The sequence below is a fragment of the Cribrihabitans marinus genome (assembly GCF_900109035.1).
In the GTDB taxonomy this organism is placed as follows: domain Bacteria; phylum Pseudomonadota; class Alphaproteobacteria; order Rhodobacterales; family Rhodobacteraceae; genus Cribrihabitans; species Cribrihabitans marinus.
On the sequence record NZ_FNYD01000001.1, the window covers coordinates 114,342 to 169,072 of the forward strand.

Below are 54,731 nucleotides of genomic sequence, written 5' to 3' on the forward strand. Positions count from 1 at the left end.
GGCATCAATTGCGATTGATCGTCGGCGTTTTCTCGTGGCCGCCACCGGCGTCACTATCGCCTTGGCCGCGCCGTCGATTCTTCGGGCACAGGAAGCGGCTCCGACGCGTCGCAACATATCGTCGTTTCGAACACACGAGTGGCAGGACCACTTTGATACTCTGGACAAGGGCATCATCATTTCGGACACGACCACGAAGGTGCTTCAGCACTGGACCGCCGACGGCGAGATGCGCATCTATCCGACATCGGTTCCCCTGACGGATGAATTGACGAAGCGGGGTTATACCGAGGTTGTCGAGAAACGACGGAACCCCAGCTGGGCGCCGACGCCGTCGATGCGCGAGCGAAACCCCGAATGGCCAGCGCGCATTGCGGGCGGAGACCCCACGAATCCGCTGGGCACCCGCGCGCTCTATCTGTCCTGGCAGTACTACCGGATCCACGGAACACAGGATACGCGAAAGATTGGGCGCAGGTCGTCGAACGGTTGTATCGGCCTCTACAACGAACATATCGAGGAGGTCTTCGACAGAACGCCGGTGGGAACGCGGGTGAAGTTGATTTGAGTCGAGCAGATGCTCGCGAGGGACTGTTAAAGAATGAACAAGACGCTTTTGGCCATTGTCGCATTTCTCTTGATCGGCGGCTTTGCCGTTTATTGGAACGCGTCCCAATCCGCTCAAGACTCCGGCGGTCACTCGATGGTGCCGCCGGATACAAGCGCTGTTGAGCAGGGTGCGCCCATCGTAGAGGTCTCGCTGCCGGCGGAGCTGTCGCCCGAAGCGCAAATCGGCAAGCGCGCCTTCGAGGCGAAATGCGCAGATTGCCACGGCGCAAACGCCGCGGGCCAGAATGGTGTTGCACCACCGCTCGTACACAAGATCTATGAGCCTTCGCATCATTCCGACATGGCCTTCGTGCTCGCCGCGAAGAACGGGGTCAGGGCCCATCATTGGGAATTCGGGAACATGCCGCCGGTAGAGGGCCTTACCGATGCCGATGTGAAAATGATCGCGCGCTATGTGCGCGAATTGCAGCGGGAAAACGGGATCAACTGATGCGCGCGGCACTGACAGAACGTCCTTGGCGGGATTTCGTCGGCGCGGTGTTGCTCGTGCTTTACGTCACGTTTTCCGCCATGGCGACCGCCGGGACCGAGGCAGTACCCGGTGATCATCAGGACCACGCAACGGCGGAATACCTCGATGGTTCCGCTCCTGCCGCGACGTCCGGACACGATCTGCCGGAGAGCCATTGCCACTCGGGGCTTGACTGTTTCCTGATCGCCATACTGGCGCCCGAACCGATGTTCCGGATGTCCCAGCTTGTCCAGCGGACCCGAAAAATCTGGCCTGAGGAAAGGCCTGGCTCCATCACGTTTTCGCCTCGAACGCCGCCTCCGCGACCGTCCGCAGAGGCCTGAAAGCAGGCAAATGGAACGTGAAACTATGGAGTAGAAAGATGCAGTATAAAACCACCCTTAGCACCGCACTGGCCGCTTGCGCGCTTGCGGTATCCTCGTCGTTCGCCCTGGCGAGCCCCGGTCACGGCGAAAAACCCGATATCGGCCAGGCCGGAGACGTTTCGAAAATCGACCAGGTGATCGAAGTCGGCATGACCGAGATGGCGTTCGATCCGGAAGAGATCGAGATCGAGAAAGGTACGACCGTCAAATTCATCGTGACGAATGACGGGCGCGCCGTGCATGAGTTCAATCTCGGCACCGAATCCATGTGGGACGACCACAGGGGCGAGATGCGCGAGATGATGAAGAAGGGCCTGATGACCATGCGCAAATTGCGCCATGACAAGATGATGGAGGCCGGGATGATGCATGACGATGCCAACAGCGTCCTGCTGGAGCCGGGTGAAACCGCCGAGATCATCTGGACCTTCAGCGGTGAAGAAGAGGTCGGCTTCGCCTGCAACGTCCCGGGACATCGCGAGGCGGGCATGGTCGGCTCTTTCAAATTCGGTGGCGAAGAAGTCAGCGGCTGACCGCAGCGGCGGAACGGTCTACTGGCCGTTCCGCCCAGTTGCGCAGGACCAGAGGGCAAGGTGGCACGAACACACGGTCGTGACGTGCAGGTCGGCCACGAGACTGCCAAAAACGTTTCGAGTTGCCACGTGTTCAAGTATCGTTGGGTCCACGGAAATCTTCTCGGAGGTACGAAGCACATGACTTGCGCGAAAATTGGAAACTGGCCCACCCTGGCGGTTGTGGGGTTTCTTGCGGGAGCGGGCGCGGCAAACGCGTCCCCAGGCCACGGTGAGGATGCGAATATCGGCCAGACAGGTGATATTTCGCACATCGACAGGGAGATCGAAGTCGAATTGGGGGAGATGTATTTCGACCCCGACGACTTCGAAATCGAGAAGGGCGAAACGGTGAAATTCGTGCTCACGAACGTGGGGCGCGTGGTCCATGAATTCGCAATCGCCACTGATGACATGCACGATGCACATGCCAACGAAATGCGGGCGATGATGAAGGGCGGGATGATGACGACGCGCCGCCTAGACCATGACAAGATGCGCAGCCAGGGCATGATGCATACCGACGCGAATGCCCGGCTTCTGGAACCCGGTGAAGCAACCGAGTTGGTCTGGACCTTCAGCGGCGATGCCGAGGATATCCTGATCGCGTGCAACGTGCCCGGCCACCGCGCCGGGGGCATGGAAGCCAGCATTGTCTTCACTGGCGACCATTCCTGACGCCGCACTCGATGCCCCGCGGCGCGCAATCCGCCGCGGGCCGCGGACACATTCTCGCCGAGCTGGCCGGTAACAGGGAAGGAAAGGACACGATGACGACTCGGCGGGATTTCCTTTCGCACAGCGCGGCGGCGGCCGTAGCCTTTGGGTTGCCGAGAACCGCGCGCGCCGTGGCGCCGCAGTTTCACGAATTGAAAGCCCGACCGGCTGCAGTCCAGCTGGCGCCACCGTCCTATCCGAAGACGGAAATCTGGGGCTATGACGGCGTGATGCCCGGCCCGGAGCTGCGGATCTCGCAGGGCGAACGGGTTCAGCGAAGATTCCTGAACGAGTTGCCACAGGCAAGCTCTGTCCACTGGCACGGAATCCGGATCGACAACGCGATGGATGGCGTCGCAGGGCTGACCCAGGCCGGCGTCGAACCGGGCGAGAGCTTCGATTACGACTTTGTCGCACCCGATGCCGGGACCTATTGGTATCACGCGCACAACAGGTCGGTCGAACAGGTCGCCCGCGGACTTTACGGCGCGCTGATCGTCGAGGAGGCCGAGGCTCCGGACGTGGATCGCGAAGAGGTTCTGATCCTGGACGATTGGCTTCTCGATCCCGAGACCGCGCAGATCGATCCCGATTTCACGTCGCGGCATGATCGCAGTCACGCGGGCCGGCGCGGCAACTTCATCGCGACGAACGGAAAATACGATTTGGCGCTTGATGTGCGGCAGAACGAACGCCTGCGCCTGCGGTTGATCAATGCCGCCAATGCGCGGATCTTCGTCCTGTCGCTCGCGGGCATGGAAGGCTGGACCATTGCCCTTGACGGGATGCCGTTGGGCGCGGCGAAGCCGTTGGACGACGTTCTCATTCTCGGTCCCGGCCAGCGCGCTGACCTGATCGTCGACGTGACCGCCGAGCCGGGAGAGACAGCGCATCTGTTGCGGAGCGATGACCAGGAAGACATGTCGCAAGTGGCCTTTCCCGTGAGCGGTCAGGCATTGGCCTCGCGCCGCGTCCCCCCTGCCGCCCTGCCCCGAAATCCGAAAATGGAGGTGTCGGGTCTCGAAAGCGCCGTTTCCGTGCGACTGAACATGCAGGGTGGCGCGATGGGAACGCTGGATGCAGCGACCTTGAACGGCGTACGCAAGACGTTCCGACAACTTGTCGAGGCCAACGAATTCTGGGCCTTCAATGGCGCGATCGGAATGACCGAAACACCGCTTGCCGATGTGGCGGCTGGACAGACGGTGAAGCTCGAGATCTATAACGACACGTCCTTTCCCCATGCGATGCACTTGCATGGACTGCATTTCCGCGAGATTGGACAAGACGGTACCTTTGGCCCGCTCCGTGACACGTTGCTGATGTTCGGCGGCGAGACTCGGACAATCGGCTTCGTGGCCGACAATCCGGGCGACTGGCTGTTTCACTGCCACATGTTGAGTCATGCCGCCTCCGGCATGATGACCTGGGTGAGAGTGACGTGATGCGAAAGTACCTGATAATATCGGTGATCGTTCTGGCTGCCGCAGGAGCCGGTGGCTGGCTCCTGAGCACGGCCGGCGCACAGACCGAAACCGTGCCGGAAAACGTCGATATTGCTCAGGGCGAGAAGCTTTACGGTGAATTCTGCGCCTCCTGCCACGGGGCCGACCTGGAAGGTCAGCCGGACTGGCGATCACCCGGACCAGACGGCATTCTGCCTGCCCCCCCGCATGACGTGACCGGGCATACCTGGCATCACCCCGATCGCGTGCTGTTCAACTACACCAAGCTGGGCGGCGAGGCGACGCTCGCTCTTCAGGGGGTAGAGTTCGAAAGCGGAATGCCCGGGTTCGGCGACCAGCTTTCGGACGCTGAAATCTGGAATATCATCGCCTACATCAAATCAACCTGGCCCGAGCGTCAGCGCGCTGTTCAGGCCGAACGTAGTGCTGCACAGCGACAGCAGGAAGGAAACTGAAATGCGTCGTTTTCCGACAACGGTAATGGCAATTGGACTGGCGATCGCGCCCTTCGCGTCAATTGCGCAAGATCTGACGGACGAGCGGATCAAGGAGCTTGCCCTGCAGGCCATTCGGGAGAATCCGCAGATCATCATGGAAGCGGTGCAGATCCTGGAGGCCGAGCAGGCCGCCGCTCAGGCCCAAGCGCAATCCGAGGTTCTGAGTGACCAGCGCCAATTGCTCGAACAGGATCCGAATGCGCCGGTTCTTGGAAACCCGGACGGGGATGTGACCGTGGTCGAGTTCTTCGACTACAACTGCCCCTATTGCAAACGTGCCATGCCAGAGGTTCAGGGGCTGCTGGACGCCGATGACAACGTCAGGCTGGTCTATCGGGAATGGCCCATCCTCGGCGACGGATCGGTCTTCGCCGCCAAGGCTGCCTTGGCCTCGCGGGAGCAAGGCAAGTACGAGGAGTTCCACTGGGCTCTGATGGGTATGCAAGGGCGCGCTGAGGAAGCTTCCGTCATGAAAACTGCGGAGGAAATCGGCCTGGATGTCGAACGGCTGCGCGAAGACATGGAGGCCCCCGAGATCCAGGAGCATATCGCGACCTCCATGCGCCTGACACAGGCGCTTGGATTCAGCGGCACGCCGTCCTTCGTGATCGGGGACAACCTTGTGCCCGGCCTGGTCGAAGTGGACCAGCTCATTGCATTGGTCGAGGAGGCGCGCGAGGCGGCCGAATAGCATGACTGCGCGGAAACGGCGCCGCCTATTCCGGCGCCGGTCGCGCCTCAGGTCGCAGCCGGCGCTGCCACATCGTATCCCGCATCGCGGATCGCTTCGGAGACTGCCCGGTCGCTGAGAAAACTCTCGACCGCAACAGTTCGCGCTCCAACGTCGCACGAAACGGTCGCGGTGGGATCGATTGCCTTGATCGCCTTCTCGATGGCCGCGGTGCAATGCCCGCAACTCATTTCCGGAACACTGAAGTTGCTCATATCCGTCTCCTTCATTCGCATCGTCAGGTGATTGCTTCCAGTGTGGGAAGGTCAAGGGCGAAAAAAAAAGCGCCCCAGAAAGGTTGACCTTCCAGCAAGGGGAAGCCCTAGATATCATCCCCAGAGACGAAGGAGACCTTCATGCAAACCACACAAGACCTGCGGGTCTCTGTCCAGAACATGTCCTGCGCGTCCTGCGTCGGACGGGTCGAACGCACGCTCTTGGCCGTGCCCGGAATCGAGGAGGTGAGCGTGAACCTCGCGACCGAGACGGTGCAGGCCAGGATCGATTCCGCTCAGCGCCTGCCCGACGCGATCGACGCGCTTGAGCGGGCCGGCTATCCAGCCCGTACGCAGACCGTGCGCCTGAACGTTTCTTCCATGTCCTGCGCCTCCTGCGTCGGCCGTGTCGACAAGGCGCTGGCGGCGGTGCCCGGAGTTCTGGAGGTCGACGTCAATCTCGCCTCCGAGACCGCAACCGTGAACTATGTCGAGGGCGCGGTAGAGCTCTCTGATCTGCTGACAGCCGCCGGAGAGGCCGGCTATCCGGCAGAGGTGGCTGACGAGACATCCGCAGAGGATCGAGACGCACGCAAGGAAGGAGAGGCGCGCGATCTGGCCAGAAAGACAGCGTTCGCGGCGATCCTGGCTCTGCCTGTCTTCCTGCTCGAGATGGGAGCGCATCTGGTGCCGGGGATGCACGAAATGATCGGTCGCACGATCGGGCACCAGGCAAGCTGGATGATCCAGTTCGTGCTCACGACCATCGTGCTGTTCTGGCCCGGGCGCCACTTCTACACCAAGGGGTTCCCCGCGCTCTGGAAGGGTGCGCCGGATATGAACAGCCTCGTGGCCGTCGGCACCGGGGCGGCGTACCTCTATTCCGTGACCGCGCTCGTCGCACCCGCGTTGCTGCCCGAAGCCGCCCGCGCCGTCTATTTCGAGGCCGCGGCGGTGATCGTCGTGCTGATCCTTCTGGGCCGCTGGATGGAAGCGCGCGCCAAGGGCCGCACCGGTGCCGCGATTCAGAAACTGCTCGGTCTTCAGGCCCGCACCGCAAGGGTTCTGGTCGATGGCGAGCCTCAGGACGTTGCCATCGAGCAGATCCGCGCGGGCGATATCCTGGTTGTCCGGCCGGGCGAGCGTATCGCCGTGGACGGCGAGGTGACGGAGGGCACCGCGCATGTGGACGAGAGCATGATCACCGGGGAACCGGTTCCGGTCGCCAAGGCGCAGGGCGACCCCGTGACCGGCGGCACCGTCAACGGAACCGGCAGCTTCCAGTTCCGGGCTACACGTGTCGGTGCCGACACAACGCTGGCCCAGATCATCCGCATGGTGGAACAGGCGCAGGGCGCCAAGCTGCCTATCCAGGGCCTGGTGGACCGTATCACGCTGTGGTTCGTGCCGGCGGTCATGGGACTGGCCGCCGTGACCGTTCTGGTCTGGCTGCTTTTCGGCCCCTCCCCCGCTTTGTCCTACGCGCTGGTGGCGGGCGTGTCGGTCCTGATCATCGCCTGCCCCTGTGCCATGGGCCTTGCCACGCCAACCTCGATCATGGTGGGCACCGGGCGCGCGGCCGAGATGGGCGTGCTCTTTCGAAAGGGCGATGCGCTGCAACAACTGACCTCGGTGGATGTCGTCGCGCTGGACAAGACCGGCACCGTGACCCAAGGCCGCCCCGAACTGACCGACCTCGTTCTGGCCGACGGGTTCGAACGGGCCGAGGTGCTGGCGCTGGTCGCCGCGGTCGAAGCGCAGTCCGAACATCCCATTGCAGAAGCAATCGTTCGGGCGGGTGAGGCCGAGGGCGCTGCACGCCTCGATGTCGCAGGCTTCGCGTCATATACCGGCTACGGCGTGCAAGCCACGGTCTCCGGACGCGAGGTGCTGGTCGGCGCCGACCGCCTGATGGTCCGCGAAGGGCTGAGCATCAAGGAACTGGCAGACTCCGAGCGGCACCTTGCGCAGCAGGGTCGCACCGCGCTGTTTGCGGCTGTCGACGGGAAGGTCGCGGCGGTCATCGGCGTGGCCGATCCGGTGAAGCCCGCCAGCGCCGCCGCCATCGCCGCGCTGCACGGCCTCGGCCTGAAGGTCGCGATGATCACCGGGGACAAGCGCGAAACGGCCGAAGCAATTGCGCAGGAAACCAGCATCGATCACGTGATCGCGGGTGTCCTGCCCGATGGAAAGGTGGCCGCGCTGGACGCCCTGCGCGGCAACGGCGAACAGGTCGCCTTCGTCGGCGACGGCATCAACGACGCGCCCGCTCTGGCCCATGCGGATGTCGGGATAGCCATCGGCACGGGGACCGATGTGGCCATCGAATCCGCCGATGTGGTGCTGATGTCCGGAGATCTGCGCGGCGTGGTCAACGCCTTCGAAGTATCCCGCCGGACCATGCGCAATATCCGCCAGAACCTGTTCTGGGCCTTTGGCTACAACGTCGCGCTGATCCCCGTGGCGGCAGGCGTGCTCTTTCCGGCATTCGGGCTGTTGCTGTCGCCGGTGCTGGCTGCGGGCGCCATGGCGCTCAGTTCCGTCTTTGTGCTGACGAACGCCCTGCGGTTGCGCCGGGTCCGCCCCGTCATGGATGAAACCAATGCGTCAGATCGTGATGCGTCGGCTTCGCTGTCCCCGACGCCTGTCGCCGCTGAATAAGGAGGACCAAAATGAACATTGGAGATGTCGCCGCCCTTTCGGGTCTGCCGGCCAAAACGATCCGCTACTACGAGGATATCGGACTCGTGAAACCCCTGCGAAGTGCGAACGGCTATCGCACATTCCGTGAAAGCGACGCGCACAAGCTCGCGTTTCTCGGCCGGTCCCGTGCGCTCGGCTTCAGCATTGAGGACTGCCGCAATCTCCTTGCTCTCTATGAGGACGAAAAACGCGCCAGCGCCGAGGTCAAGGAGATCGCCGAGCAACATCTCAAACGGATCGACGAGAAGATCGCGGAACTTAAGGAAATGCGCGCGACCCTGGCTCACCTGGTGGACGCCTGTGCCGGGGACCACCGCCCGGATTGTCCGATCCTCGCCGATTTGGCAACGAAACAAAAAGACGAAGAGCATCTCAAGAAAACGGCCTAGCCGGATATTTGGGTTTGGCCTGGGCGATCCTCTTCGCGGTTGTGCTCTTCGGTTTGAGCGGACTTGTGCATGTCCGTGCGATGACTTTCGCAATGACGGCAACCAAGCGCGCTCCGTTCACGGCGCCGGGCCGCCTCTTGATTGCACTCTATACGCTCGGGACCGCCCACGTGGTTGAAGCCGGGCTCTACGCAGTGGGTTTCGGCCTGGGCGAGATCTTGGGTATCGGCGGTTTTGCTCAGGCGAACGTCGATACGTTCATGGACGTTTTCTATTTCTCTGTCGTGAATTACTCGTCCTTGGGATTGGGCGATATCTATCCGACCGGGCACCTACGATTCCTTGCGGGCGTCGAGGCCCTGAATGGCTTTCTCCTGATCAGCTGCTCTGCTTCCACGATCTTTCTCGTTGTCACAAGGGGGAAGGAGTAAGAGCGCCACGCGATCTGATACACAAGAAACGAGGTGGCACGGTGCTGTCAGACAGGTTCCAACCGGTCTCAGGTCCTCGGGAACAATGGGGCAGGTCAAGGCGTGTCGTACTCGTCTTTCAATGCCTTCAGCCGCTTGGCGTCCGAACCGACAATCAGCCGCCGAACCTAGGGCAAGCGCTGCAATGTTGGGGGATGTCGCGGGGACCGGCTTTTCATTCCATCAAGATTTCGATGAACACCAATCGTCTACAAGGGTCGGTGGCGGAGAGGAAGGGATTCGAACCCTCGAGACGGTTTCCCGCCTACACACTTTCCAGGCGTGCGCCTTCGACCACTCGGCCACCTCTCCGCCGGCGGGTCTATCCAATAACCCAGGGCCAGCGCAAGAGGGTTGGTTCAGAAAATCCGCACGCTGGCGACGAATGGCAGGTGGTCCGAGACCTCCTGCTTGAACCGCTCCCGGCCCATGCCGGGATGCTCGCTGTCGGTGTTCATCGTCCAGTGCATCGGGAACAGGCGCAGCGACCCGCGCACATAGTCCCGCGACCAGGTGCGCGAGATGGCGAAACCGTCCAGAAGGTTGGCCCGGCCCCGGTCGAGGATGTGCGAGAACCGGTCCTGCAGATCCCAGCACGAGATGAAATCCATCACGTCATCGCCGCCCAGAAGGTGGAAATTGCTGACATCCTGGCCGGGGATCATGTTGAAATCGCCCATCAGCATCAGTGTGTGGTGGCCCAGGCCTGGCGTGTCGCGCACGGTCGAGAGGTACTGCCCGATCACCGCACATTGGCTGTCGCGCAGGACCTGGTCGGCCTTGTCGCGGCCCGATTTCAGGTGCACGCCGACCACCACGGCCTTGAACCCGCCGATGCGGACCCGGGCGGCCAGGGCCAGCCGTCCGTCGGCGTAGGCCCCGTTCGAGCCCGGGATAAACCCGATGTCGGTCAGCTCGACGCCCGGTTTGTAGAGAAAGCCGATGTTGAGATGCGAGGCCGGCTGCGGCAGGATCGCCACCTGGTAGGCGACGCCATAGTCATCGCGCAGACGGTCGGCCAGATTCTGGATATGCTCGATCGGGCGCACTTCGACCAGCGTGACCAGTTCGGCATCGAGCAGCGCCAGCCCTTCGGCCTGCCGGGCGGCGCGGGTGTCCGAGGTGGTCTGGAACCCGGCCAGGTTCCACACCGCGACCCGGGCGATGGCATGTTGGAACTGCGGCATGGCGGGCCCTTTGCGTCGGGGAATCCGGTGCCAGCATGACACAACCGCAAGGCGCAATCCAGCGCGGGCGTGGCTCAGCCCAGGTGCAGGTAGACGCGGCGGTTCTGGCGCCCCTTCTTCTCGATCCTGCCGAGGCGGATCCGGCCGATCTCACCCGTGCGCGCGACATGGGTGCCGCCGCAGGGCTGCAGGTCGACCTGGTCCGCGCCCTGCCCGATCCGGATCAGGCGGACCCGGCCCGCACCGCGCGGGGGCTGGACAGACATCGTCTTGACCAGGCCGGGATTGGCGTCCAGCTCGGCCTCGGTGATCCAGTCCTCGGTCACCGGCAGGTCACGGTCGATCAGCACCTGCAGGCGCGCCTGCAGCGCCGCCTTGTCGTCCGGCGCCTCGGGCATGTTGAAATCCAGCCGCCCCTTGTCGGCGCCGACCGATCCGCCGGTGACCTCGAGCGGGATCACCACGGACAGTAGGTGCAGCGCGGTGTGAACCCGCATGTGGCCAAGGCGCCGGTCCCAGTCGATTGTCTGCGCCACGGAGGTCCCAACCGGCGGCGGGGCATCGTCGCCGGCCGGCATCAGCACGATGGCGCCGTCCTCGCCCTTGACGGCGGCTGCCACTTCGAACCGGCCGCCGTCCCAGTCCAGTGCGCCACTGTCGCCCGGCTGGCCGCCTCCGGTCGGGTAGAACAGCGCACGGTCGAGAATGACGCCGCCCTCATCGGTACGGGCCAGAACCGTCCCCGTCGCCTGACGGCCATAGGGATCCCTGAGGTAAAGCGGCTCAGATCTCATCGCCCTCGCCCTGATCGAGATCGGACTCGGTCATGCCCACGGGACGGGATTTCTGCCGGTCGCCCGAGGCGGTGGCATTGTCTTCGTCCGCGACCGGCGCCGTGTCCTCGCGCCCGGTGCGCAGCACCTCGGGGTTGCGCAGCCACAGGTCGCGCTGCGCGAACGGAATCTCCAGGCCGGCCTCGGCAAAGCGCTTCGCGATGTCGTGGTTCATGTCCGACTTCACCGACAGCACCCAGTTGACGTCGCGCAGCACCGCGCGGATCTCGAAATCCAGGCTGTCCGCGCCGAAGCCCTGGAACACGACCGAGGGTGCGGGGTTGGCCAGGACCATCGGGTGGTCATTGGCGATCTCGTCCAGGATCTTCTCGACCTGCCGGGTGTCCGAGCCGTAGGCCACGCCCACCGGAACGATCACACGGCCCACGGTGTTGCCGCGGGTATAATTGGTGACCGAACCCGAGATCAGGTCCGAGTTCGGAATGATGACGTCGCTGCGGTCGAAGGTCTCGATCCGGGTCGAGCGTACCGAGATGTCGCGGACATATCCCATCTGCCCGTTCACGTCGATCCAGTCGCCCTTGGAGATCGGGCGCTCGATCAGCAGGATGATACCAGAGACGAAATTCGACACGATGGTCTGCAGGCCGAAACCGATACCCACGGACAGGGCACCGGCGACGATGGCCAGCGACGACAGGTCAAAACCCGCCCAGGTGATTGCGATCACGGCCGCCAGGAAGATCCCGACATAGCCGGTGCCGGCAACGATGGCGTTCTGCCCGCCGGGATCGATGCGCGTCTTGGGCAGGAGCGAGGCGCGCAGCCCGCCCTGCAACAGGCGGGTCAGCGTATAGCCCACGGCAAAGACGACCACAAAAACCATGAAATTGCTGGGCGATATGGTGACCCCGCCAATGTCGAACCCGGCCATCAGGCGCGACCACATCTCGGTCAGGTCCGCCTCGCGCGCGCCCCAGTAGAGCGCCAGGAGCGGCAAAGCCAGGGCGGCAAGGACAAAGCCCACCATGACCGAGAACAGCGACTCGCGCGCCGAGTCCCCCTTGCGGGTGATCCACCCGTAGAGGTTGGTCAGGAACCGGTGCACGATCACCAGTGCTGCGATCAGAGCAAGCGACTTGACCGACGGGTAGACGATGGCCTCGGCGGCAAACACATACCCGGCCGCGGCCAGAACCGGAGACAGCGCGCCGAGGATGAACAGGATCCTGCGCACCAGTTCCGCGGCACTTCCAAAACCGGGAAGCGCGCCGTCATCGTCGTCACCCTCCTCGGCGGCTTCGCGCAGGCCGCGGCGGCGGATCTGCAGCAGCCGCAGCAGGAGCAGCCCCGTCACCAGGATCACCGGGAAGGCGATTACCGAGCGCGTGGCGTCCGAAATCTGCTCGATCTTCTCGAACAGCTGGACGAATTCGTGCAGCACCAGCATGCTGGCCAGCAGGCCCACATAGGTCCGCATCTCGATCAGGCGGGCGGGCGACAGGCTGCCCTTCCCGTCGGCCAGCCGCATCACGTAGAGCTGCCGCCAGATCCAGTCGAAATAGAAAATGATGGCCGCCCAATAGGGCACGTTTTCCAGGATCAGCGAGCCGCGCACACCCGGAATTCCGCTCAGGAGCGCCGCAACGACCAGCGCCAGCACGCCCATCCACGGCAGCAGGATCCGCGTGAGCGATACCGCGAAGGTCCACACGCCCGAGCCGTTGCCGCCCAATTGACGCAGGTAGTCGCCCATGCGCTCGGACCCGCGCCGGCCGAAAGCGATCAGCAGCAAACCCACAACAACCAGTCCAATCAGAACCGGGAGCCGCTCGTTGATCTGCTCGCGGGTGGTCGCGCTCTTCATGTTCGTCGTGGTTTCGTGCCAGAGCGCCGTCATGGCCTGGCTCACGTCGCCGAAGGCGGTCGGCCAATGCACCGGATTCAGCGGCGATGGCGCGCGCGACAGGAACTCCTTGGTGTTGCGGCCCCGGATGATCTGGTCGATCTCCGAGATCAGCCCGTTGGCCCGGCTGTGGGCCTCTTCAGAGACGACCCGCGGCACCCTCAGCTTGGTCAGCTGTTCGTTGAGGTTTTTCCGAAGCTCGGCGATGTCGGGCGCCTCTGTCTCGCCCTCTTCGGGCGGCGGTCCCAGCGCATCGATCTGGGCCTGCAGAGTCTCGATGCGCTCGCTGTTCTGCTTGCGGGCCCGGTTGAAGACCTCGCGGTATTCGTCGATATCGGATCGCAACTGCTCCAGCGCTGCGCTCGACGCGCGGTCGGCCTCGATCACCGTCTCGGCGCGCTCGGCCAGCTTGAGCCAGTCCTGGTAGTAGTCGCGGTTGCGCTCGGACAGCTGCGCATCGGCGGCACCGGCCAGAGCGAATGTCAGGCCGGCAAGCAGGACCAACAGGAGGCGCCGCGCCATTGGCACGTCAGGTGTCCTCGAACACGCCGGGGATCGAGCGCGGCGCTTCGGTCATCCAGTCCGGCACCGGCAGCTCCTTCTCGCGCAGGAAGTCGGGATTGAAGAGCTTGGACTGATAGCGCGTGCCATAGTCGCACAGGATGGTCACGATGGTGTGGCCCGGCCCCAGCTCACGCGCCAGGCGCACCGCGCCGGCGATGTTGATCGCGGTCGAGCCGCCCTGGACCAGCCCCTCGTGACGCAGCAGGTCGAACACATAGGGCAGCGCCTCGGTGTCGCTCACCTGCCAGGCGAAATCGGGCGTGAACCCTTCCAGGTTGCGCGTGATCCGCACCTGCCCGATCCCCTCGGCGATCGAGCCGCCCTCGGTCTTCAACTCGCCGGTGGTGTAGTAGGAATAGAGCGCGGCGCCCATCGGGTCGGCCAGACCGATCTTGACGCCCTTGGGCTGCAGCACCTCGGCCACTCCCGCCAGGGTGCCGCCCGAGCCCACGGCGCAGACGAACCCGTCGACCTTGCCGCCGGTCTGCTCCCAGATCTCGGGACCGGTGGTTTCCACATGCGCCTGCCGGTTGGCCACGTTGTCGAACTGGTTGGCCCAGATCGCGCCGTTGGGCTCGGACTCGTTGAGCTGTTCGGCCAGGCGGCGAGAGTAATGCACGAAGTTGTTGGGGTTGCGATAAGGCGCCGCCGGCACCTGCACCAGCTGTGCGCCCGCCAGGCGCAGCATGTCCTTCTTTTCCTCGGACTGGGTTTCGGGGATCACGATCACCGTCTTGAATCCCATCGCCGCACCCACCAGCGCCAGGCCGATCCCGGTATTGCCGGCCGTGCCCTCGACGATCACGCCGCCGGGCTTGAGCGCGCCGCGCGCCAGCGCGTCACGGATGATATAGAGCGCCGCCCGGTCCTTGACCGATTGGCCGGGATTCATGAATTCCGCCTTGCCCAGGATCTCGCACCCGGTTTCCTCGCTGACCTGGCGCAGCCGGATCAGAGGTGTGTTGCCGACCGCGTCGGCCAGGTCGCGTGCGATGCGCATGGTGCCCCCTTATGTCACGTGACCCTGATGTAGCCCCCTGCCCGCGCAACCTCAAGCCAAGACCTGAGGCGCCCGCGTTCAACCGCCGGCGCGCAGGCGGTCGCGGTGACGGGCCAGCCAGTTGGCCAGAGCGACCAGCGGCATGTCGTTGACCTCGAACGCATCGAGACGCCGCATGAGGTCCGCGAAGGGCACGATCGCGCTGCGGATATCCTCGCCCTCGCTCTCCACCCCGCCGTTTTCGGTGGTCTCGGTCAGATCGGCCAGACCGACGAACAGGTGCAGGAATTCGGTCGAGGATCCGGTGGAGGAATAGGCCCGGCCCGCAGGCTCCAGCCGCCCCAGTTCCAGGTGCGCCTCTTCCAGCGCCTCGCGGCGGGCGGCCTGCTCGGGCGTCTCGCCGGGATCGACCATGCCGGCCACGGGCTCCCAGATCCAGGGCGCCGGGTCGCCGATCATGTAGACCGGGGCGCGGAACTGCTCGACCAGAAGAACCGTGTCGCGGACCGGATCATAGGGCAGAACCACCGCCGCCTGCCCCTGCATCAAGGCGGCGCGGGTCAGTCGCTCGGTCAAACCGCCGCTGTTGCGCCGGTGGCGGAGCTCTATCTCGTCCAACCCGAAATAGTTCAGATAGGCGCGGTCGTGGCGATCGACCACAACATCGCGCGCAAAGTCGCGCTCAGGGTCGGCAGGTCGCGCCTCGGCCGCCAGCCGCGCCGCGGCGCGGGTCCGGATGGCCGGAAAGCTGCGCGCGATCTCGGCGGCGCTGCGTCGGCCGAAGAACGCCATGACCTCGCGCGCGGCGTGCAATGTCATCGGCCCCCAATCCCGCACCCAGTCCTCGAGCACCCAGGGTGGACCGGCGGGATACTTGCCCTCGGGCGGGAAGAAGACCCGCGCCTGCGCCTCGGTGCCGTCGTCCCGCCGCACGGTGCAGATGCGCAGGTCATAGTCGAACCCGCCCTCGTAATAGGCCAGCCGCGCCAGGTCGGTTTCGGACAGGTCGCGGACAAGCAGACCCCGGGCACTTGCCTCGGGATCGGCCACGATCATCGGAAAGGGCTGGTCGCGCACGCTCAGAACCGCGTGGCCGGGCAATGCGACCTCGGCCATGTCGACCTCGGCCGCGGGTCGACCCAGGACGATCTCCAGCAGCGGGGCAAAGCACAACGTGCCGTAAAAAGCCAGGTCCATCGGCCCGATGCTCCTATGCGCGCGGGGTCAGCGCCACTGGCGCCAGGCGAATTCGGTCGCCAGACCGCTTATCACGCCGCCGATCAGCAGGGTCATCAGGATGGTGACGGTCATGGTCGCAAAGCCGTATTCGATGCCGATCTTGAAACTGTCCAGTATGGCCTCGAACGGGCCGTCATAGCGGTTGCGCAGCGCGTTCTGGACCATCGCATAGACACCCTGCACGAACAGCCCCCAGAACAGCAGCGCCACGACGCCGGTCAGCCCGTTGTTGACAGCGGCGCCCCAGCCCTTGCCGGCCCGCTTGCCCATCACGATCCAGCCGCAAAGCACGCCCAGCAGGATGTTGACATAGGTGAAATACCCGAAATCGGTGATCTCCTCCATCACGGCCATCACCTGGCCCGACACGATGAAGGCGATCAGCGCCAGGCTCACGGCGGCAACAAGGCGTGCAGCGTCGGGCATTCTGGATTGTCTCTGCTCAGTTGGGTCTTGCCACGGTCACTTGTCTCACGTCGCAGCATCCCGTGTCAAAGGCGGCACCGCAAGAGGTGAGGTAGAAATTCCACATCCTGCGGAACCGCTCGTCAAAGCCCAGGGCGGCGATCCGGTCCCATTGCTCGTTGAAGGTCTCGTGCCAGCGCCGCAGCGTCAGGTCATAGCTCCTGGCGAATTCCTTGTGCCGGACATAATCCAGTCCGGCGCGGCCAACCTGCTCGCGCAACACCGAGGGCGATGGCAGCATGCCGCCGGGAAAGATGTATTTCTGAATGAAGTCGATGCCGTTGCGATAGATCTCCCAGCGGCGATCGGCCACGGTGATGATCTGCAATGTCGCGCGCTTGCCGGGCTTCAACCGGTCGCGCACGGTGTCGAAATAGACCGGCCAGTATTGCTGTCCCACCGCCTCGAACATCTCGATCGACGCGATGCCGTCATAGCTGCCGCGCTCGTCGCGATAGTCCTGCAATTTCAGCTCGACTCTGTCGGAAAGTCCCGCTTTTTCAATGCGCTGCGTGGCATAGTTCAGCTGTTCCTGGCTGATGGTCAGACCAGTCACACGCAGACCGCGCTCGCGCGCCGCATATTCGGCGAAGCCACCCCATCCGCAGCCGATTTCCAGGATATGATCCCCCGGCTGCGCGCCCATCTCGTCGACCATGCTGGCGTATTTCGCGCTCTGGGCCTTTTCCAGGCTCTCCTGCCCGGTCTCGAAGATGGCGCTGGAATAGGTCATCGTGTCGTCCAGCCACAGCGCGTAGAAATCGTTCCCCAGATCATAGTGATGCGCGATGTTCCGGCGCGCCTGGCGCCGGTTGTTGCGGTGCAGCCAGAAGCGCAGGCGCTCATAGGCGCGGGCAAGGGCCTGGCCGGGGAAACTGTCATAGACGGTCTCGTCGCCCAGATGCACCAGGTCCATGAACGCGCGCAGGTCCGGCGTGCTCCAGTCGCCGTCCATATAGGCGTCGGAAAACCCAAGCTCGCCCTCGCGAATCAAGCGCGCGAACACCTCGGGGTCGTGGATGTCGATCTGCGCCACCGGACCCGGGTTCGCCCCCTCGGCGCGGAACACCCGCCCGTCGGGCAGCGCGATGTCGATCCGCCCGGAATTCATCTCTCCGAGCATCCGCATCACATGGGTGAAGTACCTGGGCAGGTTCTTCTGCCCGTCTGTCGATGTCAGGACCATCCGCTCTCCCCGTTGCGGCCTGTAGTAAAAGCTAGGCCGATTGTCCGAATCTGGCAAGGTTTCGCGCGACTTGGCTCAGAAGTCGCGGTTCTCGTAGGCGTTCAGCGCCGCCGCGCGGCCGTCGCGCGCGCTGACGATCGGAGCCGGGTAATCGTCGCCCGGAGACATGGCCCAGCTGCGCGGGATCGCGTCAAAATAGCTGAGCGCCGTCTTGGTCGGGTCCGCCTGCCCCTCGGCGATCCAGCGGCGCCGATAGGTGCCGTCGGGATCGAACTTCTCGGCCTGGGTCTCGGGATTGAAGACCCGGAAATAGGGCGCGGCATCGGGGCCGGAACCGGCCACCCACTGCCAGCCCATCGCGTTGCTGGCGGGGTCCCAGTCGACCAGGCAATCCTCGAACCAGTCCATCCCGACTTTCCAATGCGTCATCAGGTGCTTGGTCAGGTAGCTTGCGACGACCATGCGGGCGCGGTTGTGCATGCGGCCGGTGCCATACATCTCGCGCATGGCGGCATCGACAAAGGCCATGCCTGTGCGCCCGCGCTTCCACGCCTTGATCTCGGCCGCACGCTCGTCGGTCTTCCACGGAAAGCCATCCCAATCGGGCCGCCAGTTGCGGTTGAGCAGTTCGGGCGTGTGATACATCAGGTGATAGGCGAACTCGCGCCAGACCAGTTCCTTGAGGAAATGCTCGGCCCCCGAGGCGCCCTCTTCGCGGGCGCGCAGCCCCGCCTGCCAGATCCGGCGCGGCCCGATCTCGCCCAGCGACAGGTATTCCGACAGGTTCGAGGTGGCGTCCAGATCGGGCCGGTTGCGGTCGTTCTTGTAGGTTTCGATGGCGCCGCCGCAGAACCGGTAGAGCCGGTCGAGCGCCGCCTCCTCGCCTGGCGAGACATGCGCGCGCACCACCTCGGCCCCCCGGTTCATCGCCGCGCCGAGGCGCCAATCCTCCAGCTTGTCCGATTGCGGCCAGCTCTCGGGCGCGGGGATCTGCGCCGGGGCACGGTCGGGTGCGGCCACGTCGCGCGACTTCACCGCCCGCCAGAACGGCGAATAGACGCGGTAGGGTTTGCCCTCACCGGTGGAGACGGTCCAGGGCTCGAACAGCAGGTGGCCGGCAAAGGAGCGGGCGTCGAGCCCGGTCTGCCCCAGCGACTGCTTGATCTCGCTGTCGCGGGCAATCGCGTCGGGATCATAGGCCCGGCTCCACCAGATTGCGGTCGCGCCGGTTTCCGCGACCAGCGCGCGCAGGGTCTCCAAAGCGTTGCCGCGACGTAGGATCAGGCGGCTGCCCTTCTCGTCCAGCCGCGCGGCGAACGCCGCCAGTCCCAGGCCCAGCCGCCATTTCGGCGCGGCGCCCAGGGCATCGACCTGACCGTCGTGGATGAAGATTGGGATCACCGGGCGCTTCGTGGCGCAGGCGGCGGCAAAACCGGGATGGTCCGACAGGCGCAGGTCGCGTCGGAACCAGAACAAGATCGGGTTGGAGTCGCTCATCTTCCCTCGCTTTTTCAAGTCGATACGCGGGAAAGCGCGACCCGGATCACAGAACGGCGTCGAGCGCGTCGAGCAGTTGGGCGATCTCCGCCTCGGAGGTGTAATGCGTGAAGCTCAGCCGCAGCACGCCCTGGTCGGGATCGATCCCCATCGCACGAAGCGGGCGCACCGCGTAAAAATCGCCGCCGCCGGCCATGATCCCGTGGCTGGCGAGGTCCGCGGCCACCGGGCCGGCGGGCCGGTTCAGCGCCAGCGCCACCGTGGGCGCGCGGCGTCCGGCATCGGCGGGACCGATCAGCCGCAGGTCGTTGCGGTCCTTCACCGCGTCCAGAAGCGGCTGCAACAGCGCCTGTTCATGCGCCCGCATCAGGTCGTGTACGAACCCGCCCCGCGCCGCGGCGTCGGCCTTCGGTCCGCCATGATGGTCACACAGCAGGTCGAGATAATCGGCCATGCCCGCGCTGGCCGCGATCTGGGCATGATCTGGCCCGGCCGGCGTGAATCGCTTGTAGAGCGTGTCGGCGTTGAAGAAATGCGCCTGGTTGGGCAAGAGCTCTCCCAGCGTGCGGCGGATCACCATGCAGCCCTGGTGCGGGCCATAGGTCTTGTAGGCCGAGAACAGGTAGATGTCGGGGCCGAGGTCGCCCACATTGGGCAGCCCGTGCGGCGCGTAGGACACGCCATCGACACAGACAAAGGCGCCGGCGGCATGGGCGATGGCGGTGATCTCGGTCACCGGGTTGATCTCGCCCACCACGTTCGAACAATGCGGAAAGCAGACCAGCCGCACCTTGTCGTCCAGCAGCGGCTCCAGCGCCTCGGGGTCTAGATGGCCGGTGGCCGGGTCGATCTTCCATTCGCGGATCTCGACCCCGTCTTCGGCCAGGCGCCGCCAGGGGCCGGAATTGGCCTCGTGATCCTGGTCCGTGACCACGATCGCCTCGCCCGGGGTCAGCCATTGGCGAAACGCCTGCGCCAGCACATAGGTGTTCTGCGTGGTCGACGGGCCAAAGCTCAGCTCGTCCCCCTCGACGCCCAGGATCGCCGCCAGCCGCGTGCGGGCCTCGTCCATCTCGGCGCCGGCCAGGTGGCTGGCCTCGTAGGGGCCATAGGGCTGCACCTTGCGCTGGGTGTAGTAGCGGGTCAGCCGTTCGATCACCGGTCCGCAGGTATAGGACCCGCCGGCATTTTCGAAAAACGCCTGCCCCTGCAGCGAGGGTTCGGAAAAGGCGGGAAACTGCGCTCGCACGAAATCGATATCCAGCGGCATGGGTCCTCCTGTCGGCTGTCCGGCAATGGATGCCGCCCCGGTCCCGGCGGGTCAAGACCGTTGGCTGATGCCAGGTTCTGTCATTGCCCCATGGCACACAGGCATGGTCTTGTCCCGAAAGGAAGAACCCATGACCTACCAGCCCGAAAACTGCCTCGTCTGGGGCGAATTGCCGGTCACCGACCTCGACCGCGCGCTGAAATTCTATGCCGCCGCGACGGGGGCCGAACTGAGGCTCGATAACAGCGGGCCGAACCCGATGGCGGTGTTCCAGGCAGGCGCGCCCGACACCGGCGTCGCGCTGCATCTCTATCCCGGCACCCCGGCGGAAGACGGGCGCGGCCCGACCCTGCACCTGGCCGCCGAGGGCGCTCTGGAGAACGCGATGGACCGCGTCACCAAGGCCGGGGGCGAGGTCGTCTCGCCCCCCATTTTGATTCCCGCCGGCCGGTTCTTCTATGCCAAGGATCCCGACGGCAACTCGGTCGGATTCTTCGAAGGCAAGGCCGCCTGAACGCAAAACGGGCCCCGGAAAACCCGGGGCCCGTTTCTAGGGTCAATGCCAAAGGGTCAGCTGCGTTCGCTCTGCAACCCTCGGAAGATCGCCCAGCACATCACCAGCAGAACCAGCGTGAAGGGCAGTCCGGTCGAGATAACCGCCGATTGCAACGAGGCCAGCCCGCCGCCCACCAGCAGCACGATGGCCACCGCGCCTTCGAAGATGCACCAGAACACGCGCTGCGACACCGGCGCGTCGACCTTGCCGCCAGCGGTGATCGTGTCGATCACCAGGCTGCCGGAGTCGGACGAGGTCACGAAGAACACGATGACAAGAACGATGCCGATCGTCGATGTGATCGTCGCCAGCGGCAGCGGATCCAGCATGTAGAACAGCTTGAGTTCCAGCGCCGCGTCCTTGGCCTGGGTATAGCCGTCGGCGACCACCTGGTTGATCGCGGTGCCGCCAAAGACAGACATCCACAATACGCAGACCATGCTGGGGATCAGAAGCACGCAGATCAAGAACTCGCGCACGCTGCGGCCCCGGCTGACGCGGGCGATGAACATGCCGACGAAGGGTGACCAGCTGATCCACCAGGCCCAGTAGAACGACGTCCAACCCTGGCTGAAGTTCACGTCCTCGCGTCCGAAGGGGTTCGAGAGCGGAATGAGGTTCTGCAGATAGGCCCAAAGGCTGTCGAAGAACAGCGTCAGCAGGAAGATCGGGCCACCGACGAAGAACACGAAGATCAGCAGCAGGCCGGCAAGGCCCATGTTGATCTCCGACAGCACCTTGACGCCACCATCAAGCCCGCGCACCACCGAAATCAGCGCGACGGCGGTGATCGCCGAGATGAGCAGCACCAGAAGCGTGCCGGAATTGGCCACGCCGCTTTCCTCGGTATTGCCGTAGGGTATGCCCAGGAACGCCCGCGTGCCCTCGGCCGCGTCGCCCGAACCGTAGAGATAGGTCAGACCCGAGGCCGCCTGTTCCGCGCCGAACCCAAGCGAGGTCGCAAGACCGAACAGCGTGGCGAACACGGCCAGAGTGTCGATGATGTGGCCGGTCCAGCCCCAGACACGCTCGCCGAAGATCGGATAGAATGCCGAGCGCAGCGTCAGCGGCAGGCCCTTGTTGTAGGTGAAGAGCGCCAGCGCCAGCGCCACGACCGCATAGATCGCCCAGGGATGCAGACCCCAGTGGAAGATGGTCGCGGCCATGCCGAGGCGTTGCGCGGCGACCTCGTCGCCGCCGGCCGCGCCCAGAGGCGCCCAGTCGGTCCTGACACCGTCCTCGACGGTTGTCCCGCCCAGCGAGGACGAGAAATGGCTCATCGGTTCGGAAACGCCGAAGAACATGAGGCCGATGCCCATGCCGGCCGCGAACAGCATCGCGAACCATCCGACATAGCTGTAATCCGGCGTTGCATCGGCTCCGCCCAGCCGGATCGAGCCGAAGGGGCTGACGATCAGGAACAGGCAGAACAGCACGAAGATGTTGGCCGCGCCCAGGAAGAACCAGTCAAACCCCTTGGTGACGGACGAGAACAGCCAGCTGAATACGGCCGTCGCCTGGTCCGGCAGCGCCAGGGCGTAGAAGACGAATGCAACGATCGACAGCCCCGATATCATGAAGACGGGGTTGTGAATGTCGAAGCCGAAGGGGCCTACATTGCCCTCGACGTTGTCCTGTCCGATCTCGTAGTCGGTTTCGATCAGGTCCGCCGCGCCTTCCGGCTCGGGTATGCCCTGATTGGTGCTATCATCAGCCATATGGCTTCCTTTCCCTGTGTATGCGTTCGTCCGGCGGTCTGTTGCGCCGGATCACTCGCCGCGGACCACGAACACCGAGACCTTGGCCTCGGCGGCCAGGTGGCCCCCATGAGATCCTGTGAAACTGTCAGCCCAGCCAGGAACGTGGCTGGCCATGACGACCAGATCCGCGCCGGTCTCCTCGATCGCCGCAAGCAGCGTCCGGTCGAGATCGACGGCCGGGTCATGGCTGAGCGCCAGGTGGCAGCACGCCCGGTGGCCATGCGCCGCGGCCTGCGCCTCGGAGAATTCGGCAAGGTGCCCGCGGGCTTCGTCCGGGGTGTGCCCCAGCGTGCCCGGAGCGGAAGAGGTCACCGCGACATAACAGACTTCGGCCCCGTAGTGCCGCCCCAGATCCGCCGCCGCGGTCAGGGCCCGGGTCAGTTGCCCGGGATGCGAGATGTCGACGGGGACCATGATCTTGGAAAACACGATTTCAGTCCCTCCCGTGTCGTTTGCATTGCTCCCGGACATCGTCCGGAACGGGACAATTGCCGGGGATTGACAAGGTCAACGAACCCAAGGTCCGTTAACGAAAGCTAACGCAAACGGCAGCGGAACGCGACCCGAAGGCGACCCTTTGTCTCCGGGCGCCGACCTGACCGGGGCCGCCAGAGCGGTCCCGGCCTTGCCAGAACGGCCGAATCAGGCGTTCACATCCACCACGACACGGCCCTTGATCCGGCCTGCCAGAATGTCCGCGCCCAGCTGCGGCAGGTCGTGCAGGGTGGCCGGCTGCACCATCGATTCGAGCTTGTCCATCGGCAGGTCGCCGGCGATCCGCTGCCAGGCCCGCAGGCGGTTCTCATAGGGCTGCATCACCGAGTCGATGCCCAGAAGGTTCACCCCGCGCAGCAGGAAGGGAATGACCGTGGCCGGCAGCCCAGCCCCGCCGGCCAGGCCAACAGCGGCGACCGAAGCGCCGTATTTCATCTGGCCCAGCACGCGGGCCAGCATCGCGCCGCCCACCGCGTCGACGCAGCCGGCCCAGCTTTCGGTCTCCAGCGGGCGCTTGGTGGTCTCGTTGATGTCGTCGCGCGGCACGATCTGCGTGGCGCCCAGACCTTTCAGATAGGACTCGGTCTCGGGCCGTCCGGTGACGCCGGCCACCTCGTGGCCCAGATTGGCCAGGATCGCGGTGGCGACCGAGCCGACACCGCCCGCCGCGCCGGTGACCAGGACCGGGCCGTGACCCGGCTCGAGCCCGTGATCCTCGAGCGCCATGACCGCCAGCATCGCGGTGAAACCCGCGGTGCCCACCGCCATCGCCTGCCGCGTGTCCAGCCCCTCGGGCAGCGGCACCAGCCAGTCGGCGCGCACATTGGCCTTCTGGCTGTAGCCGCCCCAATGCGCCTCGCCCACGCGCCAGCCTGTCAGCACGACCTTGTCGCCGGGGCTGTAGCGGTCGTCCGAGGACGCCTCGACCGTGCCGGCGAAGTCGATGCCGGGCACATGCGGATATTTGCGCACCAGCCCGCCGCCGGGGCCGATGCACAACCCGTCCTTGTAGTTCACGGTGGAATACTCGACCGCAACCGTGACCTCGCCCCCGGGCAGGTCATCCAGCCCGATCTGGCGGACCTCGGCGCTGGTCTTGCCGCTGTCCTCGTCCTTGTCGACCATCAATGCGTTGAACATCGCCTTCTCCTTTCTCGCGGCAGGCCGTGCCTGCCGGCTGGTTCGGTTTCAGTCCGGGCGCAAGCGCTCCGGCGAGCCTCACTCCGGCCCGTGCCAGTCGATCTGGCAGATCTCGGCCGAGCGGCCGTCGAAATCCCAGACCCGGCCATAGGCGCGCAGCCTGCCCTTGCTGGCGGTGGCCACGGTGATGTCGGGGCCCATCCAGTATTCGGTGTTGGTGATAACCAGGTCGCGCTCGGGATCCTTGCCCGCCACGGGATGCACCACGCCCTTGATCTTGCGACCCACGGTGATGTGACGGGTCTTGCCGTCGGTGTCGTAGCTCACCGGCTGACGCTCGTGGCCCAGGATCTCGCCCACGAGGATCTGGAACAGACCGGTCGTGCCCTTGGCCGCGCCGCTGAAGATGGCCACCAGCGCGTCATATTGCGCGTCGCTGGTGCGCTCGTCGATGAACAGCGCCACCTTCCAGTTGCCGCGCCCCATCATGCCGGGGATCTCGATCATCAGCCCGATATTGAACCCGCTCAGGTCCAGATCGCCATAGCTGCCGCTGTCGATGCGCACGCCGCCCCAGGTCTGGCAATGGCCCTCGGTCGGCGGGTGCTTGCCCAGGCTGACCACGCAGGGGCAGAAGACCGTGCAGTTGCAGTTGAGGATCAACTCGCCCTTGAGCGTCCAGGGAACGGTGCCGACAGCGTCCAGTGCCATGTATCTCTCTCCGTTGGTCAGATTGCAGATAACCCGATCCACGCCGCCCATCCGATCAGCCCTGCGCCCAGCGGGCGGGTGATCAGGCGGCCCAGATCGGGCAGTTTCTCGAACACCATGATGAGGGTCGCCAGCCCCATGAAGGCCACGTTCATCACGCCGCCGACAAAGGCCAGCAGCATCAGCGCCCAGCAGCAGCCCAGGCAGACCAGCCCCAGCCGCAGCCCGTTGCGCCAGGGGCCTTCGTCCCAGTGCTGCAGAAAGAAGGTCAGAGGCTGGCGGCATTTCGACAGGCAGGCGTCCTTGAGCGCCGAGAACTGGTAGAGCCCTGCCCCGGCCAGCAGCGCGGCTGACAGCAGGGCCGAGCGGCTGCCGCCCAGGGCATCGAGCAGCCCGGCCCGGACCAGCATCAGTTGCAGCCCGCCCGCCAGCACCGAAAAGCCCAGCCAGACGGCCAGATAGCCCGCCACCAGATGCGCAAACCGGGTGCCGGGCGCGGCATGGGACAGGTCGTCATAGGTGGCCAGCGCCGGCAGCGCGGTCGGCGCCATCATCGCCGCCGACATCAGCGCCCACATCGCCACCGCCCGGCCCAGCCCGGCGGCATCGGGCGTCACGGCGCACAGGCTCTGCCAGAAATCCGGCCCGTAAAGCGCCCGCAAAGCGCGGTATTCGGCCGGCACGGCCATCACGAAGAGCAGCGCCCAGGCCACCAGGATCGTGCCGAACAGCGCCAGCCAATGCGGCGCGGTCATGGCCCTGATCCGATCTGACAGCACGCGACCCTCCTTGCCTTGTGCGACTCGATCCTTGCACTTCAAATGTCAGACTTTTAAATGTCAGACAAATAGAAAGTATGGGCGGCATGAAAATCGACCCCGAAAACCCGGCCGGCCTGTCGGCACAAATCGCCCAGGCGATCAAGGACGCGATCGTCTCCGGCGCGCTGATCGTCGATGAACGCCTGCCCTCGGAATCCGAGCTGGCCGAGCAGTTCCGCGTCTCGCGCCCGACCGTGCGCGAGGCGTTGAAACGACTGGCGGCGCAGTCGCTGATCCGCACCCAGCGCGGGGCCACGGGCGGGGCCTTCGTCAACCGGCTGGCCTACCAGGATGCCTATGCCCAGCAGATCACCACCTCGACCCTGCTGCTGAGCATGAACGCGGTCAGTTTCGACACCGCCTGCGAGGCCCGGTTCGCGCTGGAGCGCGCCTGCGCGCCGCTCTCGGCAGAGCGGCGCGCGCCCGACCACCTGGCCACCATGCGCGCCGAGATCCTGCGGCAGGCGCAGCCCGGTCTGACCGACGAGGCGTTCTGCGCCTCGGACGTGGCGTTCCACCGGGCGCTGGTGGACGGTGCGGGCAATCCGGTTCTGTCCTATCAGCTGGCCGGCGCGGTCGAGGCGATGCAGCCGCTGATGAACATGATCACCTTCACGGCGCGCTCACGCGAGACCATCGTTGCGCTTCATACTGCGCTTGCCGACGCGATCGAGGCCCGTGACGGACAGGCGGCGATGCAACGGCTGGGTGATCTGGAGACCGAAACCCGCGGCCATGCCTCGGACGTCTTCGCCGCCCGCAAGGCCGGTGCGCAGACCCGCCGGACCTGAAGATGGACGCGGCCCGGGGGCCTGGTTTCGAGACGAAAACACAAGGCAGACGGGGCCGCACATAAGAAGGCCGGCCAATGCCCCATCGCATGACCGGCCACCGGTCCGTCCCCCGTAAAGAATTTTCCGGCAGGCGTATCCTACACCCGGAACGAGAGTGGGCCAGAATTAATTGGCTCAGGTTCCGAAACCCGGTCTTTTTGTGTCGGATTGAAATACAATGAGGGTCAATGATGCTGCATTGTCTCTGTTTTTGGCGCGATTTGATCGCTCGACGCGAATAAGTCTGATCAATTGCCGGCAAAAATCCCGCGTCGAACCCCTTGGCAATCGCGGGGAATCGTTCCTATATTCATCCTGTCCTTCGGGACTATGGACATAAACGCGCCCGTAATAAGCGGATCGGACCCGGGGGCGGTACCCGGCGGCTCCACCAGAACCCGTTCATTTGGCGGCTATGGGGCCGAAACAGGATCGACGGACGTCTAAAGGGGTTAGCTTTGTCTCGGTGAGGTACCACCGTTACCGGTCCGAACAGTACAATTGCAAATGACAATCGTGCTCCGGTTGCTCTGGCTGCGTAAGCAGTCCGAAAGACCAAAACTTAAGCCCTTGCGCCTAGCCGCGTAAGGCGGGGTTCGCAGGCACCTGGCAACAGAAGCCTGCACTTTCCCCTCCCCGATCACCTCCGGCAGACGTTGCGTGTTTGTTAACCTTTCCGCGTCAGTCTGACGGTCGGATGAGGAGGCTGCGATGAGCAAATCCGACGTGCTGCGCGAATGGTATGACGAGGTTTGGGAGAACGGCAATCTGGACGCCATCGACCGGCTGTTCGCCCCCGATACAATGGCCGAGGGGTTGATCCCCGAGATGCAGGTCGGACCAGACGACTTCCGCGATTTCGTGACCGCGTTCCAGCAGCTGGTGGGCCCGATCCGGGTGGATCTGCCCAAAGTGGTCGAAAACGGCGACTGGCTGGCGGCGGTGATCCGCATCGAAACCTCACGCGCCGACACCGGCGCGCCGGTGGAACTGACCGGCCAGGTCATGGCGCGGGTGTGCGACGGCAAGATGGTCGAGGCCTACAACCAGGTGGATTTCATCTCGCTCTTCGAGCAGCTGGGCCAGTTTCCCCCCGACACCCTGCCCGTCAGCATGACCGGTCAGCGACTGGACTGGACCTGAGCGCGCCTGACCCGTGGACCGGGCAGCGCTTGACTCTGCCGGCCACGCAGGGTCCACTGCCCTGATGGGGCCTCGCGAACGCCCCGTGAGGCGTCAGCCCAAGTTTCGCATGTTTCCGCACGAAGAGGACGCATGCCATGGCTGCCCCAAATGAAATCACCGTTCCCCAACTACTGCGACGGATCGGCCTGCCCGATGCGCCGGTTATCGTGGACATCTCGATCGATCCCGATTTCGACGCCGACCCGTTCCTGATCCCGGGATCCTTCCGCCATCCCCATACCGACCTGCCCGGCCTCACGTCCCGCCTGGCCGGCCGCCCCTGCGCGGTCGTCTGCCAGAAGGGCCTCAAGCTCAGCCAGGGCCTTGCGGCCTGGCTGCGCAGCGACGGGATCGCGGCCGAATATCTGCAGGGCGGCAAGTATGCCTGGCGCGACCATGCCGGCGCGCCGCGCATCCCCGCCGCCGCCATCCCGGCCCACGTGGGCGGCAGCACGCTCTGGGTCACGCGGCACCGCCCCAAGATCGACCGCATCGCCTGTCCCTGGCTGATCCGCCGCTTCGTCGATCCCGGCGCGCGGTTCCTCTTCGTCTCGCCGGCGCAGGTCGAAGGCGTTGCGGACCGCTATGGAGCAACCCCCTTCGACATCGAGGGCACATTCTGGAGCCACCGCGGCGCGGATTGCACCTTCGACACCATGCTCGCGGAGTTTGGCCTGCGCACCACTCCGCTGGACCGGCTGGCCAAGGTTGTCCGCGCCGCGGACACCAACCGGCATGACCTGGCGCCCGAGGCGGCCGGCCTGCTGGCGCTTTCGGTCGGGTTGTCGCGCCAGTTCCGCGACGACACCGAACAGCTTGCGGCCGGCATGGCGCTCTATGACGCGCTTTATCGCTGGGCGCGCGACGGACAGGGCGAAGGTCACGACTGGCCCGGCGACCGCGCGCCATGACCCGCAGCCTGCGCCAGATCGCCCCGGCCTTTGCGCGGATCGGGCTGCTGTCCTTCGGCGGTCCGGCCGCGCAGATCTCGCTGATGCACCGCGAACTGGTCGAGACCCGGCGCTGGCTGGACGAAGAGAGCTTCCTGCGCGCGCTGTCGCTGTGCATGCTGCTGCCCGGTCCCGAGGCAATGCAGCTGGCCACCTATGCCGGCTGGCGGCTGCGCGGCGTCAGCGGCGGGTTGCTGGCCGGGCTGCTCTTCGTGTTGCCGGGGGCGCTGGTGATCGCGGCGCTGGTCGCGCTCTACGCGGCGTTCGGCACCTTGCCGCTGGTGCAATCGGCCTTTCTGGGCGTCAAGGCGGCGGTCATCGCCATCGTCCTGCACGCCCTGCGCAACCTGGCGCCCAAGGCGCTGACGGGCGCCGCCGCCTGGATCGTGGCGGGGCTGGCCTTCGTGGCGATCTTCGCGCTCGACCTGCCGTTTCCGCTGATCGTCGCGACGGCGGCGGCCTGGGGCTTTGCCACGACGCAGGCGGGTGCCACACCGCCGGTCGCCATGCCGGCCGCGACGGGCCGGCCCATCGTCACGGCTGCGATCTGGTTGACGCTCTGGCTGGCCCCGCTGGCCGCGCTCAGCCTCTCGGGGCAGCGGCTGCTGGCCGAAATCGGCTGGTTCTTCGCCTGGCTCGCGGTGGTCACCTTCGGCGGCGCCTACGCGGTGTTGGCCTACATGACCCAGACCGTGGTCCAGCAATACCAGTGGATCAGCACCGCCCAGATGATCGACGCGCTGGGGCTGGCGGAAACCACGCCCGGGCCGCTGATCCTGGTGACCCAGTTTGTCGCCATGCTGACCGGCCAGATCCAGGGCGGCGCGGGGCTGGCGCTGGCGGCCGGGGCGGTCGCGCTCTGGGCCACTTTCGTGCCCTGCTTCCTGTGGATCTTCCTGGCCGCGCCGCATCTGGATGGGCTGGCCCGCAGGCCGCGCCTGTCGGGGGCGCTCAAGGCGATCACGGCGGCGGTGGTGGGCGTCATCCTCAACCTGTCGCTGTGGTTCGCCCTCAACGTCCTGTTCCACCGGGTCGGCGAGGTCGAGATCGGCCCGGCCCGCCTGCCCTGGCCGGATCCTTGTGCGCTGGACCCGCGCGCCCTGGCGCTGGCGGTGCTGGCGGCGGTGCTGCTGCTGGTTGCGCGGCGCGGTTTGGCCCAGACGCTTGCCCTGTGCGCCGCGGCGGGTGCGGCAAGTCATTTCATCTGAGGGATTCGCCCGCCGCGCGGGCTTTCGTTTCGCTCCGAATCCCTTATGGTGAGGACAGACGAGTTCGAGGGCACCCATGTCGCAGAGCATTGATTACGGCAACCTGATGCACACGGCCATGCGCGGCCTGATCAAGACCGTGCTTCGGGACGTGGCCGAGCGCGGCCTGCCCGGGGCGCACCATTTCTTCATCACCTTCGACACAACCCATCCGGGCGTCGAGATCGCGGACTGGCTGCGCGACCGCTATCCCGGCGAGATGACGGTGGTGATGCAGCACTGGTTCGAGAATCTCGACGTGGGCGAGGACGGATTCGCCATCACCCTCAACTTCGGCGATTCGCCCGAGCCGCTCTATATTCCGTTCAACGCGATCCGCACTTTCGTCGACCCCTCGGTCGAGTTCGGGCTGCGTTTCGAAACCGCGGAAGATGACGAAGACGGCGAGGATGTCGCCCCGGCGGCCGAACAGGACCACGCGCCCGAGACCGAGGGGCAGCCGGACGCCGAGGTCGTGTCGCTCGACAGTTTCCGGAAGTAGGGCAATTGGCGTCCCGGCGATGGATTATTGCCGCTCGAGGAACGTCTCGACCGTGCGGGATATCTCACCATTGGCGACTCGGCTGAACCGGAGCGTGAGACCGCCATCGGCGAGGATCCGGTCGAACTGCTGTAGCTCATAGCCGCCTTCGGGACTTACGAAGAGCGAATAGACCGTCAGCGTGTCGCCTGCGATCCGGCCCCAGACGAACGGCTCGCCCTGCATCGGGTCCAGTTGCACGGCATGGCCGAACACGTTGCGCTGCATCGCGGCCGAGAAGATCCCGTCGCGATCGGTGGGCAGGAAGTCGATGGAAAAGGAGCTTTCCTTGATCCGGCCGTCTGTCTTGCGCGCCACCGTGGCCCAGCTGACGTTGAACCCGTCCTTTGTCTCGCTGATCGAGACCGACATGTCGCGCGGCTCGGTGGTTCCGTCGGCATTCACCAGTTCGGCCGACCCGGTATAGTCGCCGATGAACGGCGCGATCCCGGTCTCGGCTGCCACGGCGGCCCAGGCCATCGCGCACCAGATCATCGCCGCCGTGGCCAGCCGCCTGAGGGAAATCGCATGGGTCGCGTGCATCGGAAACTCCGGGTTCTGTTCTGCCGCACCATCTTACGCGCCGGCGCGCCGCCGACAAAGGCCAGATCGTCCGGCGCGCGGATTTGACCGGGGCGGCGGCTATACCAATGCGCCCGGGCCTTCTATGGTGCGCGAAACTGGCCGATTGCGCCACCCGCCCGCGCTGGTTAAACCGCATGCAACCGCATACCCAACGGAGTCACGCAATGTCCCGAACCCGAACCGAATCCGACAGTTTCGGCCCTCTCGAAGTGCCGTCCGACAAGTATTGGGGCGCACAAACGCAGCGGTCGATCCAGAACTTTCCGATCGGCTGGGAAAAACAGCCCGTGGCCATCGTGCGGGCGCTGGGGGTGATCAAGCAGGCCTGTGCCCAGGCCAACAAGGCCAGCGGCAAGCTGGACGCGGCGCTGGCGGATGCGATCATCCAGGCGGCGGGCGAAGTGGTGGACGGCAAGCTCGACGACCATTTTCCGCTGGTGGTCTGGCAGACCGGATCCGGCACGCAGTCGAACATGAACGCCAACGAGGTGATCGCCAACCGCGCCATCGAGATCCTGGGCGGGCAGATCGGGTCCAAGGATCCGGTGCATCCCAATGACCACTGCAACATGGGGCAGTCGTCGAATGACACCTTCCCCACCGCCATGCATATCGCCACCGCTATGAGCGTGCGCGACGTGCTGCTGCCCGGGTTGAAGAAACTCGCGGAAGGTCTTGAAATAAAATCGGAAGAGTTCAAGGACATCATCAAGATCGGTCGCACCCACACGCAGGATGCGACGCCGCTGACGCTGGGTCAGGAATTCTCGGGCTATGCGCATCAGATCCGGATGGGGCTGGCGCGTATCGACGCGGCGATGCCCGGCATCCATGAGCTGGCGCAGGGCGGCACCGCCGTGGGCACCGGGCTGAACACCGACAAGGGCTGGAGCGAAACGGTTGCCGCCAACATGGCCGAGATCACCGGCCTGCCCTTCGTCACCGCGCCCAACAAGTTCGAGGCGCTGGCCGCGCATGACGCGATGGTGTTCCTGTCCGGTGCGCTCGCGACCGTCGCCGGCGCCTGCTACAAGATCGCCAACGACATCCGGTTCCTGGGCTCCGGCCCCCGCTCGGGCCTGGGCGAGCTGATCCTGCCGGAGAACGAGCCCGGCAGTTCGATCATGCCGGGCAAGGTGAACCCCACCCAGGCCGAGGCGCTGACCCAGGTGGCCGCCCATGTGATGGGCAATGACGCGGCGATCAAGTTCGCCGGCAGCCAGGGCCATTTCGAGCTGAACGTCTACAACCCGATGATGTCCTATAACCTGCTGCAATCCATACAGCTTCTGGGCGACGCCGCCGACAGCTTTACCGAGCGGATGCTGAACGGCATCCAGGCCAACGAGCCGCGCATCGAAAAGCTGATGAAGGAATCGCTGATGCTGGTCACGGCGCTGGCCCCGACCATCGGCTATGACAACGCCACGACGGTTGCCAAGACCGCGCACAAGAACGGCACCACGCTCAAGGAAGAGGCGGTCAAGTTGGGCTTTGTCGACGAAGAGACGTTTGACCGGGTGGTGCGCCCCGAACAGATGATCGGCCCGCGCGGCTGAACCTGCTGTCAAGCTATGGCCGCCCGGTGCCGAACCGGGCGGCCACGGCTGGGCAAACGCACGGTTTCCCCACGGCAGCGACACGAATTTGACAGGATTCCGGTCTAGCCGTCTTTGGTCAGACAAAGTGGAATGGGTGCGATGCCGGTTACCGAGTATGAACTTTACTTGGCCAGTGATCTGGTCTTTTCCGGCGGGACGGTCCGCCTGGTGCCGGGCTATACCGGCGACAACGACGTCATCCTGACCGTGACCGACGATGACAACGTTCTCGACGGCGACCTGAACCGGAATGAGGACGGCAACGACACCAACCAATTCGGATTTGCCGAATTCGCCGATGGCAGTACGCTCGGCGGCCCCAACTTCAACGTCTATTCCGAAGAGCAATACACGCTGACCGCCCCCGGCAGCCCGACGATCACCCTCTATCGCATCGAGATGGACTCAGATCCGTTCTCGCGGGCCGGAAACGGCGATCTGGTGGGGTATCTGCCGTCGCTGCCGCTGGAACCCGGGGTCACATACAGCTTCACCACCAGCAACACCGTGCCTTCGAACGATCCGACCTATACGGAACCCACCGGGGCGATCTGCTTTACCGGCGGCTGCCTGATCGAGACCGCGACCGGGCCGCGACCGGCCCGGGACCTGCGGGCCGGCGACTTGGTGCGCACCCGCGACAGTGGCTTGCAGCCGCTCAAATGGGTGTTCCGGCGCCAGGTCACGGCCGGGGAACTCCGCCACAGGCCCGATCTGCGCCCGATCCTGTTCGAGCCGGGCGCGCTGGGTCCGAACATGCCCGAACGGCGCAGCTGGCTCTCGCCGCAGCACCGGGTTCTCGCCCGTTCGGCCCATGCCGAGCTGCTGTTCGGCGAACCTGCGGTGCTGGCGCCCGCCAAGGGGCTGGTGAACGGGCGCTCCATCCGGGTCGACACGCCCCGCGACGGGGTGGACTACATCCATCTCCTGCTCGAGCGGCACGAAATCCTGTGCGCCGACGGCATCGAGGCCGAAAGTCTGGACCCTGGCGCCTGGGCCATGCGGTCGATGACACCGCAGGCACGCCACGAATTGCAGAGCCTGTTTCCCTACCTCACCACCCACGGGTTTCACAGCTATCCCACCGTCTCGGTGCGCGAGGCCGGCATCCTGGCGCGCTGACACCCGGGCTTGCCGCACCCCTGCCGGCGTCCTAGGATTCCCCAACCGGTTCGAGGGACCGCCAAGAGGATCCGCATGGCCAAGGTGATCAATCTGCGCAAGGCGCGCAAAACCGCCGAACGGTCGGCGCGCAAGGCCCGCGCCGACAAGAACGCGGCAAAGCACGGCCGCAGCAAGGCCGGCAAATCGCTGGACAAGGCCCGTGCCGAAAAGGCCCGGCGCGATCTCGACGGGCACGAGATCGAGCCGTGAGCGGCGCGCCGGTCAAACGATCGCTGACGCTCAAGGGCCACCGCACCAGCGTCTCACTGGAAGACGAATTCTGGCAGGAATTCCGGCGGATCGCCCAAGAGAAAGACATTCCAATCAACGCTTTGGCAGCCGAAATTGATGTCGCCCGGGATCCCGGCACCGGGTTGGCTTCGGCCATCAGGGTCTATGTGCTGAACCGTGTGCGGCAGGCGCGGCCATGAGCGCAACGGTCACTGGCCCGGACGGGCGGCCACGCTGCGGCTGGTGCGGGACGATCCCGGAGTTCTTCGGCTACCACGACCGCGAATGGGGCTGGCCCGTGGCCGATGATCGACGCCTCTTCGAGAAACTGTGCCTGGAGAGCTTTCAGTCGGGATTGAGCTGGCGCACCATCCTCAACAAGCGCCCCGCCTTCCGCGCCGCCTTTCATGGCTTCGACCCGCAGCGCGTCGCGGCGATGGATGCCTCGGATGTCGAGCGGTTGCTGCAGGACCGCGCCATCATCCGGCATCGCGGCAAGATCGAGGCGGTGATCGGCAACGCCCGGCGCCTGCCCGACCTGATCGCCCAGAACGGCTCCTTCGCCGCCTATGTCTGGCGGTATGAACCCGATCCGGCCATCCTGCCGGCGCCGCAAAGCCGGACGACCAGCCCCGAATCCGAGGCCATGGCCAAGGATCTCAAGGCGCGGGGCTGGCGCTTTGTCGGCCCGACCACGATCTTCGCCTTCATGCAGTCGATGGGCCTGATCAACGATCACGCGACCGGCTGCATTCTGCGCGCGCAGGTTTCGGCCGCGCGGCGGGACTTCGTGCGCCCCGCCCCCTGACCTCAGACCGAGGCGCGGTGGATCTTGCCGATATTCGTGCTCAGGGCCTCGGCGAATTCGGCATCCGACATCTGCTTGGTCAACCCCTCGGTCAGCGCCCGCGAGAACGAGGCGGTCATCTTGTCGTTCCTGGCCAGAAGCGCGCAGGCCTCGTCGGTGGAATAGCCGCCCGACAGGGCCACGACCCGCAGGACGCGGGGATGATCGGCCAGTTCGTCGTAAAGCCCGGCCTCGTCGGGCAGAGTCAGCTTCAGCATGACCTCCTGCCCGGCGTCGAGCTCTTCAAGCTGACTGAGGATCTCGTCGCGCAGCCGCGCCTCGGCCTCGGCCTTGGTCTGCGACTTGATGCTGACCTCGGGCTCGATGATCGGCACCAGCCCGGCGCCCAGCACCTTGCGGGCCTCGTCGAATTGCTGACCCACAACCGCGGCGATGCCCACCGCGTTGCATTCGTGGATCACCGAGCGTGCCTTGGTCCCGAAGATCCCCATCTCGGCGGCCCGCGCCAGGGTCGATCCCAGACCCGGAACCGGCTTCATCATCTGCACGCCGTCGGCCGTGTCCTCAAGCCCCTTGTCGGTCTTGAGAAACGGCACGATCCCCTTCTGCGACCAGAGGTAGTCGGCGACCTTGCGCCCCTCGATCTCTTCGTCCAGCGTGCGTTCGAACAGGATGGCGCCGATCACCTTGTCGCGGTTGAACGCGTCGCACAGGATGATCCGCTCGCGCATCCGCTGCACCTCGGCGAACATCTCCTCGTCGGAGGAATAATCCGAGTCCCCGACACCGTAGAGCGCCAGCGCCTTGGGGGTCGATCCGCCGCTCTGGTCCAGCGCGGCGATGAAGCCCGCCCCGGTCTCGATCTGTTCGCGTTGGCTGGCCTTGGACATGTCCGACTCCCGTTCGTTGATTCCCGTTTGCCACCGCATACCGCAAGCCTCGGGTCGATGGTAGGTTGTTAGCGCTCAACCACGCGCAGCCAGATTCCGTCGCGCGCACGCACCGTCAGATGCGCCACCGGCACCGGGGCGCGGCCGGGCACCGGTTCGAATCGGTAACGCCGCAGGAGCGTCGACAGGATCAGCACCGCCTCGGCCATGGCAAAGCCCGCCCCGGGACAGACCCGCTTGCCCGCCGAGAACGGGATGAAGGCCTCGCGCTGGCACTGGCGGCCGTTTTCGGTCTGCCATCGCGCGGGGTCGAAGGCGTCGGGCCGGTCCCACAGCCGTTCATGGCGATGCAGGTGCCAGGGGCTCAGCACGATCTGCGCACCCCTCGGCACGTCCCGCCCGCGGAAGCGCTCGGGCCGTGTCGCCTCGCGCACCATCATCGGCACGGGCGGGTAGAGCCGCAGCGCCTCGCGGAACACGTCGCGGGTCATGCGCAGATGGGACAGCCCGGCAATGCCCTCCTCCTGCGCCGCTGCGGCCTCTGCGGCCTCTGCGGCCAGCCGGTCCTGCCAATCGGGGTAGAGCGCAAGAAGGTAGAGCGCCCAGGCCAGCGCCGAGGCGCTGGTCTCGTGCCCGGCCAGGAAAAAGATCGCCACCTGGTCGACCATCTCCGATGTCTCGAACCGCGCGCCCGTTTCCGGATCGGCGGTCGTCATGATCTTGGTCGCCAGGTCGTCCGGCGCGGTGCCGGCCGCGATCTCCGCCTGCCGGTCGGCCGTCAGCCGCCGGATCAGTGCGCGGATCTCCCCCGCGCTCCTGCGGGTCGCGCGGGAATGGAACCGCGGCATCCAGCGCGGCAGGGGCACAAAGGCCGCCAGGTTCAGGATCGGCTGCGCGCGTTGATGGGCGCGGAACCGGTCGAACACCTGCGCCGCGATCTCATGCTCGATCGGCACCGAGAACAGCGTGCGAAAGATCACGTCCGCCGTCGCGTGGCTCGTCACCTGCTCGATCTCGACCGCTTCACCGACCTTCCCGGCCAGCCGCGCGGCGCAGGCCTCGGCCGCGGCGCGCATGGCATCGTGGCTGTGCCGCAGGCGTCCGCCCTCGAAGGCCGGGTCGATGATCCGCCGCTGCCGGGCCCAGGTCGCGCCATTGCTGAGGAACACCGAGTTGCCCAGAAGCGGCCGCAGCCCCTCGCCGATCCTGTCGGACTTGGGAAATCGGTCGGTGCTGGCCCTGAGCACCTCCATCACCAGATCCGGCTGGTTGACCAGGTAGGAGCGGAACAGCGGCGTCCGGAACTCGGCCATCCAGGCGCGGTAGAGCCGCGCGGGCTGGGCCGACAGGATATCGCGCCGGAACAGCCGCAGATACCGCCAGAGCGAGACGCGATCGGGGCGCGGGTCGGGCTTGGGCGGCGTCACGCGGCGGCCCGGTCGGTGTATTTCGACAGGCTGCGCTCGATCCGCGAGCGCGACGGCCCCCGCCCGGCATAGCGCACGGCCAGCGTGCCGGGCCCCGCGGTGATGCGGAAATAGTCATAGTCGCCGGGGCGGTCGAAGGCGCAGAGATACTGGAAATGCAGCCGGAAGAACCGCCAGCGCAGCGCCGCACGCCGCTCGCGGCTGAGCGTGTGCGTGAACGCCGCCGAAATCACCAGCGGCCAGCGTTTCTCGCGCGGGGCGACCCCCGACACCGCCACCGGGTCGCACAATGCAAAGCAGCACCCGTCACCGGGCGCCGAGACATCCACCCATGTGAGGTCGTCGCGCCGGCTCAGCAGGTGCAGATCGGCGCGCAGCCGTCGGGCCTCGGGCAGGAAGGAGACCATCGGCACGACCTGTCCCAAGGTCAGCAGGGACAGTGCCGGGCCGGCTTCGGGTGCGCGCACCTCGCGCATCAGATCGGCCAGGACCGAGATGCCCAGATGTGCGCCCGAGCTGTGCCCCACCACCAGAACCTCGTCCACCTCGGACGCCAAGGCGGCCCGGATCCGCGCACGAAACGCTGCCAGCCGCGCCTCCAGCTCGGCCGGATAGGCGCCTTTGTCGCGGGCGGTATGGGCATAGTCATGCATCAGGTAGTGGGCAAAGAACCGCCCGTCGAGCCGCCGGAACGCGCGTAGCACCCACCAGGCCGCCGCAAGCCCCGCGAGTCCGGCCAGAACCCGGCCCGCCAGCCCCGCCCAGGGCTCCAGCAGCAAACCCAGGGCCACGCCGCCCCCCGCAACGGCCAGGGCCAGCAGCAATTGCAGCAGCAGGAAGCCCACCGGATAGAGCGCGGCGATCACCGGCCCCTTCCTGAGCCGCATCAGCCGCCACAGCGCCCCGGTGCCGATATAGGTGGCGGCCGTGCGCAACAGCTGAAGATAGGTGCCCGGGATCGTGGCCGACATGCTGTGCTGCACGATATCCGACCAGACCAGAACCTCGAAATCCGCCTCGACCCGCTGCCCGTCCTGTTGCGACGAGACCCGCCACCCCGACGTCCCGTCCGCGCTTGCCGATACCGTCAGCTCATAGCCCGAAATCCGCGCCTGCTCGGCCCCTTCCCGGCGATAGAGTTCGCGGTAGCGGCGCGGCGGGAACGGGTCATAGCCCGGGATGTAGAACACCCGGCGGCGGCGAACGCTGGTGTCGGGGGGCGCACTGCTCATGGCTCGACCTCTTATCGGCGCAAGCCTAGCGCGCAACCGGCCGGCTGAGAAGGATCCGCCGCGACATCCGGCCGAAAATACCTTCGGAGGTGAATTGCCCCGGACATGGTCCGGGGCAAGAGGGGGCGGACAGCCCCCTTGTCGGGCTCAGCCGAGGACCGCAAGCCCGGGAAAGGTCTCCAAAAGCCACCAGGAGAAGGCCGAGAACAGCCCCGCGACCAGCATCACCCCGACCACGACCAGCAGGCCGCCCATGACCTTCTCGATCAGGTTCATGTGCCGCTTGAGCCGGTTCATCAACCTCATGGAACCGGTCAGGAACACCGCCGCCAGAATGAAGGGAATCCCCATCCCGGCCGCGTAGATGGCCAGCAGAAGCGTTCCCCGGGTGACCGACGCCTCCGATGCCGCCAGCGACAGGATCGCGCCCAGTTGCGGGCCGAGGCAAGGCGTCCAGCCAAAGGCGAAGGCCAGGCCGAGGATATAGGCGCCAAAGGCTGAGCCGCCCGATTGTCCGGCCTCCATCCGTGCCTCGCGGTCCAGGATCGGGATGCGGAAGACGCCGAGAAAATGCAGCCCGAACACGATCACGACCGCGCCCGAGATGCGCGCGAACAGCACCTGGTTCTGCAAGAAGAACGCGCCCAAGGCCGAGGCTGTGAAGCCCAGGAACAGGAACACCGTCGACAGGCCCAGCACGAAGAACAGCGCCGCCACGATCGCCTTGCGTCTTGCCCGCGACACGCCCTGGATCTCGCCGATGGTCACACCGCTCATATAGGCAAGATAGGGCGGAACGATGGGCAGCACGCAGGGGCTGAGAAAACTGATGACCCCGGCCAGCAACGCCACAGTCATGGCAGGGATCAGCCCTGCGTCGATGATCTCAATTCCGAACATGGAGTCAGCCTATAGGCGATCGCACGGGCAAGGTCACTGGCACGGCGGTCACATCCCCGTGCTGCGGCCGCACCGCTGGACAAGTTGCCGGCGGCGGAATATCCCGCCCCCATGAGCGAGCAAGGCGAGACACTCGACGCGCTGGGGCTGCTGTGCCCCCTGCCCGTCCTCAAGGCGCGCAAGCGTCTCAAGGCGCTGCCCGATGGCGCGCTCCTGCGGGTGCTGGCCGACGATCCTGCAGCGATCGTGGACATCCCGCATTTCTGCACCGAGGCCGGACATGCCCTGCTGGATCGGGCCGAGGGCGACGGTCACCACGTCTATGTGATTCGAAAGGGCGGCTGAGCGGTCAGAACGCCCCGGATCGAAAAAGGCGGTCCCGAGGTCCAGCCTCTGGCGGTAGTTGTTGATAACCCCGCTGATTGCTCAGCGGGGTTTGCCAATTCAGGGCTTCAAGTGTCGAGGAAATCTTCGGGCGCTTCTCTGGTTGCACCTTATGCCTCGTTCGAGTTTGTATTACATTGTATTACAGAGCAGGCGAAAGGGCTAAGCATTGGGTACCGCACCTTACTCAATTCGTCTTGACGACGAGCTCAGGCAATCGCTCGAGCGCGAAGCGGAGATCGAAGATCGACCGCCCACTCAGCTCGCGGTGCGTGCCATTCGCTCAATGCTGGAAGCCAAGGCCGCAAAGCGTGCAGCTGTTGAGGCTGCTCTGGAACAGGCAGATCAGGGGAAGTTCATTTCCGCCGAGACGATGAATGACTGGATCGACTCTTGGGACACTGAGGATGAGGTTCCCGTCCCGAAAGCCGACATCACGCCCGACAGCGCGTGAAGATCGTATTCCTCGAAGATACGACGCGGGACATCCAATGGTTCCGCTACCACTACCGGTCCGTCTTTCCTGAAGGCAGCGCAAAAGCCCGTGATCACTTGAAAGCCATCCAGAATACGCTGGCGGCCAACCCCTATGCCGGTCACCCAAGCGATGCTTGCGAAAACATGCGCGAACTCTCGATCCCTCGGACACCGTTCACGCTCATTTACCGCGTGGCATCGACCCGAATTGAGATTTTGCGTCTCTGGGATACCAGGCAAAGCACTGGTTATTGATGCGGGAAAAGCGGCGCTCAATTTGGCGCCGCTTTCAACACTTGCCGTCGGGGCTGGGCCCGAGGCCCGCCTTCCGCTTATCGTCCCAGCGACCACCAGCCGCGTTTCTTGGGCTTGGCCGGCTTGGCCGGTTCCGCCTCGGCGGTCATGGCCGGCTCGGGTTCGGCCTCGGGTTCCGGCGTCGGCGCGGGGGCCGGCTCGGGCCGGGGCGGTTCGGCCGCCGCCACCGTTTCCGGCTGCGGTTCGGGATCGGGCTGAACCGGTTCGGCCGGCGGCGCATCGGCGCTCTCCGCCTCCTGGGCCGCAACGGGCTCGACCGGCTCTTCCTTCTTCTTGCGGCTGCGCGGCGCGCGCTTGCGCTTGGGCTTCTCCTCGGGCGCGTCGGCGCCGACGGGATCCGGTGCCGCCTCGCTGGCCGCCTCGTCCGCGGCCGCGTCCGCAGCCGGCTCCGGCGCGGGGTCGGCGGCTTTCTTGCGCGTCCGGGTGCGCTTTGGCTTCGGCTTGGCAGCCTCGCCGGTTTCCTCGGTCTCGGCCGGCGCCTCTACCACGGCTGCTTCGGTCTGCTCGGTCACATCGGCACCGCTGGTGGCCTCGGCCGCCACGGCGTCCTCGGACCCGTTGTCGCCCTGGCCGTCGGCCGTGTCGCCGTTGCCGCTGCCGCGCCGCCGCCTGCGGCGACGACGCTTGCGCTTGGGCTTCGGCTCGGTCTCGTCCGTCTCCACCGCAGCTCCGGGCGCCTCGGGCGCTTCCTCTTCGATCTCTTCCTCGGGATCCGAGGCGTCCACCTGGTCCATCAGCGAGGCATCCACCGACACCACCGGCGCGGTGGCCACCGGCACGGCGCGGCTGGCGGTCTTGAACTTCTCCATCGAGAAATCCGGGCTGACCAGATGCGTATCGCCCTCGATCCGCACCGACAGGCCATAGCGCGCCTCGATCTGCGCCACGTGCTCACGCTTCTGGTTCATCAGGAAATTGGCGATGCTGACCGGGCAGCGCACCAGCACCTCGCGCGAGCGGCGGCGGGTGCCCTCCTCCTCGATCTGGCGCAGGATGCTCAGCGCCATGTTGTCGTCGGACCGGATCAGGCCGGTGCCGTGACAGGCCGGGCACGGCTGCGTCGTCGCCTCGATCATGCCGGGGCGCAGGCGCTGGCGCGACATCTCCAGCAGGCCGAAGCCCGAAATGCGGCCCACCTGGATCCGGGCGCGGTCGGTCTTGAGCTTGTCCTTGAGGCGCTTTTCCACCGCGTTGTTGTTCTTGCGCTCGTCCATGTCGATGAAGTCGATCACGATCAGACCGGCCAGGTCGCGCAGGCGCAGCTGGCGGGCCACCTCCTCGGACGCTTCCAGATTGGTCTTGAGCGCGGTTTCCTCGATCGAGCCTTCCTTGGTGGCCCGGCCCGAGTTCACGTCGATCGCCACCAGTGCCTCGGTCACGCCGATCACGATGTAGCCGCCGGATTTCAGCTGCACGGTCGGGTTGAACATCCCCGCAAGGTAGCTTTCCACCTGGTAGCGCGCAAACAGCGGCAGCGCATCCTCGTAGCGCCGCACGTTCTTGGCATGGGACGGCATGATCATCTTCATGAAGTCCTTGGCGATGCGGTAGCCGCCATCCCCCTCGACCAGAACCTCGTCGATGTCGCGGTTGTAGAGGTCGCGGATCGAGCGTTTGATCAGGTCGCCTTCCTCGTAGATCTTGGCCGGCGCGATGGATTTCAGCGTCAGCTCGCGGATCTGTTCCCACAGTCGCTGCAGGTATTCGTAGTCGCGCTTGATCTCGGCCTTCGTCCGCTTGGCCCCCGCGGTGCGCACGATCAGGCCCGCGCCGCGCGGCACGTCCATCGTGCCCGCGATCTCCTTGAGCTTCTTGCGGTCGGCGGCGTTGGTGATCTTGCGGCTGATCCCGCCGCCACGGGCGGTGTTGGGCATCAGCACGCAATACCGGCCGGCGAGGCTGAGATAGGTGGTCAGAGCCGCGCCCTTGTTGCCGCGTTCTTCCTTGACCACCTGCACCAGCATCACCTGGCGGACCTTGACGACCTCCTGGATCTTGTACTTGCGCGGACGCGGCTTGCGCGCCGGGCGGATATCCTCGCTGTCATCCTCGTCGGCGACGGATTCGATGTCGTCGTCGCGGGTTGCGGCGTCGGTGTGTTTGTCGTCCTCGGCCTCGTCGCGGGAATCGGTTTCAGCGTTCTCGTCGGTGTCCAGCGGCTCTTCGACCGGGGTCTCCTCGACGCGCTCGATCGGCGACGTGCCCTCGGGCACGTCGTCGCCGGAACCCTCGGCGTCCAGGTCGATGGTCTCCATCCCGGTGATCTCACCGTCGACGTCGCGCGTCTCGATCGGGTCGTCGCTGGACAGGTCCTGGGCCTTGCCGCGCGACCGGCGACGCGGCTTGCGCTTGCCGCCGCCCTCCTCGGCCTCGTCCCGGGCCTTCTGCGCCTCGGCATAGGCGCGTTCTTCCTCCATCAGCGCCTCGCGGTCGGCGACCGGGATCTGGTAGTAGTCGGGATGGATCTCGGAGAACGCGAGGAACCCGTGGCGGTTGCCGCCATAGTCCACAAAGGCCGCCTGCAGCGACGGCTCGACGCGCGTCACTTTCGCGAGATAGATGTTGCCAGCTAGCTGGCGCTTGTTCTCGGATTCAAAGTCGAATTCCTCGACCTTGTTGCCGTCCACCACCACGACGCGGGTCTCTTCCGCGTGGGTGGCGTCAATGAGCATTTTCTTAGCCATAAGTCCTTGCTGCACCAGGTATTCGGCACAGATCGCCCGCCTCCGGGCGGAGCGGCGTGTCGATACAGGTGTCTTGTCTGTGCGATTGTGGACGCGGCGAAACAGGGTCGGGGCTGTGCCCTCCCTGCCCGAACACTCGATCTGTGCGCGCGCGTCATCGCGGTTCTTCTCCGACAGGCGGGGCGCTTGCACCCGTCGCCTGCCCATTTGTTCCTTTCATCCGGATCGCTCCGGGCGAAGGCGCTCTCGTGCCCCGCATTGCGGGACGCAATCGGTCTGCCCTGCCAGTTGGGTTTTCCAGCTGCGGCAAGGCAGCGAATCTCTCACTTGGGCGCTCAAAGGTCGCGGGGACCGGCCCGTTCGATCAACATAATGGCAGTGCCCTGTGAAACACAATGGCGAAAACGCGCCCACGCGAGGCGCCGCCGGATCAGAGGCCGAATTCGAGGACCAATGGCCGATGGTCGGACATCTCGGGCCGCGCTGGCACGTCGAAGGCGCGCAGGCGCAGCTGTGGCGATACCAGCATGTAATCGGCCAGCCGCACCGGCTTGGGATAGAGTGTGGTCCGCGTATCGGCATGACCGCCCGTGGTCACCAGATCGACCAGCCCGCCAACCAGCAAGGCCCGGAAACCGGCCGTGTCCGGCGTGAGGTTGAAGTCGCCCGCCAGAACGGTGGGCTCCCCGGGCCGCCGAAACACCTCGAGCCTCCGCATCACGGCCTCGGACTGCGCCAGCCGGGCCGTCGTGTCGCCCTTGCCCGAGGGATCGCGCAACCCGTGAAAATGCGCGACCACCAGCCCGGCGCCGGCATCGGGATCGTGGATCCGCGCCATCTGCATGGTGCGCGGCACAGGCTGCGGCCCCCAGCCATTGCCGCGATAGGCGCCATGCACGAAAGCCGACGATTGCTCGGTCATCGCCAGATCGCCCCGGCACCAGAGCGCCAGCCCGTGTTCCGAGACATGGCGCCCACCCTCGGTGTCGACCAGATGGCCGCGGGTGGCCGGGCTGAACCAGGCCTGGTGGCGCGGCAGACAGCGCGAAATGTCGCCAAAGAGATCGGCGCGCTGCCACAGCTCGCGATCCGCATCGCGGTAAATCAGCCAGTCGGGGCCGGCCGCAGGCGCGCGCGTGACCTCCTGCAGGCACAGGATGTCGGGGGCCTGATCGGCCACCCAGTCGCGCAGCGTGGGCCAGACCTTGCCGCCCCACGCGTTGAGCGAGACCAGGCGCACGGGTCAGACGTAATCCGACCGCTGCAGCCCGTATTTGGCCATCTTCTCGTTCAGGGTCCGGCGCGGCAGGCACAGCTCGTCCATCACCGCGGCGATCGAGCCCTTGTGGCGGCGCATGGTGTTGTCGATCAGCATCCGTTCGAACGCCTCGACATATTCCTTGAGCGGTTTGCCCTCGGTGGTCATCACCGGCTGCATGTCCTCGTGATCGGACATCAGCAGCGAGGCGATCGTCCCCGAGCCGCGCCGCGCCTGAAGCACCGCGCGTTCGGCGATGTTGATCAGCTGGCGCACATTGCCCGGCCACGGCGCCTGCAGCAGCTGCGCGGCCTCCTGGGCGCTGACCTGCGGTGCATCGCAGCCGTATTCGTCGGCAAACTGCTCCGACAGCCGGGTGAAAAGCGTCAGGATGTCCTCGCCCCGCTGGCGCAGCGGCGGCATTGTGATCCTGAGCGCGGCCAGACGATAGAACAGGTCGGGGCGCAGCACGTCCTCGCAGGTCTTGCCGGCCTCCTGCAGGTTCGAGATCGCCACGATCCGGGTTTCGGCGGGCGTGCCCTGCTCGTTCATCACGCTCAGGAGCTTGGCCTGCAGCGTGTCGCTCAGCGCCTCGATATCCTCCAGCACCAGCGTGCCGCCGCGCGCCTCCTCGATGGCGGGCAGCTCGGTGTCCTCGGGGCGCATCGGGCCGAAGAGACGCTTGGAGAGCGCCTCCTCCTCCAGCGCGGCGCAGGAGATCAGGACGAATTTCTTGCCCGCCCGGCTGCCCACCGCGTGCAACGCATGCGCCACAAGCGTCTTGCCTGTGCCGGTCTCGCCGTCGATCAGGACATGGCCGTCGGCCTGGCCCAGGTCCAGGATGTCCTCGCGCAGGCGCTCCATCACCGGGCTGGCGCCGATCAGCTTCTTCATCAGCTGGGTGCCATCGCTCAACTCGCGCCGCAGCGCCCGGTTGTCCAGCGTCAGCCGCCGCATGGTCGAGGCCTTCTTGGCCAGTTCCGACATCCGGTCGGGATTGAACGGTTTTTCCAGGAAGTCGAACGCGCCCACGCGCATCGCCTCGACCGCCATCGGCACATCCCCGTGGCCGGTGATCATGATCACCGGCAGGGTGCTGTCGCTGCCCATGAGCTTTTTAAGGAACTGGATCCCGTCCATGCCCGGCATCTTGATGTCCGAGATCACGATACCCGGGTAATCCGGCCCCAGGGTCTTGAGCGCGTCCTCGGCGCTGGCGAATGTCTCGGTGTCGTATCCCGACAGCGCCAGCCACTGGCTGATCGACTGCCGCATGTCCTGCTCGTCATCGACGATCGCGATTTTCATAGCCTGTGCCATCTCGGACACCTTTCGTTATTCCGCGGCTTCGACGCCGCCATCTTCCAATATAGGCAGTTGCATCTCGAACACCGCCCCCCCGGCCTGTCCGTTGCGTGCCGTCAGGCGGCCGCCGTGGTCGTTGACGATCCCCGACGAGATGGCAAGCCCCAATCCGACGCCGTCACCGGGCTGCTTGGTCGTGTAAAACGGCTCGAAGAGACCGTCGAGATCCTCGACCCCGCCACCATTGTCCCGCACCGTCAGCGTCGCGGTCTCGCCGGCGGCCAGAATGACCTCGACAGTGGGGTCGTCCACCGACTTGGTGGCGTCGAGCGCATTGCGCAGCAGGTTGATCATCACCTGCTCGATGCGCATCCGGTCGCCCATCACCAGCACCGGGTTTTCAGGCAGATAGGTGTTGATCTTGACCTCGCGCTGACGCAGCTGCGGCTCCATCATCGCCAGCGACGCGGCCAGCGCATCGCCCATGTTTACAGGCGAAAACGTGTCGGCCCCCTTGCGGGCATAGGATTTCAGCTGCCGCGTGATCGCGCCCATCCGCTCGATCAGGTCGTCGATCCGGCCGAAGCTGGCCAGCGCCTCTTCGGAGCGGTTGCGCCGCAGCAGCAGGCGCGCGCCGGCCAGGTAGGTCTTCATCGCGGCAAGCGGCTGGTTCAGCTCGTGGCTTACCGCCGCCGACATCTCGCCCAGGGCCGCAAGCTTCGAGCTCTGCTCCAGCGTCTGCTCGGCCACTTTCAGGGTTTTCTGCATTCGTTCGCGTTCGGCGATTTCCCGCTGCAACCGGGCGTTCAATGCGCGAAGCTCTGCCGACTCGCGCTGGAACAGGGCCATGCGCAACGCGGTGCGCCGGCTGAGCGCATAGAAGGCCAGCGCCAGCAGAATCGCGAAACCCATGATCTCCAGCGCCAGCACGCTGTTCACCCGTTCGCGGATCGGCGCATAGGTGGTGAACGAGGTCATCTGCCAGCCGCGGAACGGAATCCGCGACACCATGCGCATCACCGCCTCGCCCTGCAGATAGGCATCCGCCGGCAGCGCGGTCCAGTCGGCGGTGGCGCGGATGGCGCGCTGGATTGCGCTCTGGGGCGGTTCGCGCTGCAGGGCCTCGGTCTCGCTCAACCCGCGCCAGCGCGGCTCCGTGGACAGGATGATCGTGCCGGTGCTGTCCGCCACCATCACCGCATCCGAGATGCCCGCCCAGGCGCGTTCGTATTTCTGCAGGTCGACCTCGACGACGATCACGCCCAGCAGGCCGCCGCCATCGGTGAGCCGCCGGGAATAGGCAAAGCTGTAGGCGCCCGACTCCAGTTCGCGCACGGTAAACACCGTGGCGTTCGAGCGCACCGGCTCGACGAAGAACGCGGTCGAGCGGTGCTGCTCGCCCAGCCGGTTGCGGTCTGTCGCCGCCACCACGCGCCCGTCCTGGTCCAGCAGCATCAGCGAGGCCGCGCCGATTTCCTCGACAAAGGAGATCAGCCGCTGGGTCGAGCGCGAGAAGTCCTGGCTCTGCAGGGCCGAGATCAGCGTCGGGTCGCGGGCCAGAAGCTGCGGCACGACGGCATTGCGGCGCAATTCGCTGACCAGGTTGCCGGTATAGAGCGTGAGCCGCAGCTCGGCGCGGTTGCGGGTGCTTTCGGTGAACCGGTCGGTCAGCAGGCGGTTCGTCACCCAGACGGTGACCCCGGCGACCAGCATCAGCGCGATCAGCGCAACCCGCACCCGCCAGGAGGTCGCGCCGGGAGGCTCCTCTCGGCGGGACGGCGGGTCTGTCGCGGGATCGTCCGAATTCATGCCGCCCACGCTACGCGGAGCCGCGCGCGCGCTCAAGTCACGCCGGTTGCAGCACGCCCGCCAATGCGCGGAAGACTGCCGTGCCGTCGCTGCCCCCGTGCCCGGGATCGGCGGCCCGCTCGGGATGCGGCATCATCCCCAGGACGCGGCGGTTGGCCGACAGGATGCCGGCGATGTCGTCCCGCGACCCGTTGGGGTTGTCCTGGTAGGTGAACGCCACCCGGTCCTCGCCGCGCAGCCGGGCCAGGGTGTCGTCATCGGCGAAATAGTTGCCGTCGTGATGCGCGATCGGGATGTCGATCACGTCCCCCGTGCCATAGCCGCCGGTAAAGGCGCTGTCGGCGGTCTCGACCCGCAGGCCGACGGTGCGGCAGATGTATTTCAGCCCCGCATTGCGCAGCAGCGCCCCCGGCAGGATCCCGGTCTCGGTCAGGATCTGGAAGCCGTTGCAGACCCCCAGCACATAGCCGCCGCGCTCGGCATGCTCGACCACCGCATTGCACACCGGCGAGCGCGCGGCAATCGCCCCGCAGCGCAGGTAGTCGCCATAGGAGAAGCCGCCCGGCACGCCCACGATGTCCACCCCCTCGGGCAGGCGGTCGTCCTTGTGCCAGACCATGTCGACGGAGAACCCGGCCTGCCCGAAGGCCACGGCCAGGTCACGGTCGCAGTTGGATCCGGGGAAAACGATGACGGCGGCGCGCATCTGCTGGCCCTCCTAGTTCAGAAAATCGGTGATGACCGCCACGCCGGGCGGTGCGGGACGGTCGAAGGCAGCCAGCTCGTCGCTGGCCTGCGACAGGGGAATGGTCCGGTCGACGAGCGGCGAGAGATCCAGCTGCCCGCCCGCGATCAGCGACAGCAGCGACGGATAGCGCCAGGACGGCATGCCCCGCGTGCCCTGCAGCGTGAGCTGCCCGGAATAGAGCACATCCATCGGCAGGGTCATCGCGGCATGGTCCCCCGCCGGCATCCCGATCTGGACCATGCGCCCCAGCTTGCGCAGCGAGCGCATCGCGGCCACGGTAGTCTCTTCGATCCCCAGCGCCTCGACCGCCACATCCGCGCCGCCGCCGGTCGCCTCGCGCACCGCCTGCGCGGCATCGCCCTGCGCGGCATTGACCACGGCATCGGCACCCAGCCGCGCGGCATGGGTCAGCTTGTCCTCGACCACGTCGACCACCACCACGCGCGCGCCCATCGCCCGGCCCAGAAGCAGCGCCGACAGGCCCACGCCGCCGCCTCCGAACACCGCCAGCCATTCACCGGGCTGCAGCCGCGCCCGCCCGGTCAGTGCCTGCCAGGCGGTGGTCACGCGGCATCCCAGGGCGGCCGCGATCTCGGGCGGCATCGTCTCGGGCAGCGGTGTGAGATTGGTGTCGGCATAGGGCACTGCGATAAGCTCGGCAAACGCGCCGTCCAGGGTGAACCCCGGCACCGCCTGGTCGCCACAGATCGTCTGGTGCCCGGCGGCGCAATCGGCGCAGCGGCCGCAGGCCAGGATGAAGGGTGCGATCACCCGGTCGCCCTCGCGCCAGCGGGTGACGCCCGGCCCGACCGCAACGACCTCTCCACAGAATTCATGGCCTGGGATCATCGGCAGCACGACGTCGGGGTCCGCCCCCGTCCAGGCGTGCCAGTCCGACCGGCAGACCCCGCAGGCCAAGACCCGCAGCACCACGCCGCCCGGCCCCGGGGCGGGATCCGCCACCTTGGTCAGGTCCAGCGGCTGGCGCCACGCGGTAAGCCGGGCCGCGCGCATTGTTCAGACCATCTCGATCTCGTAGCGTTCGATCACCGTGTTGGCGAGCAGCTTCTCGCACATCTCGGCCACGTCCGCCTGCGTCGCACCCTCGGCCAGGTCCAGGTCGATCACCTTGCCCTGGCGCACGCCCTCGACCTTGTCGAACCCCATCGCCGTCAGCGCGTGCCGCACCGCCTCGCCCTGCGGGTCCAGGACCCCGGTCTTCAACATCACATGCACCCGTGCCTTCATCTCGCCTGCTTCCCGCTTCCGTTCCGAAACCCCGCCCGGGGCTTCATCTTTTCACAAATACTCAATTCCGACCGGCGCCACCGCGCCGACGCTCAGTTGATCAGCGTGGGCTTTGCCACGGTGGTCATCTTGGGCATCACGCCCAGCCGCCGCGCCACCTCGGAATAGGCATCCGTCAGGCTGCCCAGGTCGCGGCGGAACACGTCCTTGTCCAGCTTCTGGCCCGACTCGATGTCCCACAGGCGGCAACTGTCCGGGCTGATCTCGTCGGCCACCACCAGCCGCTGGAAATCGCCGTCATAGACGCGGCCGACCTCGATCTTGAAGTCCACCAGGCGGATGCCCACGCCATACATCAGCCCGCTGAGGTAGTCGTTGACCCTGAGCGCCAGGCTAAGGATGTCGTCCATGTCCTGCTGGCTGGCCCAGCCGAATGCGGCGATATGCTCCTCGGTGACCAGCGGATCGCCCAGGCTGTCGTCCTTGTAGCAGTATTCCACGATCGGCCGCGGCAGCTGCGTGCCCTCGTCGATCCCCAGCCGCTTGGACATGGTCCCGGCGGCGAAGTTGCGCACGATCACCTCCAGCGGCACGATCTCGCAGGCGCGCACGAGCTGTTCGCGCATGTTCAGCCGGCGGATGAAATGGGTCGGCACGCCGATCGTGTTCAGCCCGGTCATGAAGAACTCGCTCAGCCGGTTGTTGAGAACACCCTTGCCGTCGATCACGTCCTTCTTCTCGGCGTTGAAGGCGGTGGCGTCATCCTTGAAATACTGCACGATGGTTCCCGGCTCGGGTCCTTCGTACAGGATCTTCGCCTTGCCTTCGTAGATCTTCTTGCGACGCGCCATGACGGACCTTTCGGGGCTGGAACGGAGGGCCGAGTCCCCCCTTCTCGCGCCCTCTTAAGCCAAGCGCCGCAGTGTCGCAAGCGCGGCCCGCCCCCTTGCGGACGGCGCGGCGGCGCTGCATATCTGTTCCAACGACACCGTCTATGAAGGGGACGCAGCCCATGACCACTTTCGACGACCGCGAAACCGCGTTCGAAAACAAGTTCGCGCATGACCAGGAAATGCAGTTCAAGGCCGAGGCGCGCTGCAACCGGCTGCTGGGCCTGTGGGCCGCGGAAATGCTGGGCAAGGACGCCGAAGAGGCCGAGGCCTATGCCAAGACGGTGATCCTGGCCGACTTCGAAGAGGCCGGCCACGAGGACGTGATCCGCAAGGTCGCCGGCGACCTCAAGGGCCACGCCAGCGCCGACGACATCCGCGCCAAGCGCGCCGGCCTTCTGGCCGAGGCCAAGGCGCAGTTGATGATCGAAATCAAGTGAACCGGACGGGCGCGTCCGTGCGCCCGCCTCATGATCTTCTTGAAGCCATTGCATTTGATCCGGCGCCCGGTCCATGACACACCGGGCGCCTGATCTGATGGATGTCCGACATGACCAACCCCCTCACCCGCCTTCTCGACACACGCGGCACGCTGCTGGCCGACGGGGCCACCGGCACCAACCTGTTCGCCATGGGGCTGCAGGCCGGCGACGCGCCGGAGCTGTGGAACACCGACGCGCCCGACAGGGTGCGCGCGCTCTATTGCGGCGCGGTCGAGGCGGGCAGCGATCTCTTCCTGACCAACACGTTCGGCGGCACCGCCGCGCGGCTCAAGCTGCATGATGCACAGGACCGCGTGCGCGAGCTGAACCGCATCGGGGCCGAGCTTGGCCGCGAGGTCGCCGACGCCGCCGATCGCCCGCTGGTGGTGGCCGGCTCGGTCGGCCCCACCGGCGAGATCATGGAGCCGGTGGGCGCCCTCACCCATGCCGATGCGGTCGAGATGTTCCACGAACAGGCCCAAGGGCTCAAGGAGGGCGGCGCCGACGTGCTGTGGCTCGAGACCATCTCGGCGCCCGAGGAATTCCGCGCCGCCGCCGAGGCCTTCGCGCTGGCCGGCATGGACTGGTGCGGCACCATGAGCTTCGACACCGCCGGGCGCACGATGATGGGCGTCACGTCGGCGGACCTGGCGCAGCTGGTCGAGACGCTGCCCAACCCGCCCCTGGCCTTCGGCGCCAATTGCGGCACCGGCGCGTCCGACATCCTGCGCACGGTCCTGGGCTTCGTCGCGCAGGGCAGCGAGCGGCCGATCATCTCCAAGGGCAATGCCGGCATCCCGAAATATGTCGACGGCCATATCCATTACGACGGCACGCCTGAGCTGATGGGCCGCTACGCGGTGCTGGCGCGCGACGCCGGCGCGCGGATCATCGGCGGGTGCTGCGGCACGATGCCCGAGCACCTGCGCGAGATGCGCCGCGCGCTGGACGACACCCCGCCCGGCGCACGCCCGACGCTGGAGCGCATCACCGCCGAGATCGGCCCGTTCTCCTCGGCCAGCGACGGCACCGGCGAGGATGACGCCGCCCCCGCGCGCCGCAACCGCCGCCGCAGGCGGGCCTGATTTCATCGTTCCGGAAATACTCCGGGGGGTGACCGCCGCAGGCGGACAAGGGGGGCAGCGCCCCCCTTACCGTCCCTCGAAATTCGGCGCGCGTTTTTCCGTGAAAGCCAGCACGCCCTCCTTGAAATCCCGGCTGCGCCCGCATTCCCCCTGCAGATGCGCCTCGACATTCAACTGCTCGGACAAGCCGCGCCTGTAGCTGCCGCGCAGCGCCTGCTTGATCGCCCCGAAGGCGGCGGTCGGCCCGTTGGCCAGATGCTCGGCCCGCGCCCGCCAATGCGCCTCGAACCCGGCATCGGGCACCGCTTCCCAGATCATGCCCCAGTCATCGGCCTGCCGGGCGGTGATCTTGTCCGAGAACAGCGCCGCCCCCATCGCCTTGGCCAGCCCGACCTGGCGCGGCAGGAACCAGGTGCCGCCGGCATCGGGGATCAGCCCGATCCGGGCAAAGGCCTGCAGGAAATAGGCACTCTCGGCGGCGATCACCACATCCGCAGCCAAGGCCAGGTTCGCCCCCGCGCCCGCCGCAGGCCCGTTGACCGCGGCAATGGTCGGCACCGGACAATCGTAGATCCGCTCCAGCATCGGGACATACTCGTCGCGCAGCGTGCGCTCCAGGTCGATCTTGCCGCCCTCGGCGGCATCGCCCAGGTCCTGGCCCGAGCAAAACGCGCGCCCCGCCCCGGTCAGGACAACGGCACGGGCGGATTTCGCCGCCTCGCCCATGGCAAAGGTGATCTCGGCCCGCATCTGCCCGGTCAGCGCGTTCATCCGGTCCGGCCGGTTCAACGTCAGAACCGCCAGCCCTTCGCTGATCGAAAAGGCAATCGTCTCGTATTCCATGAAGCACTCCAATCCGCGTCCGCGCGCATAAGACACGCCCGACTGCGGATTGGCAAAGGCAAACGCCACGTCACGCCGGCACCGGCGGGATGGTCCAACCTATCCGGCGGCCAGAGCAACGGCCCGCCTGCCCCCGCTCACTTGTCCAGCAGCTCATTCAGCCGCGCCTTCTCCTCGGGCGTCAGCGCGGTTTCCTGCACCGGCGCGGCGCGCGACCGGCCGCGCAGATAGGCCCAGCCCATCGCCGCGGCCAACAGCAGCATCAGCGGCCCGGCCGCCCAGAGCACGAGGTTGGCGCCATCAGCCGTGGGCTTGAGCAGCACATATTCGCCGTAGCGGTCGACCACGAAATCGACCACCTCGCCATCGCTGTCCCCGGCCACCAGCCGTTCGCGCACCAGAAGGCGCAGGTCGCGGGCCAGCGGCGCATTGCTCTCGTCTATGCTCTCGTTGCGGCAGACGAGACAGCGCAGGTCGCGGCTGATCTCCCGCGCGCGTTCCTCCAGCGCGGGATCGTCCAGCACCTCGTCGGGCTGCACCGCAGCCAGCGGCGCGGCCAGCAGCACCGCCAGCACCAGCCCCAGGTAGGATGGGGTTCCACCCCATCTTCCTTGCACCACCCACGCCCTCATTCCGCCGGCACCCCGCCGGCCCGCAGCTTGCGTGCGCCCGCAGCCACCCTGAATCGCCGATCGCTCAGGCTCAGCGTTCCGCCAAGCGCCATCAGCAGGCACCCCAGCCAGATCCAGTTGGTCAGCGGCTTGACATAGGTCCGCACGGTCCAGCCGCCGCCGGCCTGCTCGTCGCCGATCACCACATAGACGTCGCGCAGGATCCGGTAGTCGATCGCCGCCTCGGTGGTCGGCATCCGCGCCACCGGATAGGTCCGCTTCTCGGGGGTCAGCGTGGCGATCTCGCGGCCGGATGTCTCCAGCCGCACCTGCGCCATGGTCGACAGATAGTTCGGGCCCTCGACCTCCTCGACGCCCTCCAACGTCAGGGTAAAGCCGCCCACCTCGAAAGGTTGCCCGAACTGCGCGACACGGATGTCCTCCTGCTCCCAGGCGGTCAGCCCGGCAATGGCGAAAATGGTGATACCCAGCCCGGCATGGGCCACGGTCTTGCCCCAATCGGCCCGTGGCAGGCGGAAGAGCCGCGCCAGGCTGCCGGTCTTGCCGGTCCGGCTCCACAGGTCCACGGCCGAGCCGAAGACGACCCAGGCCCCGAGGAACAGGCCCACCGGCCCCAGCGCGCTGCGCCCGGTCTGCATCGCCCAGGCCAGCAGCCCCAGCGCCAGCGCCAGGCCGAAGGCATAGCGCAGCGCCCAGGCCGCCCGGCCCAGCCGGCCGCGTTTCCACGGCAGCATCGCGCCCAGCGGCATCGCCAGACCGATCGCCACCATGAACGGGGTGAAGGCGGCGTTGAAGAAGGGCGGACCCACCGAGAGTTTCCGGTCAAAGAACATCTCGGCCACCATCGGCCACATCGTGCCCACGAAGACCACGAAGCACGAGACCGCCAGCAGGATGTTGTTGAGGATCAGCGCGCTCTCGCGGCTGACCATGCCAAAGATCCCCTTGGCCTCCATCGCCTGCGCGCGCGCCGCAAACAGCGTCAGCGCCCCGCCGGTGAAAACCCCCAGGATCCCCAGGATGAACACCCCGCGTTCGGGATCGTTGGCAAAGGCATGCACCGAGGTCAGCAGGCCCGAGCGCACGATGAACGTGCCGATCAGCGAAAAGCCGAAGGCCAGGATCGCCAGCAGGATGGTCCAGCTCTTCAGGCTCTCGCG

Annotated in this window: 58 protein-coding genes, 1 tRNA gene and 1 other RNA gene (2 of these 60 cut by a window edge); 28 read left to right on the forward strand and 32 right to left on the reverse strand. The window is 66.1% G+C overall.

The window, feature by feature from the left end:
• The 8 genes from BMX57_RS00530 to BMX57_RS00565 all read left to right on the forward strand — a co-directional run.
• Positions 1–568 carry the 3' portion of a L,D-transpeptidase gene (locus BMX57_RS00530; protein ID WP_092361468.1) on the forward strand. It extends 11 nt beyond the left edge of the window, so 568 of the gene's 579 nt are visible here — the last part of the coding sequence; the start codon falls outside the window, past its left edge; the stop codon is at positions 566–568.
• Between the two features lie 33 nt (positions 569–601).
• Positions 602–1,060: a c-type cytochrome gene (locus BMX57_RS00535; RefSeq protein WP_092361470.1), complete on the forward strand. Its 459-nt coding sequence runs from the start codon at positions 602–604 to the stop codon at positions 1,058–1,060.
• Positions 1,060–1,425, forward strand: a complete 366-nt coding sequence (locus BMX57_RS00540; protein WP_092361472.1) for a hypothetical protein — start codon at positions 1,060–1,062, stop codon at positions 1,423–1,425. The genes BMX57_RS00535 and BMX57_RS00540 overlap by 1 nt, the downstream gene beginning before the upstream one ends.
• A 38-nt stretch (positions 1,426–1,463) precedes the next feature.
• On the forward strand, positions 1,464–2,000 hold the full coding sequence (locus BMX57_RS00545; RefSeq protein WP_092361474.1) for a cupredoxin domain-containing protein: 537 nt from the start codon (positions 1,464–1,466) through the stop codon (positions 1,998–2,000).
• Positions 2,001–2,060: 60 nt separating this feature from the next.
• Positions 2,061–2,717, forward strand: coding sequence for a cupredoxin domain-containing protein (locus BMX57_RS00550; protein ID WP_143057859.1), 657 nt, complete (start codon positions 2,061–2,063; stop codon positions 2,715–2,717).
• Positions 2,718–2,809: 92 nt separating this feature from the next.
• Positions 2,810–4,201, forward strand: coding sequence for a multicopper oxidase family protein (locus BMX57_RS00555; RefSeq protein WP_092361478.1), 1,392 nt, complete (start codon positions 2,810–2,812; stop codon positions 4,199–4,201).
• A complete protein-coding gene (locus tag BMX57_RS00560) occupies positions 4,201–4,677 on the forward strand; it encodes a c-type cytochrome (RefSeq protein WP_092361480.1) in 477 nt (158 codons plus the stop codon). The genes BMX57_RS00555 and BMX57_RS00560 overlap by 1 nt, the downstream gene beginning before the upstream one ends.
• Before the next feature lies 1 nt (position 4,678).
• A complete protein-coding gene (locus BMX57_RS00565) occupies positions 4,679–5,410 on the forward strand; it encodes a DsbA family protein (RefSeq protein ID WP_092361482.1) in 732 nt (243 codons plus the stop codon).
• Between the two features lie 47 nt (positions 5,411–5,457).
• Here BMX57_RS00565 and BMX57_RS00570 read toward each other — a convergent pair whose 3' ends face one another.
• Positions 5,458–5,664, reverse strand: coding sequence for a heavy-metal-associated domain-containing protein (locus BMX57_RS00570; protein ID WP_092361484.1), 207 nt, complete (start codon positions 5,662–5,664; stop codon positions 5,458–5,460).
• A gap of 141 nt (positions 5,665–5,805) precedes the next feature.
• On the opposite strand from BMX57_RS00570, the gene BMX57_RS00575 reads away from it, so the two are divergent.
• From BMX57_RS00575 to BMX57_RS00585, 3 genes are read left to right on the forward strand one after another with little or no spacing between them, the layout of a single operon-like run.
• On the forward strand, positions 5,806–8,325 hold the full coding sequence (locus tag BMX57_RS00575) for a heavy metal translocating P-type ATPase (RefSeq protein ID WP_092361486.1): 2,520 nt from the start codon (positions 5,806–5,808) through the stop codon (positions 8,323–8,325).
• 11 nt (positions 8,326–8,336) lie between these two features.
• Positions 8,337–8,756, forward strand: a complete 420-nt coding sequence (gene cueR / locus BMX57_RS00580; protein ID WP_092361488.1) for a Cu(I)-responsive transcriptional regulator — start codon at positions 8,337–8,339, stop codon at positions 8,754–8,756.
• A 14-nt stretch (positions 8,757–8,770) separates the two neighbouring features.
• Positions 8,771–9,187 (forward strand): ion channel, encoded by a 417-nt coding sequence (locus BMX57_RS00585; protein WP_092361490.1) that lies wholly within the window; start codon positions 8,771–8,773, stop codon positions 9,185–9,187.
• Positions 9,188–9,448: 261 nt separating this feature from the next.
• Here the strand turns inward: BMX57_RS00585 and BMX57_RS00590 are convergent.
• The 10 genes from BMX57_RS00590 to BMX57_RS00635 all read right to left on the reverse strand — a co-directional run bounded on the left by BMX57_RS00590 (position 9,449) and on the right by BMX57_RS00635 (position 20,334).
• Positions 9,449–9,538 (reverse strand) — tRNA-Ser (locus BMX57_RS00590).
• A gap of 47 nt (positions 9,539–9,585) precedes the next feature.
• On the reverse strand, positions 9,586–10,413 hold the full coding sequence (locus BMX57_RS00595) for an exonuclease/endonuclease/phosphatase family protein (protein WP_092361492.1): 828 nt from the start codon (positions 10,411–10,413) through the stop codon (positions 9,586–9,588).
• Between the two features lie 74 nt (positions 10,414–10,487).
• Positions 10,488–11,207: an alanyl-tRNA editing protein gene (locus BMX57_RS00600; protein ID WP_092361494.1), complete on the reverse strand. Its 720-nt coding sequence runs from the start codon at positions 11,205–11,207 to the stop codon at positions 10,488–10,490.
• The gene (locus BMX57_RS00605) at positions 11,197–13,635 is read right to left on the reverse strand and encodes a DUF3772 domain-containing protein (RefSeq protein ID WP_092361496.1); all 2,439 of its coding nucleotides are present in this window, start codon (positions 13,633–13,635) and stop codon (positions 11,197–11,199) included. Before BMX57_RS00605 ends, BMX57_RS00600 begins: the two co-directional genes overlap by 11 nt.
• A gap of 7 nt (positions 13,636–13,642) precedes the next feature.
• Positions 13,643–14,677, reverse strand: coding sequence for a cysteine synthase A (locus BMX57_RS00610; protein ID WP_092361498.1), 1,035 nt, complete (start codon positions 14,675–14,677; stop codon positions 13,643–13,645).
• A 78-nt stretch (positions 14,678–14,755) separates the two neighbouring features.
• Complete coding sequence (locus BMX57_RS00615; RefSeq protein WP_092361499.1) at positions 14,756–15,874, reverse strand: NUDIX domain-containing protein; 1,119 nt, start codon at positions 15,872–15,874, stop codon at positions 14,756–14,758.
• A 27-nt stretch (positions 15,875–15,901) separates the two neighbouring features.
• Positions 15,902–16,342: a TrgA family protein gene (locus BMX57_RS00620; protein WP_092361501.1), complete on the reverse strand. Its 441-nt coding sequence runs from the start codon at positions 16,340–16,342 to the stop codon at positions 15,902–15,904.
• A 16-nt stretch (positions 16,343–16,358) separates the two neighbouring features.
• Positions 16,359–17,567: an SAM-dependent methyltransferase gene (locus BMX57_RS00625; RefSeq protein ID WP_092361503.1), complete on the reverse strand. Its 1,209-nt coding sequence runs from the start codon at positions 17,565–17,567 to the stop codon at positions 16,359–16,361.
• A 75-nt stretch (positions 17,568–17,642) separates the two neighbouring features.
• The gene (locus BMX57_RS00630; protein ID WP_092361505.1) at positions 17,643–19,064 is read right to left on the reverse strand and encodes a cryptochrome/photolyase family protein; all 1,422 of its coding nucleotides are present in this window, start codon (positions 19,062–19,064) and stop codon (positions 17,643–17,645) included.
• A gap of 46 nt (positions 19,065–19,110) precedes the next feature.
• A complete protein-coding gene (locus BMX57_RS00635) occupies positions 19,111–20,334 on the reverse strand; it encodes an aminotransferase class V-fold PLP-dependent enzyme (RefSeq protein ID WP_092361507.1) in 1,224 nt (407 codons plus the stop codon).
• A 130-nt stretch (positions 20,335–20,464) separates the two neighbouring features.
• Between BMX57_RS00635 and BMX57_RS00640 the strand changes: the two genes are divergently transcribed.
• Positions 20,465–20,848: a VOC family protein gene (locus BMX57_RS00640; protein ID WP_092361509.1), complete on the forward strand. Its 384-nt coding sequence runs from the start codon at positions 20,465–20,467 to the stop codon at positions 20,846–20,848.
• Between the two features lie 56 nt (positions 20,849–20,904).
• On the opposite strand, the gene BMX57_RS00645 is transcribed toward BMX57_RS00640, so the two are convergent.
• The 5 genes from BMX57_RS00645 to BMX57_RS00665 form a co-directional block, all read right to left on the reverse strand.
• Complete coding sequence (locus BMX57_RS00645) at positions 20,905–22,608, reverse strand: BCCT family transporter (protein ID WP_092361511.1); 1,704 nt, start codon at positions 22,606–22,608, stop codon at positions 20,905–20,907.
• Between the two features lie 51 nt (positions 22,609–22,659).
• Complete coding sequence (locus tag BMX57_RS00650) at positions 22,660–23,079, reverse strand: universal stress protein (protein WP_092361513.1); 420 nt, start codon at positions 23,077–23,079, stop codon at positions 22,660–22,662.
• Positions 23,080–23,292: 213 nt separating this feature from the next.
• Positions 23,293–24,285, reverse strand: a complete 993-nt coding sequence (gene acuI / locus BMX57_RS00655; protein WP_092361515.1) for an acryloyl-CoA reductase — start codon at positions 24,283–24,285, stop codon at positions 23,293–23,295.
• A gap of 78 nt (positions 24,286–24,363) precedes the next feature.
• Positions 24,364–24,996 (reverse strand): DUF1326 domain-containing protein, encoded by a 633-nt coding sequence (locus tag BMX57_RS00660; protein WP_092361517.1) that lies wholly within the window; start codon positions 24,994–24,996, stop codon positions 24,364–24,366.
• Between the two features lie 17 nt (positions 24,997–25,013).
• Positions 25,014–25,751, reverse strand: a complete 738-nt coding sequence (locus BMX57_RS00665; RefSeq protein WP_092361519.1) for a DUF2182 domain-containing protein — start codon at positions 25,749–25,751, stop codon at positions 25,014–25,016.
• A 110-nt stretch (positions 25,752–25,861) separates the two neighbouring features.
• Between BMX57_RS00665 and BMX57_RS00670 the strand changes: the two genes are divergently transcribed.
• The 6 genes from BMX57_RS00670 (at position 25,862) to BMX57_RS00695 (ending at position 30,534) form a co-directional block, all read left to right on the forward strand.
• Positions 25,862–26,608: a FadR/GntR family transcriptional regulator gene (locus BMX57_RS00670; protein WP_092362185.1), complete on the forward strand. Its 747-nt coding sequence runs from the start codon at positions 25,862–25,864 to the stop codon at positions 26,606–26,608.
• 320 nt (positions 26,609–26,928) lie between these two features.
• Positions 26,929–27,277: a transfer-messenger RNA gene (ssrA, locus tag BMX57_RS00675) on the forward strand.
• Positions 27,278–27,361: 84 nt separating this feature from the next.
• On the forward strand, positions 27,362–27,793 hold the full coding sequence (locus BMX57_RS00680; RefSeq protein ID WP_092361521.1) for an ester cyclase: 432 nt from the start codon (positions 27,362–27,364) through the stop codon (positions 27,791–27,793).
• Between the two features lie 137 nt (positions 27,794–27,930).
• Positions 27,931–28,746, forward strand: coding sequence for a chromate resistance protein ChrB domain-containing protein (locus BMX57_RS00685; RefSeq protein WP_092361523.1), 816 nt, complete (start codon positions 27,931–27,933; stop codon positions 28,744–28,746).
• Complete coding sequence (chrA, locus tag BMX57_RS00690; RefSeq protein ID WP_092361526.1) at positions 28,743–29,993, forward strand: chromate efflux transporter; 1,251 nt, start codon at positions 28,743–28,745, stop codon at positions 29,991–29,993. The genes BMX57_RS00685 and chrA overlap by 4 nt, the downstream gene beginning before the upstream one ends.
• A gap of 76 nt (positions 29,994–30,069) precedes the next feature.
• The gene (locus BMX57_RS00695; protein WP_092361528.1) at positions 30,070–30,534 is read left to right on the forward strand and encodes an SspB family protein; all 465 of its coding nucleotides are present in this window, start codon (positions 30,070–30,072) and stop codon (positions 30,532–30,534) included.
• 24 nt (positions 30,535–30,558) lie between these two features.
• On the opposite strand, the gene BMX57_RS00700 is transcribed toward BMX57_RS00695, so the two are convergent.
• Complete coding sequence (locus tag BMX57_RS00700; RefSeq protein WP_092361530.1) at positions 30,559–31,116, reverse strand: hypothetical protein; 558 nt, start codon at positions 31,114–31,116, stop codon at positions 30,559–30,561.
• Between the two features lie 206 nt (positions 31,117–31,322).
• Between BMX57_RS00700 and fumC the strand changes: the two genes are divergently transcribed.
• From fumC to BMX57_RS00725, 5 genes are all read left to right on the forward strand, one after another.
• Positions 31,323–32,717 (forward strand): class II fumarate hydratase, encoded by a 1,395-nt coding sequence (gene fumC, locus BMX57_RS00705; RefSeq protein WP_092361532.1) that lies wholly within the window; start codon positions 31,323–31,325, stop codon positions 32,715–32,717.
• Between the two features lie 141 nt (positions 32,718–32,858).
• Positions 32,859–33,881, forward strand: coding sequence for a Hint domain-containing protein (locus tag BMX57_RS00710; RefSeq protein ID WP_177175354.1), 1,023 nt, complete (start codon positions 32,859–32,861; stop codon positions 33,879–33,881).
• A 75-nt stretch (positions 33,882–33,956) separates the two neighbouring features.
• On the forward strand, positions 33,957–34,133 hold the full coding sequence (locus tag BMX57_RS00715) for a DUF4169 family protein (protein ID WP_092361536.1): 177 nt from the start codon (positions 33,957–33,959) through the stop codon (positions 34,131–34,133).
• A complete protein-coding gene (locus BMX57_RS00720; RefSeq protein WP_092361538.1) occupies positions 34,130–34,354 on the forward strand; it encodes a ribbon-helix-helix domain-containing protein in 225 nt (74 codons plus the stop codon). The genes BMX57_RS00715 and BMX57_RS00720 overlap by 4 nt, the downstream gene beginning before the upstream one ends.
• Entirely contained in the window at positions 34,351–34,962 is a 612-nt protein-coding gene (locus BMX57_RS00725; protein ID WP_092361540.1) for a DNA-3-methyladenine glycosylase I, read from the forward strand. The genes BMX57_RS00720 and BMX57_RS00725 overlap by 4 nt, the downstream gene beginning before the upstream one ends.
• Positions 34,963–34,964: 2 nt before the next feature.
• Here BMX57_RS00725 and BMX57_RS00730 read toward each other — a convergent pair whose 3' ends face one another.
• From BMX57_RS00730 to BMX57_RS00745, 4 genes are all read right to left on the reverse strand, one after another.
• On the reverse strand, positions 34,965–35,852 hold the full coding sequence (locus BMX57_RS00730; protein WP_092362187.1) for a fructose bisphosphate aldolase: 888 nt from the start codon (positions 35,850–35,852) through the stop codon (positions 34,965–34,967).
• A gap of 68 nt (positions 35,853–35,920) precedes the next feature.
• Positions 35,921–37,279 carry a cytochrome P450 gene (locus tag BMX57_RS00735; protein WP_092361542.1) on the reverse strand — a complete coding sequence of 453 codons (1,359 nt, stop codon included), beginning with the start codon at positions 37,277–37,279 and terminating at the stop codon, positions 35,921–35,923.
• Positions 37,276–38,511, reverse strand: coding sequence for a hypothetical protein (locus BMX57_RS00740; protein ID WP_092361544.1), 1,236 nt, complete (start codon positions 38,509–38,511; stop codon positions 37,276–37,278). Before BMX57_RS00740 ends, BMX57_RS00735 begins: the two co-directional genes overlap by 4 nt.
• 147 nt (positions 38,512–38,658) lie before the next feature.
• Entirely contained in the window at positions 38,659–39,411 is a 753-nt protein-coding gene (locus BMX57_RS00745; protein WP_092361546.1) for a cytochrome c biogenesis CcdA family protein, read from the reverse strand.
• Between the two features lie 111 nt (positions 39,412–39,522).
• Between BMX57_RS00745 and BMX57_RS00750 the strand changes: the two genes are divergently transcribed.
• The 3 genes from BMX57_RS00750 to BMX57_RS00760 all read left to right on the forward strand — a co-directional run bounded on the left by BMX57_RS00750 (position 39,523) and on the right by BMX57_RS00760 (position 40,527).
• On the forward strand, positions 39,523–39,756 hold the full coding sequence (locus tag BMX57_RS00750; RefSeq protein ID WP_092361548.1) for a sulfurtransferase TusA family protein: 234 nt from the start codon (positions 39,523–39,525) through the stop codon (positions 39,754–39,756).
• A 208-nt stretch (positions 39,757–39,964) separates the two neighbouring features.
• Positions 39,965–40,249: a CopG family ribbon-helix-helix protein gene (locus BMX57_RS00755; RefSeq protein ID WP_092361563.1), complete on the forward strand. Its 285-nt coding sequence runs from the start codon at positions 39,965–39,967 to the stop codon at positions 40,247–40,249.
• Positions 40,246–40,527, forward strand: a complete 282-nt coding sequence (locus BMX57_RS00760; RefSeq protein ID WP_092361565.1) for a type II toxin-antitoxin system RelE/ParE family toxin — start codon at positions 40,246–40,248, stop codon at positions 40,525–40,527. The genes BMX57_RS00755 and BMX57_RS00760 overlap by 4 nt, the downstream gene beginning before the upstream one ends.
• A gap of 77 nt (positions 40,528–40,604) precedes the next feature.
• Here BMX57_RS00760 and BMX57_RS00765 read toward each other — a convergent pair whose 3' ends face one another.
• The 8 genes from BMX57_RS00765 to purC all read right to left on the reverse strand — a co-directional run bounded on the left by BMX57_RS00765 (position 40,605) and on the right by purC (position 50,490).
• Positions 40,605–43,271, reverse strand: a complete 2,667-nt coding sequence (locus BMX57_RS00765; protein WP_092361567.1) for an Rne/Rng family ribonuclease — start codon at positions 43,269–43,271, stop codon at positions 40,605–40,607.
• A gap of 430 nt (positions 43,272–43,701) precedes the next feature.
• Positions 43,702–44,511 (reverse strand): endonuclease/exonuclease/phosphatase family protein, encoded by an 810-nt coding sequence (locus tag BMX57_RS00770; RefSeq protein ID WP_092361569.1) that lies wholly within the window; start codon positions 44,509–44,511, stop codon positions 43,702–43,704.
• A 3-nt stretch (positions 44,512–44,514) separates the two neighbouring features.
• The gene (locus BMX57_RS00775) at positions 44,515–45,849 is read right to left on the reverse strand and encodes a sigma-54-dependent transcriptional regulator (protein WP_092361570.1); all 1,335 of its coding nucleotides are present in this window, start codon (positions 45,847–45,849) and stop codon (positions 44,515–44,517) included.
• A gap of 15 nt (positions 45,850–45,864) precedes the next feature.
• On the reverse strand, positions 45,865–47,643 hold the full coding sequence (locus BMX57_RS00780) for a sensor histidine kinase (RefSeq protein ID WP_092361571.1): 1,779 nt from the start codon (positions 47,641–47,643) through the stop codon (positions 45,865–45,867).
• Between the two features lie 37 nt (positions 47,644–47,680).
• On the reverse strand, positions 47,681–48,349 hold the full coding sequence (gene purQ, locus BMX57_RS00785; RefSeq protein ID WP_092361572.1) for a phosphoribosylformylglycinamidine synthase subunit PurQ: 669 nt from the start codon (positions 48,347–48,349) through the stop codon (positions 47,681–47,683).
• A 12-nt stretch (positions 48,350–48,361) separates the two neighbouring features.
• A complete protein-coding gene (locus BMX57_RS00790; protein ID WP_092361574.1) occupies positions 48,362–49,405 on the reverse strand; it encodes a zinc-dependent alcohol dehydrogenase family protein in 1,044 nt (347 codons plus the stop codon).
• A 3-nt stretch (positions 49,406–49,408) separates the two neighbouring features.
• Complete coding sequence (gene purS, locus BMX57_RS00795) at positions 49,409–49,639, reverse strand: phosphoribosylformylglycinamidine synthase subunit PurS (RefSeq protein WP_092361576.1); 231 nt, start codon at positions 49,637–49,639, stop codon at positions 49,409–49,411.
• 92 nt (positions 49,640–49,731) lie between these two features.
• On the reverse strand, positions 49,732–50,490 hold the full coding sequence (gene purC / locus BMX57_RS00800; RefSeq protein WP_092361578.1) for a phosphoribosylaminoimidazolesuccinocarboxamide synthase: 759 nt from the start codon (positions 50,488–50,490) through the stop codon (positions 49,732–49,734).
• 161 nt (positions 50,491–50,651) lie between these two features.
• Between purC and BMX57_RS00805 the strand changes: the two genes are divergently transcribed.
• Together BMX57_RS00805 and bmt are read left to right on the forward strand one after the other, a co-directional pair.
• Positions 50,652–50,969 carry a DUF1476 domain-containing protein gene (locus tag BMX57_RS00805; protein ID WP_092362189.1) on the forward strand — a complete coding sequence of 106 codons (318 nt, stop codon included), beginning with the start codon at positions 50,652–50,654 and terminating at the stop codon, positions 50,967–50,969.
• 110 nt (positions 50,970–51,079) lie between these two features.
• The gene (gene bmt / locus BMX57_RS00810) at positions 51,080–52,096 is read left to right on the forward strand and encodes a betaine--homocysteine S-methyltransferase (RefSeq protein WP_092362191.1); all 1,017 of its coding nucleotides are present in this window, start codon (positions 51,080–51,082) and stop codon (positions 52,094–52,096) included.
• A 66-nt stretch (positions 52,097–52,162) separates the two neighbouring features.
• On the opposite strand, the gene BMX57_RS00815 is transcribed toward bmt, so the two are convergent.
• The 3 genes from BMX57_RS00815 to BMX57_RS00825 form a co-directional block, all read right to left on the reverse strand.
• Positions 52,163–52,939 carry an enoyl-CoA hydratase-related protein gene (locus tag BMX57_RS00815; RefSeq protein ID WP_092361580.1) on the reverse strand — a complete coding sequence of 259 codons (777 nt, stop codon included), beginning with the start codon at positions 52,937–52,939 and terminating at the stop codon, positions 52,163–52,165.
• Between the two features lie 137 nt (positions 52,940–53,076).
• Positions 53,077–53,571 (reverse strand): cytochrome c-type biogenesis protein, encoded by a 495-nt coding sequence (locus BMX57_RS00820; protein WP_092361582.1) that lies wholly within the window; start codon positions 53,569–53,571, stop codon positions 53,077–53,079.
• A protein-coding gene (locus tag BMX57_RS00825) for a heme lyase CcmF/NrfE family subunit (protein WP_092361584.1) crosses the window boundary here: on the reverse strand, positions 53,568–54,731 show its 3' portion. Its footprint extends 801 nt past the window's final position; only the last 1,164 of its 1,965 coding nucleotides appear in the window; the start codon falls outside the window, past its right edge; its stop codon occupies positions 53,568–53,570. Before BMX57_RS00825 ends, BMX57_RS00820 begins: the two co-directional genes overlap by 4 nt.

Excerpts from the sequence above, each read along its gene's own strand:
- BMX57_RS00535 (WP_092361470.1), top strand. The coding sequence starts at position 602 with ATGAACAAGACGCTTTTGGCCATTGTCGCATTTCTCTTGATCGGCGGC.
- BMX57_RS00540 (WP_092361472.1), top strand. The coding sequence starts at position 1,060 with ATGCGCGCGGCACTGACAGAACGTCCTTGGCGGGATTTCGTCGGCGCG.
- BMX57_RS00545 (WP_092361474.1), top strand. The coding sequence starts at position 1,464 with ATGCAGTATAAAACCACCCTTAGCACCGCACTGGCCGCTTGCGCGCTT.
- BMX57_RS00555 (WP_092361478.1), top strand. The coding sequence starts at position 2,810 with ATGACGACTCGGCGGGATTTCCTTTCGCACAGCGCGGCGGCGGCCGTA.
- BMX57_RS00560 (WP_092361480.1), top strand. The coding sequence starts at position 4,201 with ATGCGAAAGTACCTGATAATATCGGTGATCGTTCTGGCTGCCGCAGGA.
- BMX57_RS00565 (WP_092361482.1), top strand. The coding sequence starts at position 4,679 with ATGCGTCGTTTTCCGACAACGGTAATGGCAATTGGACTGGCGATCGCG.
- BMX57_RS00570 (WP_092361484.1), bottom strand. The coding sequence starts at position 5,664 with ATGAGCAACTTCAGTGTTCCGGAAATGAGTTGCGGGCATTGCACCGCG.
- BMX57_RS00575 (WP_092361486.1), top strand. The coding sequence starts at position 5,806 with ATGCAAACCACACAAGACCTGCGGGTCTCTGTCCAGAACATGTCCTGC.
- cueR (WP_092361488.1), top strand. The coding sequence starts at position 8,337 with ATGAACATTGGAGATGTCGCCGCCCTTTCGGGTCTGCCGGCCAAAACG.
- BMX57_RS00595 (WP_092361492.1), bottom strand. The coding sequence starts at position 10,413 with ATGCCGCAGTTCCAACATGCCATCGCCCGGGTCGCGGTGTGGAACCTG.
- BMX57_RS00600 (WP_092361494.1), bottom strand. The coding sequence starts at position 11,207 with ATGAGATCTGAGCCGCTTTACCTCAGGGATCCCTATGGCCGTCAGGCG.
- BMX57_RS00605 (WP_092361496.1), bottom strand. The coding sequence starts at position 13,635 with ATGGCGCGGCGCCTCCTGTTGGTCCTGCTTGCCGGCCTGACATTCGCT.
- BMX57_RS00610 (WP_092361498.1), bottom strand. The coding sequence starts at position 14,677 with ATGCGCATCGCACGCGACCTGGCCGACGCGGTCGGCAACACACCTCTG.
- BMX57_RS00615 (WP_092361499.1), bottom strand. The coding sequence starts at position 15,874 with ATGGACCTGGCTTTTTACGGCACGTTGTGCTTTGCCCCGCTGCTGGAG.
- BMX57_RS00620 (WP_092361501.1), bottom strand. The coding sequence starts at position 16,342 with ATGCCCGACGCTGCACGCCTTGTTGCCGCCGTGAGCCTGGCGCTGATC.
- BMX57_RS00625 (WP_092361503.1), bottom strand. The coding sequence starts at position 17,567 with ATGGTCCTGACATCGACAGACGGGCAGAAGAACCTGCCCAGGTACTTC.
- BMX57_RS00630 (WP_092361505.1), bottom strand. The coding sequence starts at position 19,064 with ATGAGCGACTCCAACCCGATCTTGTTCTGGTTCCGACGCGACCTGCGC.
- BMX57_RS00635 (WP_092361507.1), bottom strand. The coding sequence starts at position 20,334 with ATGCCGCTGGATATCGATTTCGTGCGAGCGCAGTTTCCCGCCTTTTCC.
- BMX57_RS00640 (WP_092361509.1), top strand. The coding sequence starts at position 20,465 with ATGACCTACCAGCCCGAAAACTGCCTCGTCTGGGGCGAATTGCCGGTC.
- BMX57_RS00645 (WP_092361511.1), bottom strand. The coding sequence starts at position 22,608 with ATGGCTGATGATAGCACCAATCAGGGCATACCCGAGCCGGAAGGCGCG.
- acuI (WP_092361515.1), bottom strand. The coding sequence starts at position 24,285 with ATGTTCAACGCATTGATGGTCGACAAGGACGAGGACAGCGGCAAGACC.
- BMX57_RS00660 (WP_092361517.1), bottom strand. The coding sequence starts at position 24,996 with ATGGCACTGGACGCTGTCGGCACCGTTCCCTGGACGCTCAAGGGCGAG.
- BMX57_RS00665 (WP_092361519.1), bottom strand. The coding sequence starts at position 25,751 with ATGACCGCGCCGCATTGGCTGGCGCTGTTCGGCACGATCCTGGTGGCC.
- BMX57_RS00670 (WP_092362185.1), top strand. The coding sequence starts at position 25,862 with ATGAAAATCGACCCCGAAAACCCGGCCGGCCTGTCGGCACAAATCGCC.
- BMX57_RS00680 (WP_092361521.1), top strand. The coding sequence starts at position 27,362 with ATGAGCAAATCCGACGTGCTGCGCGAATGGTATGACGAGGTTTGGGAG.
- BMX57_RS00685 (WP_092361523.1), top strand. The coding sequence starts at position 27,931 with ATGGCTGCCCCAAATGAAATCACCGTTCCCCAACTACTGCGACGGATC.
- chrA (WP_092361526.1), top strand. The coding sequence starts at position 28,743 with ATGACCCGCAGCCTGCGCCAGATCGCCCCGGCCTTTGCGCGGATCGGG.
- BMX57_RS00695 (WP_092361528.1), top strand. The coding sequence starts at position 30,070 with ATGTCGCAGAGCATTGATTACGGCAACCTGATGCACACGGCCATGCGC.
- BMX57_RS00700 (WP_092361530.1), bottom strand. The coding sequence starts at position 31,116 with ATGCACGCGACCCATGCGATTTCCCTCAGGCGGCTGGCCACGGCGGCG.
- fumC (WP_092361532.1), top strand. The coding sequence starts at position 31,323 with ATGTCCCGAACCCGAACCGAATCCGACAGTTTCGGCCCTCTCGAAGTG.
- BMX57_RS00710 (WP_177175354.1), top strand. The coding sequence starts at position 32,859 with ATGCCGGTTACCGAGTATGAACTTTACTTGGCCAGTGATCTGGTCTTT.
- BMX57_RS00715 (WP_092361536.1), top strand. The coding sequence starts at position 33,957 with ATGGCCAAGGTGATCAATCTGCGCAAGGCGCGCAAAACCGCCGAACGG.
- BMX57_RS00725 (WP_092361540.1), top strand. The coding sequence starts at position 34,351 with ATGAGCGCAACGGTCACTGGCCCGGACGGGCGGCCACGCTGCGGCTGG.
- BMX57_RS00730 (WP_092362187.1), bottom strand. The coding sequence starts at position 35,852 with ATGTCCAAGGCCAGCCAACGCGAACAGATCGAGACCGGGGCGGGCTTC.
- BMX57_RS00740 (WP_092361544.1), bottom strand. The coding sequence starts at position 38,511 with ATGAGCAGTGCGCCCCCCGACACCAGCGTTCGCCGCCGCCGGGTGTTC.
- BMX57_RS00745 (WP_092361546.1), bottom strand. The coding sequence starts at position 39,411 with ATGTTCGGAATTGAGATCATCGACGCAGGGCTGATCCCTGCCATGACT.
- BMX57_RS00750 (WP_092361548.1), top strand. The coding sequence starts at position 39,523 with ATGAGCGAGCAAGGCGAGACACTCGACGCGCTGGGGCTGCTGTGCCCC.
- BMX57_RS00765 (WP_092361567.1), bottom strand. The coding sequence starts at position 43,271 with ATGGCTAAGAAAATGCTCATTGACGCCACCCACGCGGAAGAGACCCGC.
- BMX57_RS00775 (WP_092361570.1), bottom strand. The coding sequence starts at position 45,849 with ATGGCACAGGCTATGAAAATCGCGATCGTCGATGACGAGCAGGACATG.
- BMX57_RS00780 (WP_092361571.1), bottom strand. The coding sequence starts at position 47,643 with ATGAATTCGGACGATCCCGCGACAGACCCGCCGTCCCGCCGAGAGGAG.
- purQ (WP_092361572.1), bottom strand. The coding sequence starts at position 48,349 with ATGCGCGCCGCCGTCATCGTTTTCCCCGGATCCAACTGCGACCGTGAC.
- BMX57_RS00790 (WP_092361574.1), bottom strand. The coding sequence starts at position 49,405 with ATGCGCGCGGCCCGGCTTACCGCGTGGCGCCAGCCGCTGGACCTGACC.
- purS (WP_092361576.1), bottom strand. The coding sequence starts at position 49,639 with ATGAAGGCACGGGTGCATGTGATGTTGAAGACCGGGGTCCTGGACCCG.
- purC (WP_092361578.1), bottom strand. The coding sequence starts at position 50,490 with ATGGCGCGTCGCAAGAAGATCTACGAAGGCAAGGCGAAGATCCTGTAC.
- BMX57_RS00805 (WP_092362189.1), top strand. The coding sequence starts at position 50,652 with ATGACCACTTTCGACGACCGCGAAACCGCGTTCGAAAACAAGTTCGCG.
- bmt (WP_092362191.1), top strand. The coding sequence starts at position 51,080 with ATGACCAACCCCCTCACCCGCCTTCTCGACACACGCGGCACGCTGCTG.
- BMX57_RS00815 (WP_092361580.1), bottom strand. The coding sequence starts at position 52,939 with ATGGAATACGAGACGATTGCCTTTTCGATCAGCGAAGGGCTGGCGGTT.
- BMX57_RS00820 (WP_092361582.1), bottom strand. The coding sequence starts at position 53,571 with ATGAGGGCGTGGGTGGTGCAAGGAAGATGGGGTGGAACCCCATCCTAC.